This is a genomic window from Micromonospora matsumotoense (genome assembly GCF_900091525.1).
GTDB lineage: Bacteria > Actinomycetota > Actinomycetes > Mycobacteriales > Micromonosporaceae > Micromonospora > Micromonospora matsumotoensis.
On the sequence record NZ_FMCU01000002.1, the window covers coordinates 57,672 to 114,057 of the forward strand.

The window sequence follows — 56,386 nt, forward strand, 5'->3', positions numbered from 1 at the left end:
ACCACCGGCAAGCTGGACCGGCCGGCGCTGCGCGTGCTGGCCGGCGCCGCGCTGGCCGCCGCCCCTGCCGACGAGCCGACCGACGACCCGGTCGACCCGGTCGCGCGGGCGGTCCGGCGGGCCTGGGCCCGGCTGCTCGGCGCGGTCCCCGCCCCGGACACCGACTTCCTCGCCGCGGGTGGCAACTCCATCGCCGCGATGCGCCTGGTCGCCGCGCTCCGCGCCGAACTGGGCCGGCAGGTGGACACCCGGGACGTGTTGACCGGGCGCACCCCGGCCGCGCTGGTCGCCCGGCTGCGGGCCGCCGCGCCCGCCGACGCCGACGGGCTGACCGTCGGCAACCCGCCCACGCTGTCCCCGCCGCAGCGGCGGCTGTGGTTCGTCGACCAGCTCGCCCCCTCCAGCGCGCCCTACAACATCGCGGTCGCCCACCGGTTGCGTGGCCCGCTGGACACCGGGGCGCTCGGCGCGGCGCTGCGGGCCGTGGCCACCCGGCACGACGTGCTGCGCTGGCGCATCCCGCAGACCGCCGGGGTGCCGTACGCGGTCTGCGAGGAGCCGACCGACGTGGCGGTGCCGGTGATCGACCTGACCGGTCGCGCCGACGCCGGGGCCGAGCTGGCCGGGATGCTCGCCGCCGGCGCCGCGCACGCCTTCGACCTGGCCACCGGCCCGCCCTGGCAGGTGACCGTCTACCGGCTCGGCCCCGACGAGCACGTGCTGGCGATGACCATGCACCACGCGGTCTTCGACGGCTGGTCCGAGGCGGTCCTCTACACCGACCTGGCCACCGGATACGCCCAGGCCCTCGCCGGTGGGTCGCCGGTGCTGCCGGCGCTGACCGCCTCGTACGCCGACTACGCGGTGTGGCGTGCCGCCCGGGACCACCGTCAGGGTCCCACCGACCTGACCTGGTGGGCGGAGCATCTGCGGGGCGTGCCGACCGTGCTGGACCTGCCCCGGGACCGCCCCCGTCCGACGGTGCAGACGTACGCCGGTGCGGAGGCGGCGGTGACCCTGTCCGCCAGCGCCGACCGGGCGGTACGCGAACTGGCCGCGCTGCGGGGCAGCACCGTCGCGGCGGTGCTGCTGGCCGGCTTCGGTGAGTTGCTGCGCCGGCTCACCGGCGGTGCCGACCACGTGGTCGGGGCGATCGTCGCCGACCGCCGGCTGGCCGCCTTCGACGACGTGGTCGGCTTCTTCATCGACACCGTCCCGGTGCGGCTGCGCACCGGCCCGACCGACGGGTCCGCCGGCACCGACCGGCCCGGCACGACCGGCGGGGTGGGTTTCGGCGAGCTGGTCGACCGGTGCGCCGCCGAGTTGCACGAGGCGACCGCCCACCCGGGCGCGCCGCTGGAGAAGCTCGTCGAGACCCTCGGGGTGGGCCGGGACACCTCCCGGGCCCCGCTGGTGCAGGTGCTGTTCAACGTGCTCAACTTCGCCCCGCCCCGGCTGGCGCTGACCGGCCTGACCGGCGAGGTGGTCCCGGTGCCCAAGCCCGGTTCCCCGTTCGACGTCACCGTCTACGTGGTGCAGCGCGACGGCCGGTGCGGGGTGGACGTGGTCTACAACCCGGACCTGTTCGACGCCGACCGGATCGACGCGCTCCTGGCCGACCTGGCCGACCTGGTCGGCGCGCTCGCCGCCGACCCGCACACCCCGGCCGACACGGTCGCCGTGGCGCTGCCCCGGCCGACCGTGCGGGTGGCGGCGCTCGGCGCGATGACGGTGGCCGCCACCGCACCCGCCCCGGTCGCGCCGGTGCCGACCGGCCCGGACGAGCTGACCGAGACCGAGGAGCTGATCGCCGGCATCTGGCGCGAGGTGCTGGAACGCGACCGGGTCGGGGTCGCCGACAACTTCTTCGACATCGGCGGGCACTCGCTGGCCCTGGCCGCGGTGCACGCCCGGCTCACCGCCGCGACCGGCCGGTCGATCACCATGCTCGACCTGTTCCGGCACCCCACCGTCCGGGCGCTCGCCGCCAGCCTCGACGGGGCCGCCGACCGACCCGAGTTGGCCCGCGCCGCGCTGCGCGCCGCCGCCCGGCGCGGCCGGACCCGCCGTACCCCACCGCCTCGTCGACCGCACCAACCGTGACGCCGCTTCCCTCCTCACCGCCTCCGGGCGGCACCGCGCGACAAAGGACAACCCCGATGCAGAACGAGATCGACACCGCGCCGCCCATCGACGACGGCATCGAACCCATCGCCATCGTCGGGCTCGCCGCCCGGCTGCCCGGCGCCGCCGACGTCGGCGAGTTCTGGCGCAACCTGGTCGACGGCGTGGAGTCGGTCACCGAGCTGAGCCGGGACGAGCAGCTCGCCCGGGGCGCCACTGTCGACGAGGTCGACGACCCGGGCTGGGTGAGCCGGGCCCCGCTGATCGACGGGTACGACACCTTCGACGCCGGGCTGTTCGGGATGACCAGCCGCGAGGCGGAGATGACCGACCCGCAGCACCGGCTGTTCCTGGAGAGCTGCTACACCGCGTTGCAGGACGCCGGGTACGACCCGGCCCGCTACCCCGGTGCGGTCGGTGTGTACGCCGGCACCGGCGGCAACACCTACCTGCACCGGTTCGTCCTGCGTAACAAGCGGGTCGGCGGCAACCCGCACGGGGCGGTCTCGCTGGCCACCGGCAACTCGCCGAACTACGTGGCCACCAACGTGTCGTACCGGCTGGATCTGCGCGGGCCGAGCCTGACCGTGCACACCGCCTGTTCCACCTCGCTGGTCGCCTTCCACCTGGCCTGCGAGGCGCTGCGCAACCACGAGTGCGACATGGCGCTGGCCGGTGGCGTCAACGTGGAGCTGCCGCACGTCGGCTACCTGGGCATGGACGGCTTCACCTCGCCCGACGGCAGGTGCCGTCCGTTCGACGCCGGCGCCAACGGCACGGTCTGGGGCAGTGGCGTCGGGGTGACCCTGCTCAAGCGGCTCTCCGACGCGATCGCCGACGGCGACGCGATCCGCGCGGTGGTGCTCGGCAACGCCATCAACAACGACGGCGCCGGAAAGGTCGGCTTCACCGCCCCCAGCGTCGACGGACAGGTGGAGGCGATCGCCCAGGCGGTCGGGATGGCCGGGATCGACCCGCGCAGCATCAGCTACGTCGAGGCGCACGGCACCGGCACCGCGCTGGGCGACCCGATCGAGGTGGCCGCGCTGTCGACCGTGTTCACCCGGGACACCGACGAGCGGGGCTGGTGCGGCATCGGCTCGGTGAAGTCCAACATCGGGCACCTCAGCCAGCCGTCCGGCATCGTCAGCGTGATCAAGGCGGTGCTGGCGATGGAGCACGGGCTGATCCCGCCGACGATCAACTACGAGACGCCCAACCCGGGCATCGACTTCGCCGACACCCCGTTCTACGTGGCGAACACCCTGACCAAGTGGGACACCGAGGGCGGGCCGCGGCGGGCCGGGGTCAGCTCGTTCGGCATCGGCGGCACCAACGCGCACGTGGTGCTCGAGGAGGCGCCGGCGGCGTACCGGGTGGATCGCCGGGTCCGGCCGGCGCAGCTGCTGCACGTGTCGGCGAAGACCGCGACGGCCCTGGACACCGCCGTGGCGCGGCTCGCCGACCACCTGGCGGACGCCGCCGACGGCGGGCCGGAGCTGCTGGCCGACGTGGCGCACACGCTGCGGGTGGGCCGGCAGGAGTATCCGCACCGGGTGGCCGTGGTCGCCGCCGAACTGCCCGAGGCGGTGACCGCGCTGCGCACCCCGCGCCGCCGCCAGTCCGGGGTGGTCGACGGCGCCGCGCCCCGTACCGCGTTCCTCTTCTCCGGCCAGGGCGCCCAGTACGCCGGGATGGGCGCACAGCTCTACGCCGAGGAGCCGGCCTTCGCGGCCACTATCGACGAGTGCGCGACGCTGCTCCACCCGGAGCTGGGCCTGGACCTGCGGGAGCTGATCCTGGGCCGCGATCCGCAGGCGGCGGAGAAGCTCACCGAGACCCGCTACACCCAGCCGGCCCTGTTCGTCGTCGAGTACGCCCTGGCGCTGCTCTGGCAACGGGCCGGGGTCCGCCCGGCGGCGATGATCGGCCACTCGATCGGTGAGTACGTCGCCGCCACCGTCGCGGGGGTGCTGAGCCTGCCGGACGCGCTGCGGGTGGTCGCCGCCCGGGGCCGGCTGATGCAGTCGATGCCGGCCGGGGCGATGCTGGCCGTCTCGCTCGACGAGGCGCAGGTCGCCGCCCGGCTGCCCGAGGGGCTCGCCATCGCGACCGTCAACGGCCCCGGCACCTGCGTGGTGGCCGGCGAGAGCGCCGCCGTCGCCGCGTTCGCCGACAGCCTCGGCGGCAAGAACAAGAGCAAGCCGCTGCGCACCTCGCACGCGTTCCACTCGCCGATGATGGACCCGATCCTGGCGGAGTTCACCGCGCTGATGGCGACGGTGCCGCTGCGCGCGCCGGGCATCCCGTTCCTGTCCAACGTGACCGGCACCTGGATCACCGCCGAGCAGGCCACCGACCCGGCGTACTGGGCGGCGCACCTGCGCCAGCCGGTCCGTTTCGGCGACTGCGTGGCGACCCTGCTCGGCGCGGGCACCTGGGCACTGCTGGAGTGCGGGCCGGGCCGGCAACTGGCCAACCTGGCCCGGATGCAGGTCGCCAAGGGCACCCCGGAGCAGCGGGCGATGACCCCGCTGGGCAGCCTGCCCGGTCCCGGTGAGCCGGCCGGTGACCTGGCCTCCCTGCTCACCAGCGCCGGGGCGCTGTGGTGCGCCGGGATCGCGGTGCGGCTGGACGCCGACCCGGCCGCCCGGCGGGTGCCGCTGCCGACGTACCCGTTCGAGCGTCGCCGCTACTGGGCGGACCCGGACCCGGTGGCGGCGGTGGCCGAGGCACCGGTGGAGGCCGGTCCGCGTCCGCTGCCGCAGTGGTTCGCGGTGCCGGTGTGGCGGCAGGCCGCCGCCGACCCGGCGACCGTGCCGGCGGGCCGTTGCCTGGTGTTCGCCGCCGGTCCGCGCGCCGACGCGCTGGTCGCCGCGCTGCGGACCGCCGGCGACGACCCGGTCGTGGTACGCCCCGGCGCGGCGTTCGCGGCGGCCGACGACGGTTACCGGCTGCGCCCCGGCCACCGGGAGGACCACGACGCGCTGGTCGCGGCGTTGACCGTCGACGGGTTGCCGGACCGGCTGGTGCACGCCTTCGCCCTGGACGGCACGCCGGCCGGCATCGACGCGACGGCCGCCTGGGACGCCCAGCAGCGCGGCTTCTTCGACGCCCTGCACCTGGTGCAGGCGCTCGCCGGGGCGGGGTCCACCGCCGAGGACCGGGCGCTCACCCTGGACCTGGTCACCGCAGGCGTCGGCGACGTCACCGGTGCCGACCTGGTCCGGCCCGAGCACGCGACCCTCGCCGGCCTGGCCCGGGTGCTGCCGGCCGAACTGCCCGGCCTGGCCGTCCGGCTGGTCGACGCCGACCCGGCCGGCGACGGCGTCGATGCGCTCGCCGCCGAGCTACGCCGCCCGGTCGACCCGGAGCGGGCCGAGCTGACGCTGCGCGGCACCCGCCGTTGGGTGACCGGATACGAGCAGGTCACCGTCGCCGCCGAGACCGCGCCGGGGGCGCTGCGCGACGGTGGTCGGTACCTGGTCACCGGTGGGCTCGGCGGCATCGGCGTCACCCTCGCCGAGGACTTCGCCCGGCGGGCCGGGGCGAAACTGGTGCTGCTGGCCCGTTCCGGGTTGCCGCCGCGCGAGCGGTGGGACGACCACCTGGCGGTGCACGGTGGCGCGGACCGGGCGGGTCGGGCCATCGCGGCGATCCGCCGGATGGAGGCGGCCGGGGCGACGGTGTTGGTGCTCGCCGCCGACGTCACCGACCCGGCCGACCTGCGGCGGGTCCGGGCCACCGTCGAGGCCGAGTTCGGTGGGCTGGACGGCATCGTGCACGCCGCCGGCCTGCCCGGTGGCGGGATGGCCGAGGTCAAGGAGCGGGCCGACGCGGAGCGGGTGCTCGCCCCGAAGCTCACCGGCACCCTGGCACTGGCCGAGGTCTTCGGTGACCTGCCGCTGGACTTCGTGGTGCTCTGCTCGTCGATCACCTCGGTGATCGGTGGGTTCGGTCAGGTCGACTACTGCGCGGCGAACGCCTTCCTCGACGCGTTCGCCCGGTCCGGCGCGGGTTTCCGGGCCCCGGTGCTGTCGCAGAACTGGGGTGGCTGGGCGGAGGTCGGCATGGCGGTGGAGACCGCCGCCCCGGCCGCGTTCCGGGCCGCCGGCCGGGACACCGTCACCACGCCGGTGGACCACCCGGTGCTCACCACGAAGGTGGTCGGCCCGGAGTCGACCGTGCTGCACGGGCTGGTCTCCGCCGGCACCCACTGGCTGCTCGACGAGCACCGCATCGGCGGGGTGCCGGTGGTGCCCGGCACCGCCCACCTGGAGTCGGTGCGGGCCGCGGTGGTGGCCGGGCTGACCAGCCCTGCGCCGCAGGCCGCGGTGGAGCTGCGCGACGTGGTGTTCCTGGAGCCGTTCGCGGTGCCCGAGGGCACCGTCGCCCAGTACCGGGTGGAGCTGACCACGGCCGAGGAGGGCGTCGACTTCGCGGTCCGCAGCCTCGCCGCCGGCCAGCTCCGCACCCACGTGCGGGGGTCGGCGGGCTGGACCGTCGAGGCCGCCCCGGCGGCCCGGGTGCCGGTGGTCGACGGCCGGCGGGTCGACGACGACGCCTCGTTCGGCCGGGGCCGGACCAGCATGTTGACCTTCGGCCCGCGCTGGGCCTCGCTGGCCGAGCACCGGCTCGGCGACGGCGAGGAGCTGGCCCGGATCGTGGCGCCGGAGCCGGTCGGGACCGACCTGCCGGCGTGGGGGCTGCACCCGGCGCTGCTGGACGTGGCCACCGCCTTCGGCCGGGGCCAGGGCGACGGCACCTACCTGCCGCTGTCCTACGGGCGGATCGTCGTGCGCGGGCCACTGCCGGCGGTGTTCCACAGCCACCTGCGGCACCGGGCCAGCACCACCGACGAGGTGGTCGCCGCCGACCTGTCGCTCACCGACACCGAGGGGCGGGAACTGGTCGCGATCGGCGACTTCGTGCTGCGTCGGGTCGACCAGGGCGCGGTCACCGGCGGGTTGACCGGCACCGCCGACGCGGGCCCGGCCGAGCCGGCGGCCGGGGCGCTCACCGAGGACATCCGCCCGGTCGACGGCGCGGAGGCGTTCCGACGCAGCCTGACCGCCGGTCTCGGCGCGCAGGTGGTGATCGCCACCCGCCCGGTCGAGGAGATCCGGCGGCGGGCCGCCCGGGTGACCACGGACAGCCTGGAGCAGGACCCGGAGCCGACGACCACCGCCCCGGCGACGACCGGGGGCGGCTCGGCGGCCCCCCGTACCGAGTTGGAGATCACCATCGCCGGGGTGTGGCGGGACGGGCTGGGGGTGGCCGAGGTCGGCGTGGACGACGACTTCTTCGCCCTCGGCGGCAACTCGCTGGTCGCGGTGCAGTTGATCGCCGCGATGCGCAAGGCGACCGGGGTCCGGCTGCCGATGCGCAGCCTCTTCGAGACCCCCACCGTCGCCGGCCTGGCCGAGCGGATCGCCCACCTGCGGGCCACCGCCGCCGACGAACCGGCCGCGCCGGCCCCCATCCCCGCCATCCCGCGGCTACCCCGCGCCTGACGTCGAGAAATCAGGAGACCACGCCATGAGCGACACGATCGCCACGCTGCCGGTGGTCGTCGAGAACGACGGCACACCCTTGACCGAGCTGATCGACCGACGTCGGGCCGAGCTGCGCGCCACCCTCGTCACGCACGGCGGGCTGCTGTTCCGCGGCTTCGACGTGGGCGGGGTGGACGGCTTCGACGCGGTCGTCCGGGCGTTCTCCGGCGAGCCGCTGACCTACACCGAGCGGTCCTCGCCCCGGCACGCCATCAAGGGGAAGGTCTACACCTCGACCGACTACCCGCCGGACGAGGAGATCTTCCTGCACAACGAGAACTCCTACCAGGCGCGCTGGCCGCTGACGTTGTTCTTCTACTGCCTGACCGCGCCGCAGACCCTCGGCGCGACGCCGCTGGCCGACGTGCGCCGGGTGTACGCCGAGATCGACCCGGCGGTGCGGGAGGAGTTCGCCCGCCGGCGCTGGCTGCTGGTGCGCAACTTCCACGCCGACTTCGGCACCCGCTGGCAGGACGTCTTCGGCACCGACGACCGGGCCCAGGTGCAGGCGTACGCGACGGCGAACCGGATCGACCTGGAGTGGGTCGGCAAGGACGGCCTGCGGACCCGGGCGGTGCGCGACGTGGTGCACCACCGGCCCGGCTCGGACGCCCCGCGCTGGTTCAACCACGCCACCTTCTTCCACCTGAGCACCCTGCCGAAGGACTACCAGGAGGGGTTGCTGGCGATGTTCGGCGCCGAGGGGCTGCCGGCGAACACCTACTACGGCGACGGCGGCGAGATCCCCGCCGACGTGATGGACCACCTGCGGGCCGCATACCGGGCGGCCAGCGTCCGCTTCGACTACCGGCGCGACGACGTGCTGGTGGTCGACAACATGACCGCCGCGCACGGGCGGGAGCCGTTCACCGGTCCCCGCAAGATCGCCGTCGCGATGGCCGAACCGCACACCCCCGACACCGCTGGAGCGAACTGATGGCCGACACCCGATTCCTGGTCGTCCGCAACGACGAGGAGCAGTACTCGATCTGGGCGGCCGACCGCGACCTGCCCGCCGGGTGGTGCGACGCGGGCTTCACCGGCAGCCGCGAGGAGTGCCTGGCCCACGTCGACGAGGTCTGGACCGACATGCGTCCGCGTTCGGTACGGGAGCAGACGGCATGACCCGCGAGTGGACCTTCCCCGCCTCCTTCGCCCAGGAGCGGGTCTGGATCGCCAACCAGCTCGACCCGGCCTCCCCGGTCTACAACGTGTCGGTCCCGTGCCGGCTGTCGGCCGACCTGGACGCCGACGCCGTGACGGGGGTGTTCGACCAGGTCGTCGCCCGGCACGAGGCGCTGCGGACCCACCTGCGGGTCGACGACGGCACGCTGGTGCAGGTGGTCCGGGAGCACGAGCCGGCCCGGCTGCCCACCGACGACCTGCGGGACCTGCCCGCCGGGGAGCAGTTCGCGCGGTACACGGCGCTGCGCGCCGAACTGGCCCGGACCGCCATCGCGTTGGACGCGCCGCCGCTGTGGCGGGCCCGGTTGGTCCGGGTCGACGAGGGCTGGACGCTGCTGCTCGTGGTGCACCATGCCATCTTCGACAGCCACTCGGCGGTGCTGTTCGGCGCCGAGATCACCGCGTTCGCACAGGCCGCGGCGACCGGTGCGCCGGCCGCCGTGCCGGAACTGCCCATCCAGTACGCCGACTTCGCGGTCTGGCAGCGTGACCAGCTCACCGGCGCGGAGCGGGACCGGCAGCTCGCCTTCTGGACCGGTCACCTGGCCGGCGCCCCGAAGGCCACCGGCCTGCCACTGGACCGGCCCCGTCCGGCCCAGCTCGGTTTCGCCGGCGACGAGGTCCGCTTCGACCTGCCCGACGGGCTGCTCGAGCGGATCGCCCGGCTGGCGGCCGGGTCGGCGGTCACCCCGTACATGGTGCTGCTGGCGGGTTTCGCGGCGCTGCTGTCGCGGATCTCCGGCGACACCGACGTGGTGGTCGGGGTCTCCACCGCCGGCCGGGAGACCGCCGAGCTGACCCCGCTGATCGGGATGTTCGTCAACCCGGTGGCGTTGCGCTGCGACGTCGGCGGGGACCCGCGCTTCACGGACCTGCTGGGGCGGGTGCGCGACGGGCTGGTCGACGCCCTGGAACACGGGCAGACCCCGTTCCAGGCGATCGTCGAGGCGGTCGCCCCGGAGCGGGACCCGTCGGTGCAGCCGATCTTCCAGACCGCGCTGAACTTCATCCCCGACTCCGGGCTGGACCCGGTGGAGCTGGGCACCACCAAGGACGACCTGGCCTTCGACATCACCACGGGGGAGAGCCGGCTGGTCTACCGCACCGCGTTGTTCGACCGGGCCACCGCCGAGGCGGTCGTGACCCGCTACGTCCGGCTGCTCGACGCGGCGGTCGCCGACCCGCAGCAGCCGGTCTCCGCGCTGCCGTTGCTCGCCGACGCCGAACGGGACCTGGTGCGGGGCGCCTGGGCCGGGGTGGGCGCGGCCGGTCCGTCGTCCACCGTGGTCGACGAGGTGCAGCGGCAGGTGGCGGCCACCCCGGACGCCACCGCACTGGTCTGCGACGACGTCACGTGGTCGTACGTGCAGCTCAACGCCGCCGCGAACCGGCTGGCCCGGGTGCTGGTGGCCCGGGGCGCCGGCCCGGAGACCCGGGTGGCGCTGGCCCTGCCACGCGGCCCGGAGCTGCTGGTGGCGATCCTCGCCGTGCTCAAGGCGGGGGCCGCGTACGTGCCGGTGGACACCGGTTACCCGGTCGGCCGGATCGGCTACCTGCTCACCGACGCCGCCCCGGCGCTGGTGCTGGCGGTCTCGGAGACCGCCACCCTGGTGCCGGCGGACGCGCTGCTGCTCGACGGCGTGCTCGCCGGCGACCGGCCCTCCACCGGCCGCCCCGACGGCGACCGCACCGCCGCCGGCCTGGCCGACCCCGGTCGGGACGGAGCCGGCTCCACCGCCGCCCGCCGGGACGAGGCGGATCTCACCGACGCCGACCGGGTCGCGCCGTTGCGCCCGGAACACCCCGGTTACGTGCTCTACACCTCCGGTTCGACCGGCCGGCCCAAGGGCGTGGTGGTGGAACACCGGGCGATCACGGCGTACCTGGCCTGGGCCCGGGACACCTACCCGGGGCTGGCCGGCACCGCGCTGCTGCACTCGCCGGTCTCCTTCGACCTGACGGTGACCGGGCTGCTCGGCCCGCTCACCGCCGGTGGCACCGTCCGGCTGGCCGGGATCGACTCCCCGGCGGCCCGGGTGGGTGGGCGGCCGACCTTCCTCAAGGTCACCCCGAGCCACCTGCCGCTGCTGGACGCGGAGTTGTCGCCCACCACCGACCTGGTGATCGGCGGCGAGGCGCTCACCGGTGAGCAGCTCACCGACTGGCGGGCCGCGCACCCGGACGTCGCGGTGGTCAACGAGTACGGCCCGACCGAGGCCACCGTCGGCTGCGTCGCCGCCCGGCTCGCCCCGGGCCAGCCGGTGCCCGCCGGCCCGGTGTCGATCGGCCGGCCCACCGCCACCAGCCGGGTGTACCTGCTCGACGCCGCGTTCCAGCCGGTTCCGCCCGGGGTGGTCGGCGAGCTGTACGTCGCCGGTGACCAGCTCGCCCGGGGCTACCTGGGCCGGCCCGGCCTGACCGCCGAGCGCTTCCTGCCCTGCCCGTACGGCCCGCCGGGGCAGCGGATGTACCGCACCGGCGACCTGGCCCGGTGGCGGGCCGACGGCACCCTGGACTACCTGGGCCGCCGCGACGACCAGGTGAAGGTGCGCGGGATGCGCATCGAGCTGGGCGAGATCGAGGCGGCGATGCGGGAGCACCCGGAGGTCCGGGAGGCGGCGGTGGCCGTCCGCACCGACTCGGGGGAGCCGACCCTGGTCGGTTACCACGTCGGCACCGCCGAGGAGGCGCACCTCGCCGCCGAGCTGGGCCGGGAGCTGCCGGCGCACCTGGTGCCGACCGCGTTCGTCCGGCTCGACGCGTTGCCGCTGACCCCGAACGGCAAGCTGGACCGGGCGGCGCTGCCCGCTCCCCCGGAGTCCGTCGCGGGGGACGGCTACGTCCCGCCGCGCACCGACGCCGAGACCCTGGTCGCCGAGGTGTATGCCGACATCCTCCAGGTGGAGAAGGTCGGCGCGCTGGACGACTTCTTCACCCTCGGCGGCAACTCGCTGCGCGGGATGCGGGCGATGGCCCGGATCCGCGCCGAGGTGGACGTCGACCTGCCGATGCGGGCGCTGTTCGGCAGCCCCGTGGTGGCCGACCTGGCCGCCCAGATCGAGGCGCACATCGCCGCCGAGCTGGACGGCCTTTCCGAGACCGAAGTCGCCGCGCTGTTGGCGGCGGAGAAGGACACCCCCGCATGACGGACCTGAAGGATTCCCGGGATGCCGCCCGGGCGGCGCTGATCGCCCAACGGCTGCGCCGACGGCAGGCCACCCCCGCCGCCCGTGTCACGCCGAGGCCCGAGGACGCCGAGGTGCCGCTGTCGTACGCCCAGGAGCGGGTCTGGTTCATGGACCAGCTCGCCCCGGGCGAGGCGGCGTACCACATCGCGGTGCCGTTGCGGGTGCGTGGCCCGCTCGACGTCACGGCGCTGCGCGCCGCCCTCGCCGCGCTGACCGCCCGGCACGAGTCGCTGCGCAGCCGGTTCCCCGCCGACGCCGACGGCAAGCCGACCGTGGTGGTCGCCGACGCGGTCGAGGTGCCGCTGACCGTGGTCGACGCCCCCGACGAGCGGGCCGCACAGGAACTGGTGGAGGCGGCCTCGCTCGCGCCGTTCGACCTGGCGGCCGGGCCGCTGCTGCGGGCGCTGCTGATCCGGCTGGCCGCCGACGACCACGTGCTGTTCCTCAGCAAGCACCACATCGTGGGCGACGGCTGGTCGGTCGACGTGCTGCTGCGCGACCTGATCACCGCCTACCGGGGTGGCGACCTGCCCACCCTACCCGTGCAGTACGGCGACTTCGCCGTCTGGGAGGCGCAGGAACTGGCCGGCCCGGCGGCCCGGTCGCACCTGGACTGGTGGAAGTCCCGGCTGGCCGGGATCACCCCGCTGGAGCTGCCGCTGGACCGGCCCCGTCCGGCCACCCAGACCTACCGGGGGGACTTCGTCGAGTTCCGGCTGACCCCGGTGGAGACCGGGCGGCTGACCACCCTCACCCGGGCGGCCGGCGGCACCCTGTTCATGACGCTGCTCGCCGCCTACCAGGTCTTCCTGGCCCGGCACGCCGGCCAGGAGGACTTCGCGGTCGGCGCGTCGGTGGCCGGCCGGTCCGCCCCGGAGCTGGAGGACCTCGTCGGCATGTTCATCAACATGCTGCCGATGCGGGCCGAGTTGGGCGGCGACCCGACCTTCGTCGAGCTGCTGGAACGCACCCGGCGCAGTGTGCTGGACGGCTTCGAGCACGCCGAGGTGCCGTTCGCGAAGGTGGTCCACGAGCTGGGGCTGCCCCGCGACGTCAGCCGGTCGCCGGTGTTCCAGGCCATGTTCGTGTTGCAGAACTACGAGATGGGCCGGTTCACCGAGGTCTCCGACGCCACCGACGTGACGTTCGACTGGACCCCGATGGAGCTGCGGGCCACCCGGTTCGACTTCGAGCTGCACGCCGTGGAGACCGCCGACGGGCTCTGGGGCAAGCTGGTCTTCAACACCGACCTGTTCGACCGGGCCACCGTGGACCGGATGGCCGCCCGCTGGTGCGCCCTGCTGCGCGCGGTGGGGGCGACCCCGGACGTGGCGGTCTCGGCGCTGGACCTGCGCGCCGCCGACGAGCGGGCGCTGTTGGCATCCTGGAACGACACCGATGCCGACTTCCCCGCCGCCGAGACGCTGCACGGCCCGATCGAGGCCCGGGCGGCGGCCACCCCGGACGCGGTGGCGGTGACCATCGAGGGCGTCCCGACGACGTACGCGCAGCTGAACGCCGCCGCGAACCGGGTGGCGCACCGACTGCGGGCGGCCGGCGTCGGCCCGGAGACCCTGGTCGGGGTCTGCGCGGAACGCTCCGTCGCGCTGGTCGCCGGGTTGCTCGGCGTGCTCAAGGCCGGTGGGGCCTACCTGCCGCTGGACCCGGAGTACCCGGCCGACCGGCTGGCCTTCATGCTGACCGACGCCGCCGCGCCGGTGGTGCTGGTCCAGGAGCAGTTGCGCGACGTGCTGCCGCGCGTCGACGCGACGGTGCTGGCCCTGGACGACCCGGCGGTCTGGGCCGACCAGCCGGACACCGATCCGACCCCGCTGGCCGGGCCGGAGCACCTGGCGTACGTGATCTACACCTCGGGTTCGACGGGTCGCCCGAAGGGGGTGCCGAACACCCACCGGGGCATCGTCAACCGGCTCGACTGGATGCAGAAGACCTACCGGCTCGACGCCGACGACGCGGTGCTGCAGAAGACCCCGGCCAGCTTCGACGTGTCGGTGTGGGAGTTCTTCTGGCCGCTGCGCACCGGGGCCCGGTTGGTGCTGGCCAAGCCGGGCGGGCAGAAGGACGCCGGCTACCTGCGCGACGTGCTGGTGGCCGAGCGGGTCACCACCGCCCACTTCGTCCCGTCGATGCTGACGGTGTTCCTGGCCGAGGAGGGGGTGGAAGCGGCCTCGACGCTGCGGCGGGTGATCTGCTCCGGCGAGGAGTTGCCGCTGGCCTCGGCGGTCGACTTCACCGCCCGGCTGCCGCACTGCGAACTGCACAACCTGTACGGCCCGACCGAGGCGGCGATCGACGTCAGCGCCTGGCACTGCGACCCGGCGCTGCTGGCCGGGTTGAGCGGGGTGCCGATCGGTGGGCCGATCGCCAACCTGCGGCTGCACGTGCTCGACCCGGCGGGCCGTGAGTGCCCGATCGGGGTGGCCGGTGAGCTGCACATCGGCGGGGTGGGGCTGGCCCGCGGCTACCACCGCCGGCCGGCGCTGACCGCTGAGCGGTTCGTGCCGGACCCGTTCTCCGGTGTGCCGGGCGCCCGGCTGTACCGCACCGGTGACCTGGCCCGCTGGGTGCCCGACCCGGCGGGGCCGGCCGGGGTGATCGAGTTCCTGGGCCGGATCGACCACCAGGTCAAGCTGCGCGGCCTGCGGATCGAGCTGGGTGAGATCGAGAGTGCCCTGCGCGAGCAGCCCGAGGTGGCCGAGGCCACGGTGATCGTCCGGGAGGACAGCCCCGGCGACAAGCGGCTCACCGCCTACCTGGTGGGTGGGGCCGAGCACGCCGCGCTCAAGACGGCGCTGAAGGAGACCCTGCCGGAGTACATGGTGCCCGCCGCGTTCGTCACCCTGGACGCGTTGCCGCTGACCCCGAACGGCAAGCTGGACCGCCGGGCGTTGCCCGCGCCGGTGGTCACCCGTGAGGCGTCGGTGGCCCTGGTCGAGCCGCGCGACGACACCGAGCGGCTGCTCGCCGGGATCTGGTCGGAGGTGCTGGGGGTGCCGACGCTCGGCATCGACGACGACTTCTTCGACCTGGGCGGGCACTCGATGCTCGCCACCCAGGTGGTGGCGAAGATCCGTCGGGCGGAACACGGCGGCCGGGCGGTCGGCGTGATGGACCTGTTCCAGCAGCGCACCATCCGCGAGCTGGCCGTGTTCATGACCGGTGACGCCGAGGCGGCCGGCCCACGTCGGCTGCTCTACGAGCTGACCAAGCCGATCCCGGCCGGTCGGCGGGTGCTCAGCTACGTCTGCGTCCCGTACGGCGGCGGCAGCGCCATCGTCTACCAACCGCTGGCCGACGCGTTGCCGGCCGGGCACGCCCTGTGGTCGCTGGCCATCCCCGGCCACGACGTCGGCCTGACCGAGGCCGCCCTGCCGTTCGACGAGCTGACCAGCCGGGTGGCCGCCGAGATCGTGGAGCGGATCGAGGGTCCGCTCGCCCTCTACGGCCACTGCGGGGTGGGCAGCGCGATCATCGCGGAGGTGGCCCGCAAGGTGGAGGCCGCAGGCCGGGAGTTGGAGGTCGTCTACATCGGGGCGATGTTCCCGTTCGCCCGCCCGAAGGGCGCGTTCGCGGCGCTGCGCAACCGGCTGGAGCAGCTCAGCAGCAACCGGCACTATGCGAGCTGGCTCAAGAGCATGGGGGTGGACACCGACGAGCTGGAGCCGGAGCAGGCCGACCGGATCATCAGCAACATGCGGGCCGACTCCCGCGCGTCGGAGGAGTACTTCACCGGGCTGTTGGACCGGGGCGCCGAGAAGCTGCGCGCGCCGATCGTCTCGGTGGTCGGCTCCGAGGACCCGGTGACCGACTACCACGCCGAGCGGTACGCGGAGTGGCAGTTCCTCAGCGACACCCTCGGCCTGGTGGTGCTCGACCAGGCCGGTCACTTCTTCCTCAAGTACCGGGCCGACGAGCTGGCCGAGATCGTCACCCAGGTGCACCCGGCGGTCCGGGCCGGGGACGTCTCCGCGCTCGGCCCGGATGCCCGGGGTGAGGACGCCGGTTGGGTGGTCGCCGACCACCAGCGGATCGGCGACGCCGACGCGCCCGCCCCGGCGGTGGTGAAGCCGAGCATGGCCCGGTTCGTCGCGGTGACCACCGGGCAGCTGGTCTCCAGCACCGGCTCGGCGTTGACCGCGTTCGCCCTGCCGATCTGGCTGTTCACCCGCACCGGTTCGGTGGCCGACCTGGGCCTGCTGTGGGCGTTGGCGCTGATCTGCGGGGTGCTGATGCTGCCGGTGGCCGGCGCGGTCACCGACCGGGTCAGCCGACGGCGGATCATGATGATCGCCAGCTGTGCCGCCGGGTCCATCCAGCTCGTCCTCGCCGCCCTGCTGTGGACCGACAACCTGGCCCTGTGGCACATCTACGGCCTGGTGGCGTTGAGCCAGGTGGCCGCCTCGTTCCAGCGGATCGCCTTCCAGTCGGCGGTGCCGCAACTGGTGCCGAAGCGCTATCTCGGTCACGCGATGGGCATCACCCAGCTCTCCAGCGGTTTCGCCCTGCTGCTGATGCCGGTCTTCGCGGCCGGCCTGCTCGCCGCGATCGGCCTGAAGGGCATCCTGCTGATCGACGTGGCGAGCTACGTGGTGGCGGTGCTGACGCTGGCCGTGGTCCGCTTCCCCGACCTGCTCGGCTGGCGGCCCCGGGAGCGGCTGCTGGTGGCGATCGCCAACGGCCTGCGCTACTCGTGGCGGCACAAGGGTTTCCGGTTGATGCTCGGCTACTTCGCGCTGGGCAACATCTTCCTGGCCCCGGCCCTGGTGCTCACCACCCCGCTGGTGCTGTCGTTCGGCACCGCCACCCAGGTCGCCCAGGTGGCCCTGGCCGAGGCGGTCGGGGCGGTGGTCGGCGGCGTGCTGATGTCGCTGTGGGGTGGCCCCCGGCACCGGCGCATGATCGGGGTGCTGATCGGCAACCTGGGCACCGCCGTCGGGTGCCTGCTGATCGGTCTGGACGCCTCCGTGATCATGATCTCCTTCGGGGCGTTCTGGCTCGCGATGGCGATGACCACCGCCCAGTCGATCTACGCCACGATCGTGCAGGTCAAGGTGCCGCAGCGGTTCCACGGCCGGGTCTTCAGCCTGAACCAGACGATCTCCTGGTCGACCCTGCCGATCGGCTTCGCGTTGCTCGCCCCGGGCGCGACCGCCCTGTTCGAGCCGATGCTCGCCGACGGCGGGGCGCTCGCTGGTTCGGTGGGCGCGGTGATCGGCACCGGTCCCGGCCGGGGCATCGGCTTCGCGTACGTCTGCTTCGGGCTGGCCCTGGTGCTGATCACGCTCGGCGGGTTCGCGATCCGGATGCTGCGCCGGTTCGACATCGAGGTGCCCGACTCGCTCCCCGACGACCTGATCGGGGCGCAGGAGCGGCAGCGGCGGATCGCCGAGCGGGCGAAGTCCCGCCCGGAACCGGCGTCGGTCGCCGGCTGACCGATCCGCGCGGGTACGACGGCGTCGAGGCGTCGTCGTACCCGCGCGGCCGGGACACCCGACCGCGACGGTTTCCCCGGGGACGGTGCCGACTCAGGGGCAGTCGCCGCGGTCGGGGCTGGTCAGGCCGGTTCGGGCGGGTCGGCGAGGTCGCCGTCCGACGGTTCCTGCGGCTCGGCCACCCAGGCGGAGAAGACCGGCACCCCGTGCCACGGCCCGGTCCCGTCCGCGCGGTGGTCGGTGGCCACCGCCAGCACCGCGTACGGGTGCCCGAAGCGCAGCTCGGCGGTCCGGCGGACACCCTCTGGCGGGAGACTGGTCAGGGCGAAGGCCCCGGTCACCGCGGCGGCCTCGAAGCCGTACCGGCCGTAGTGGGCCACCGCCGCCTGCCGGGCCTCGACGCCCACCTGGGTGCCGAGCAGCCCACCCAGCGCCCGCCCCACCGCCGCGAACCCCAACCCGGGGGCGGTCAGATCGTGCTCGTCCTGCGCCGACCAGCAGGGCAGCACCGCGTGCCGGCGCTCCTCCCGACCGTCACGGGCCGAGGTGCGGACCCGCTCCTCCCGCAGCGTCCCGAGCGGACCCGCCCCCAGCGGCAGGTCGAACAGCGACCGCCGGCCCGGTTCCCCGTCCACCGCCGCGCCGGCCAGCGCGTAGCCGGCGGCGAGCACGTCGGCCGGGCGGACCGTCGGGTCGGCGAGCACCGAGAGCACCACCACCCCGGCCCCGTCGCGTTCCACCGCCGCGGCGGCGTGCACGGCGACGTCACCGGCCGATCCGGTCGACGCGATCCAGGCCCGGTGCCCGTGCTCCGGGGTGCGCAGCGCCCGGCCCAGCTTTCCGGCCCAGTCGCCGACCGTCCGGTCCGCGTCGGCGCCGGTGGGCCGGTCGGGGCCGAGCGCCGAGCCGGGTACCAGGTCGAACGGGGCGGCCCAGGAGATCCGGGTGGCCAGGGCGCCGGCCAGCGCCAGCAGCACCCGGGGGGAGACGGTCAGCGGGAACCGGTCGATCAGCCCCAGGGTGTGCTCGCGGGCCCAGGCGTCCAGGCCCGCCTGGTCGGGCAGCGGACCGGTGGCGGCAGCCCGGGGCAGCCCGTCCCGCCAGCCGGCCAGCGGGCCGGTGTCCGCGCCGGGGCGGTGCCAGACGGCGGTGGCCGACGGCACCAGCGGGTGTGGCCGGTCCAGCAGGGCGGCGGCCGTCGCCGCGGCGGTCTCCCCGTCGACGCCGAGCACCTCGGCCAGTTCCGCCCGGACCGCGCCGGTGGCGGCCGGCGCGGCGAGCGCCAGCAGCAGCCAGGCGCCGAGCGGGGAGGCGACGTGGTGCCGGTCGCCGATGGCGGCGTGCAGCCGGGCGGCGTACCGGGCCAGCGGGGCGTACGGGATCGTCGTCATGCCCCCACTGTGCCCACCGTTCGTGCTTCCGGCACCCCGGGTCAGGACCAGAGTTCGAACGGTTCGTCGATCCGGTCACCGGCCAGGAAGCCGGTGAGCAGCTCGGGCAGCCGGCCCGGGTAGAACCGGGCGGTGCTGGTGACGATCTCCTCGACCGGCCACCAGCGGAAGCCGAAGTAGTCCTCCACCTCGTAGTCGAGCCGGTCGGCGCCGTCGATGTCCGGCGCGGTGGCGTCGAGGCGTACCGTCAGGACCACCTCGTCCTGGACGTGCCGCAACCGACGGTGGATGAAGCTGGCCCGCCGCCGCCAGGTGGGCGGGCCGAGCTGCGCGGCCGTGACCACGAAGCCGGTCTCCTCGCGCAGCTCCCGCAACGCGGTCTGGGGGTACGTCTCACCGGGGTCGACGCCCCCGCCGGGCAGTTCCCACCAGGTGCCCAGCCGGGGGTGCTCCGGGTCGCGGGTGTGGAACAGCAGGATCAGGTCGTCCCGGTCGCGGACCACCAGCCGGACGGCGGTGCGTTCGATCACCGGCAGGTCCCGGGGCAGTTCGGTCACGGGTCTCCCTCGACGGGGCACCGGCCGGGCGGCGGCGGTGCGACGATGGCGATCATGGCGGAGCTCTTCGGTGAGGTGGCGGCCGACTACGACGAGATCCGGCCGGGGTATCCGGCCGCCCTCGCCGCCACCATCCTCGCCTATCACGGCGGACCGCCCTCCCGGCTGGTCGAGGTCGGCGCGGGCACCGGCCTGGCCACCGCCCTGCTGCGCGACCTCGCCGCCGCCGCTGCCGCTGCCGCCGAGCCTGCCCGCCCTGTGCCGGGCGTCGTCGGGTCGGGCGTCGTCGGGCCGGGATCGACCGCCCCGTCCCGCCCCGGCTCCGACGGTGCCGGCCGTGCCGACCGGGAGCGTGCCGGGCCGGTGCGGACCCGGGTGACCTGTGTCGAGCCGGACGCCCGGATGGCGGCGGTGCTGGCCGTCCGGTTCCCCGACGTCGAGGTGGTGGTGACCCGGTTCGCGCAGTGGTCGCCGCCACCGGGCGGCGTGCCCCTGCTGGCCTGCGCGTTGGCCTGGCACTGGCTCGATCCGGCCACCCGCAACCGGCAGGCCCACGACGCGTTGACCCCCGGCGGCACCCTGGCCGTCTTCGCCCACCGTTACGACTACGTCGACCCGGCGCATTCGGCGGCGGTCCGGGCGGCGTTCGAGTCGGTCGACCCGGTCCCGCACCACGACCAGCCGGAGGACTGGTTCCACGCGGACATCACTGCGAGCGGACTCTTCACCGACGTCCGGTCGGTGGCCTTCCATCGGCCGGTGCCACTGACCACGGCGGGATACCAGCGGCTCGTCGACACCTTCTCCCCGCAGCTGCGCCGCCCGCCGGAGCTGCGGGACCGGGTCCGCGCGGCGATCGGCGTCGCCGTCGACGGCTTCGGCGGCACCGTCACCCTCGACCTGCGGACCACGCTGGTGCTGGCCCGCCGGCCAGCCTGAAAAACCGGTGGGCGGGTCGTGTCGATCCCGCCGGGTTCCCGTTCGACCTGGGGATGAGAGGGTCGACCGGCGACCCGACAGCGAGGAGCGACGATGGCCAAGTACATGCTGATCATGCGGGGCACGGACGAGTCCATGGCGACGATGATGGACACGCCCTTCGAGGAGATGCTGGAGACGGTGGGGCGGTTCAACGAGGAGTTGATCCGGGCGGGCGTGCTGGTGGCCGCCGAGGGCCTGGAGGACCCGGCCCAGACCGTGGTGGTCGACTACAGCGGGGAGAGCCCGGTCGTCACCGACGGCCCGTACGGCGAGACGAAGGAGCTGTTCGGCGGCTTCTACCTGCTCGACGTGGCGTCGAAGGAGGAGGCCGTCGAGTGGGCCCGGCGGATGCCGGCGATCAGCGGCAGCAAGTGCGAGGTCCGCCGGGTGCCGGGCATCGACGAGTTCCCGCAGGACAACGAGTGGATCGTCAGGGAGCGGGCGTGGCGCGAGCGGACCGGCCAGCTCTGAGTACCGTGACCTCCGACGGCCCGCCGAGCGCCGGGTCGGCGCGGCGGGCCGTCGAGGCGCTCTGGCGCATCGAGTCCGCCCGGATCGTCGGGGCGCTGGCCCGGTTCACCGGCGACTTCGCGCTCGCCGAGGACGTCGCGCAGGAGGCGGTGGCGCAGGCGCTGGTCGGCTGGGCGCGCGACGGGGTGCCGGCCAACCCGGTGGGCTGGCTGCTCACCACCGCCCGGCGGCGCGCGGTCGACGCGTTCCGCCGCCGGGCGGCGCTCGACGCGCGGTACGCCGTGCTCGCCGGTCAACTCGCCGAGGGTACGGGCGGGTCACCCGCAGACGACCTGCCGTGGGACCCCGACCGGGTCGACGACGACGTCCTCGCGCTGATGTTCGTGGCGTGCCACCCGGTGCTCTCACCCGAGGCACGGTTGGCGCTGACGCTGCGGGTGGTCGGCGGCCTGTCGAGCGAGGAGATCGCCCGGGCGTTGCTGGTCCCGGTGCCCACCGTCCAGGCGCGGATCACCCGGGCGAAGAAGACGATCGCCGCCGCGGGGGTGCCGTTCGCGCTCCCCGAAGCACCGCAGCGGCGGGAGCGGCTCGGCGCGGTCCTGAACGTGCTCTATGTGATCTTCACCGAGGGGGCGACGGCGACCGCCGGTGACCAGTTGCTCCGCCCCGACCTGGCGTACGAGGCGATCCGGTTGGCCCGGACGCTGGCCGCGCTGCTGCCCGCCGAGCCGGAGGTGCACGGCCTGCTCGCCCTGTGCGAGTTGACGGCCGCGCGGTTCCCGGCCCGGGTCGACGCCGACGGCGAGGCGGTGCTGCTGGCGGATCAGGACCGGCGTCGGTGGGACCGCTCGGCGATCCGGCGGGGGGTGGCGGTGCTCGGCCGGGCCGTGGCGTTGGGGCGGGGCCTCGGGCCGTACGGGTTGCAGGCGTCGATCGCCGCCTGCCACGCCGGCGCCGTCTCGGTGGCGCAGACCGACTGGGCCCGGGTGGTGCTCCTCTACGAGGCGCTCGGCCGGGTGGCGCCGTCGCCGGTCGTCGCGCTGAACCGGGCCGTCGCGGTGGCGATGGCCGACGGGCCACAGCAGGCGTTGTCCCTGGTGGACGAGGTGGCCGCCGGCGGTCGACTGGCCGGGTCGTACCTGCTGCCGAGCGTGCGGGGCGAGTTGCTCGCCCGGCTCGGCCGGACAGTCGAGGCGCAGGCCGAGCTGGAGCTCGCCGCCCGGTTGTGCCGCAACGTCCGCGAGCGGGCGGTGCTGCTGCGCAAGGCCGACGCCCTCGGTGGGTGACCCGGTCGGTACGGCGGTAGGCTGCCCGCCGTGGCAGGTCTGTTGAGGAACGTGGCGACCCGGCTCGGCCGGGTGACCGGCGTGGTCGGCGCGCGGCAGGGCACCCCCGGGGCGATCCCGGCGCAGGTGGCCCGGCGTCGGCAGCTCAGTGCCCTGCAACGCCGGGAGCTGTCGTACGCCCCCGAGCCGGACGGGCAGGCCGACCCGGGGGAGATCGTCTGGACCTGGGTGCCCTACGAGGACGACCCGAAGCAGGGCAAGGACCGCCCGGTGCTGGTGGTCGGCCGGTCCAGTCGCACCCTGTTCGGGCTGATGCTGTCCAGCCAGAGTGAGCGGGACGGTCAGCGGCACTGGCTGGCGCTGGGCCCGGGGGAGTGGGACCGCGACTCCCGACCCAGTTGGGTACGCCTGGACCGGGTGCTCACCATGCGGGAGGACGGCATCCGCCGGGAGGGCGCGGTGCTGGACCGGGGTCGCTTCGACCGGGTCGGCCAGGCGCTGCGGGCCGGTTACGGCTGGCGCTGACCTCGGTCGGCCGCCCGACCGGCCGGCGGCGGTGGTGCGTCCCGCCGACCGGCGGTGGGTCTCAGCACTCGGCGAGGCGGGCCGCGTCGAGCAGTTGCCGGGGTGACTGACGGCTGGTGACGCCCTTCGCCCGGTACATCGCGGCGTCGGCCCGGCACAGCGCGTCGGCCAGTTGGGTGGGGCCGGTGACCGGGGCGAGCCCGACCGAGGCGGTGACCCGGACGCTGCACGGGCCCAGCGGGATGGGGGCGGCCATGGCCTCGCAGAGCCGCCGGGTGGCGTGGTCGATCCAGCGCCGGTCGACCGAGGGGCTGGCCAGCAGGCCGGCGAACTCGTCGCCGCCGAGCCGGGCGACCAGGTTGTCGCCGGCGAAGGCGGCCAGCCGTTGGGCGACGCTGACCAGCACCTGGTCGCCGGCGGCGTGCCCGAAGCGGTCGTTGACCTGTTTGAAGTCGTTGAGGTCGAGGACGACCGCGATGAGGGGTTGCCCGCCCGCGTCGGTGAGCAGCGTGGCGGCCAGCCGGTAGAAGGCCCGGCGGTTGGGTAGTCCGGTGAGCGGGTCGTGGCTGGCGGCGTGCCGTTCGGCGGCGAGTTCGGCCTGGAGGTGCTCCAGTTCCGCCTCGGCCTGCAGGGCCCGGCGGCGTAGCTGCCACACCGAGACCAGGGCCCCGGCTGCGGAGATGCCGGACGCGACGGTCAACGGATCCGGCACGGGTCCTCCCTCGCAGTGTCGGCGTACGACCCGTGCGGCGACGGCCGTCGTGCCGCGCCGGGCCCTCGTTTCCCCAGGTGAACGCCCTGGGAGTAGTAACCCAAAGTGAACGGATAAGTACCGCGCACGTTGGGCTATCATGCTCGCTGTCTGGTGCATATGCAATAGCAGATGCACGTGCAGCACGGCCGGATCTGATGTCGCACAGCCCCACGAACCCCGCACCATCCCCTTGTGACAGTGGGTCCGCACCCCGACAGAAAGACATCCATGCAGCAGCCTGAGAACGGCGTTCCCACCACCCAGCTGCCCCCCCTGAGGTGGGAGAAGAGCCGGCGAAGCAACCCGAGCGGCAACTGCGTCGAGTTGGCCGAACTGCCCGGCGGGGCCGGTATCGCCATGCGTAACTCGCGACACCCCGAGGGGCCGGCGCTGATCTACACGGTGGACGAGATAGCGGCATTCGTCCTCGGCGCACGCGACGGCGACTTCGACCATCTGATCGGCTGACGGTCGGCAGTCCCGCCCACGGGACCGTATCCGTCCGGAGGATGTTCTCCTCACCGACGGTCCATGGCATGCTTACTCGTCGGTCGGGCGGGGGCCCAGGGACCGTGACGGGGTGTGGGCACACGCGGAGGGGCGGGCACGTGACGATGGTTGCCGCCGAGGGGGGACCGGCCACCGGCCCCACGGTGTTGCGGATGCTGCTCGGCGCACAGCTGCGCCGGCTGCGGGAGGCCAGAGGTGTCACGCGGGAGGGTGCCGGTTGGGAGATCCGCTCCTCGGAGTCGAAGATCAGCCGGATGGAGCTGGGCCGGGTCGGCTTCAAGGAACGGGACGTCGCCGACCTGCTCACCCTCTACGGGGTCACCGCCGCCGCCGATCGCGACGCGCTGCTCAAGCTGGCCCGGGACGCCAACAGCCCCGGCTGGTGGCACCGCTACGGTGACGTGCTGCCCGGCTGGTTCCAGTCCTACCTGGGCCTGGAGGCCGCCGCCGCGTTGATCCGCAGCTACGAGGTGCAACTCGTCCCCGGCCTGCTGCAGACCCCGGAGTACGCCCGCGCGGTGGTCCTGCTCGGACACCGGGGCGCGGCGGTCGAGGAGGTCGACCGTCGGGTGGAACTGCGCGTCCAGCGTCAGCAGGTGCTGCACCGCGCCGATCCGCCGCAGCTCTGGGCGGTGATCGACGAGGCCGCCCTGCGCCGGCCGATCGGCGGCCCCCAGGTGATGCGGGGGCAGTTGACCGCGCTGATCGAGGCGACCCGGTCGCCGCATATCCGGCTGCAGGTCATCCCGTTCGACGCCGGTGGCCACGCGGCGGCCGGTGGCGCCTTCACCATCCTGCGGTTCGGCGACGACGACCTGCCCGACATCGTCTACATCGAGCAGTTGACCAGCGCGCTCTACCTCGACAAGCGGGAGGACCTGGACTACTACGCGGCGGCGATGGAACGCCTCTGCGTCGAGGCCACCCCGCCGGAGCGTACGCCGGAGGTCCTCACCCGACTGCGTGACGAGCTATACCCGCAGTGACCGTCCCACCGGCCCGCCGGCCACATCCGAGCGGGCTCTACGATGATCGGACCGCAGACAGTGGACGGACGCCATCGACGACGAGATGGCGCGGAGTCATGGAGGACCCGGTGACCACCGATGCCCCGACGGGCGCCGCCCAGCACCCCAGCGACCGGATCGACACCTCGGTCGCGCACCCGGCCCGCCGCTATAACTACTGGCTGGGTGGCAAGGACAACTTCCAGGCCGACCGGGATTCCGGCGACGCCATGGCGGCGGCCTTCCCGACCATCCGTACCGCGGCCCTGGAGAACCGTCGGTTCCTGCAACGCGCGGTGGCCCACCTGGCCCGCGAGGCGGGTATCCGGCAGTTCCTGGACATCGGCACCGGCATCCCGACGGCGAACAACACCCACGAGGTGGCCCAGGCCATCGCCCCGCAGTCCCGGGTGGTCTACGTCGACAACGACCCGATCGTGCTGGCTCACGCCCGGGCGTTGCTGACCAGCGCGACCGAGGGCGCCACCGCCTACATCGACGCCGACCTGCGTGAACCCGAGAAGATCCTGCACCACCCCGAGCTGCGGCGCACCCTCGACCTGGGCCAGCCGGTCGCCCTGATGCTGGTGGCCATCCTGCACTTCGTGGGGGAGGCCGAGGACCCGTACGGCGTGGTCCGCCGGCTGCTCGCGGAACTGCCGCCGGGCAGCTACCTGGCCGCGTCGCATGCCACCTACGACCAGCTTCCCCCGGACGTGGCCGAGGCGGCCCGGGTGGCGACCAGGGACGGCAACCCGCCCGGCGGGATCAACCTGCGCAGCCGGGACGACTTCGCCCGGTTCTTCGACGGCCTGGGGTTGGTCGAGCCCGGCGTCGTCTCGGTCGCCCGGTGGCGGGCCGAGACCGAACCGCAGCCCCGCCCCACGGTGGACGAGGTGAGCATGTACGGCGCGGTCGGCCGCAAGCCCTGACCGGTTCCCACCCTACGGAGTGGATGCGGTGTGGCTCCCGGCGCGTTGGCGGGTCACCAGGGATCCGCGGGCTGGCGTGTGACCTGGAGCCACCGCCGATCGGCGGATCTTCTCAGGTCACTGGGCCAGGCGGCGGGCAACCGGTGGTGCCCGCCAGCGAGCGGCACGGCATCAAGTCGGTACCCACCTGGCTATCGGGGGTTTCGTCGTTCAGCACGTGTCGCACTTCCCCGCGTGATCCCCGACGGCATCGGCCAGCGTGGCCAGCGCGGTCAACCGTTCGACAGGCAGCGCCTCGCCGCACTCGCCGCACTCCGCTCGGTCGACCCATTTAGGCCACCGCCACGCGTCGATGTTGACGGGCACGCGTATCGGCTTCTCCTCCGGCGGCATCGCTCCACCTCCGCAAAGAAACGGCGAGGCGTCCTGATCCTTGCCGGGGATCAGGACGCCTCCGAGGGCCGACGGTCCGCACCGACTCGATGTCCACTACGGGCCGTGCCTTCCCTGGAATCTAGTGCCAATGATGTCAGCAGGGCAAGTAGTGCCAGGTGTGTCAGTGGTGCCGATTCGGGTAGGCGGCACGATGACGCCCGTGCCTATCCCGCACTCTGCGCAAGAGATCGCAGACGACCTGACCCGCCGCATTGGTGCGGGGGAGTTCCCGCGTGGGGCGCGACTGCCGACCTACGACGCGCTGGCCGTCGAGTACGGGTCGGCTCGCCGGACGGTCGCACGCGCCGTGGATGCGCTCAAGGCGCGCGGCATCGTCGTGGGCGTGCCGGGGTCGGGAACGTACGTCGCGGAGGCGTAGGGCTAACGACGACCAGGTTGGACCGGTAGCGCGACACTGCCGCGCGGGGCAGGTCCAGCGCGTCCAGTCTGGCCGTGGTGACCAGGTGCAGCAGCGCGAAGTCGACCGGGCTACCCACGGGGCGACGCTGCCCAACGGGGTCCCGGTCACCGGTTGGTCGGCGTCGCCCCCCTCGGTCCCGCAGGGTGTCCGGGCCGGCCAGGTCCAGCACGGCGAACCGGCGGAGCACCGGCTACGCCCGAACCGTCAGGCTGTCGGGAGCGGTCGATCCGCGTGGTCGATTCGTCGACCGGCTCGTAACTTTGTCGGATGATTCCACGCTCCCTGGCGCTCAGCCCCCGTACGGTCGTGTCCGCCGCCGAGCCCTCGTCCGAAGGCCCGGTGGGTTTCGTCACCGGCCTGGTGGAGCGGCTCGGCGGCCCCGGCGCGGGGCTGGCGGTGGCGTTGGAGAACCTGTTCCCGCCGATCCCCAGCGAGGTGATCCTGCCGCTGGCCGGCTTCGCCGCCGCCCAGGGGCGGATCAGTCTGGTCGGTGCGATCCTCTGGACCACCCTCGGGTCCGTGGTGGGGGCCTGGGTGCTCTACGGCATCGGCGCGGCGCTGGGTCGCGACCGGATGCGGGCCATCGCGGCCCGACTGCCGCTGGTCAAGCTGAGCGATGTGGACCGCACCGAGGCGTGGTTTCTCAAGCACGGGGTGAAGGCGGTGTTCTTCGGGCGGATGATCCCGATCTTCCGCAGCCTCATCTCCATCCCGGCGGGGGTGGAGCGGATGCCGATCCTGACGTTCCTGCTCTACACCACGCTGGGCAGCCTGATCTGGAACACCACCTTCGTGCTGGCCGGGTTCCTGCTCGGCGACAACTGGCACGTCGTCGAGGAGTACGTCGGGTCGTTCCAGAAGGTCGTCATCGTGGTCTGTGTGGCCGCCGCCGGCTGGTTCGTGGTCAACCGGGTCCGCCGGGCCCGTGCCGCCCGCGCCGACACCCCGGCCGCCGACACCCCGCCCGGCGACGCCGCCGGGTGGTCGGAGCCCGGCGAGGGTACGACCTACCGGGGGACCATCTACCGGGGGACCATCTACCGGGGTGGCGTCTGGGGACGCGACACCGACTGACCCGGGGCCGGCCCTCGGCGGTGTTCGTAACCGTACGTCGACCGGATGATCCGTTGCGGTGGCCCGTACGTACTGCTGTGCGGGGACCGACAGGGGAGGCACGATGCCGGAGCCGGATCAGGAGCACCGTCCGACGACGGGGGAGCAGCGACCGGTCTTCGAGCCGGTGATCGAAGTGACCGGCGAACCGGTCGATCCGACCGGAGACCCGGCGTACGACCCGGCGTACCGGTCGCCGTGGCCCCGGGGTGTGCGCCTGCTGGCCGCCGCGGCGGTGCTGGTGGTGGCGCTCGGCGCGCTCGCGGTGGTGGTGACCTTGGCCAACCCGGACCGGCTGGGGGTGGTCTTCTCCGGTGGACAGAACGCGACGCCACCGGTGGCGGTGACCGCCCGACCGGGTGGCGCGGGCGCTGCCGAGGCCGCCGCCGAGCGGACCGCGACCGCCCCGGTGGGCGGGTTGCGCCGGGCCACCTTCGAGCTGATGGACGGGGTGACCTCGTTCCGGCTGCGCACCGACGACCTCGGTGCCGACCTGTATCGGATCAGCAGCCCGGCCGACGCCGGCCTGACCCCCCGGCCCGAGGTGTCCGGCGACCGGGTGCAGCTGCGGGTGACCCGCCGGGACAAGGCCGGCCGGGGCGTCGTCGACGTGGTGCTCAACTCGCGGCTGACCTGGCGGTTGCGGCTGATCGGCGGGGTCAGCGACCACGTTCTCGACCTCACCGGCGCGCGGCTGTCCGGATTGGAGCTGATCGGTGGCGCGGCCCGGGTCGACCTGCGGCTGCCCCCGACGACCGGCACCCGCACGGTGCGGATGACCGGGGGCGTCAACCAGTTCGTGATCCGGGCACCCGACGGCCCCCCGGTCCGGGTCCGGGCCAGCGCCGGTGCCGGCAGCGTCGTCTGGTACGGCGATCGGCGTGACGGGCTGGCCCGGGGGGCGACCGTCGGCTCGCCGGACTGGGACCGGTCACCCGACCGGCTCTACCTCGACCTCGTCGCCGGGGCCAACACAGTCACCGTCGTGGAGGACTGAACCGCCCGGGGCACGCACCGCGGCGGGCGGGCCGGCATAGAGTCGGGCGGTGGACCGTACCGAATCGTTGCCGGCGCAGACCCGACCACCCGGCGTCGCCGACGAGGACCCGGGCAGTGTGCTGCTGCCCGGCCACGACGTGCCACTGGGCCGCTACACCACGGTGCGCCGGCTGCTGCCGCAGCGGGCGCGTCGGATGGTCGGGGCGTGGTGTTTCGTGGACCACTTCGGCCCGGATGACGTTGCGCAGCGGCCCGGCATGGAGGTGCCGCCCCACCCGCACACCGGCCTGCAGACGGTGACCTGGCTGCTCGACGGCGAGATCGTGCACCGGGACAGCCTCGGCAACGTCCAGCCGATCCGACCCGGTCAGCTCAACGTGATGACCTCCGGGCACGGCATCGCCCACTCCGAGCGGTCACCGGCCACCCATCCGCCGGTGATGCACGGGGTGCAGTTGTGGGTGGCGCTGCCGGACCCGGTCCGGGCCGGTGCGGCCGGCTTCGCCCACCACGCCGACCTGCCCCGCTGGCGCACCGGCGACTGGGACCACACCCTGCTCGTCGGTGAGCTGAGCGGCGAGCGGTCCCCGGCGGTGGTGCACACGCCGCTGCTCGGTGCGCAGCTCCAGGCCCACGGGCCGGCCCCGGCGACGCTGCACCTGCGACCCCGCTTCGAGTACGCCCTGCTGGCGATGGACGGCCGGGCCCGGGTCGACGGCCAGTCGCTGGAGCCCGGCGTGCTGCTCTACCTCGGCGCGGGGCGGGACCGGCTGGAGCTGACCGCCGAGCCGGGCAGTCGACTGATGCTGCTCGGCGGCGAGCCGTTCGACGAGCCCCTGGTCATGTGGTGGAACTTCGTCGGCCGCTCGCACGAGGAGGTGGTCACCGCCCGGGAGGACTGGATGGCCGGTCGTGACCGGTTCGGGCCGGTCGCCGACGACGCGGCCCCGCCGCTGCCCGCCCCGGAACTGCCGAGTGTCCGGTTGAAGGCCCGGGACCGGCGGGGCGACCTGCACGGTTGACCCGCCCACCCGCGTGTGCTCGCCCACAGTATTTCCATAATCAGCCGTACGGGTGATGGCGTGTCATATGATGATCGTGGCAGCGATGCCCGCCCGGTTCGGGTGGCCACCCGGCGGTTCGCCGGTGAACAGGCACGCGTGCGCCCCAGGTCGCGGTTCGTGACCCGGGGCGCCCGCCTTTCCGGACCCGGTGACCCGGCACCGGCCCTGACTTCGGCGGGCCGGCGGCGTCCGCCTTCCGGTTCAGATGCCCCGCAGGTGCTGCGCGACGCGCTGGCGTCGCTTGTCCCGCGCCTGTTGCGCCCGCGGGGCCGGGCCGACCTCCGGGGCCGGATCGACAGCGGCGGAGCGGGCCACCTCGGCGTCGTTGGCGTAGTCGACCGGCGGCAGCGCCCGCAACGCCCGCAACACGTCCGGTGGTGCGCCCTCCCGTTCGGCCTGGCGTACCACGGCGTCCTTCGCCGCCGGGTAGTCCAGCCGGGACAGATACCGCAGGACTTCGGTCCGACTGGTCATCGGTGAGCCTCCTCGCCGCCGTACTCCGGTCACGATCGGCGGCGGGTACCCGCCCGGCGGCCGGTCATTCGCCGTCGAAGCGGAAAATCACGCCGTTGCCGACGGTCCGACGCCGGGGCGGGATTCGGCGTCGTTACCGGACCCCGGGCCCGGCCGCAGGATGCGGCGTCGTTTCCGGGTCGCCGTGGCGGGTAACCGACCGGCCTCATGTCGAAGGGAGCCCCGCATGAACTACGACACCTTCGTCGACCAGGTGGCCCGACGGGTCCGCACCGATCCGGAGCGGGCCGTGGCGCTGGTCCACGCCACCATGGCGACCCTCGCCGAGCGGTTGACCGGTGGGGAGGTGCTCGACCTCGCCACCCAGTTGCCGGCGCCGCTGCGGCTGGCGTTGCGGCCCAGCCCGAGCACCGAGGCGGCCGACCGGTTCGGCGCGGCCGAGTTCGTCGCGCGGGTGGCGCAGCGGGCCGACCTGGACGAACCGGCCGCCCGGGACGTCGTGCGGGCGGTCTTCGTCACGGTCCGCGAGGCGGTCAGCGGCGGCGAGTTCGACGATCTGGTGACCCGGTTTCCCCGTGACTACCGGGATCTGGTGGAGTTGGCGCTCACCCCCGGGGTGTCCGCGCTGCGCCGGGCCTGACCGCCGGGCACCGGATCGGACCACCCACCGGGGACACCCAGCCGTTGACCAGGGCAACAACGCCGCCGCAGTGGTGCGCCCTGACTTGGCGAGTCGTTCGACCTGGCCTAACCTGGACCGCACGAGGGGAGTACTTCCCACGAACCATTCCGGTCAGTACGGCGTGCCCCGGGCACGCCTCGGGTGGTTGCCCACGGCGAACGTGGGTGAAGGAGACCTCGAACATGGCACGGTGTTCGAGGAGGTCCCATGACCGGTCTGTCATATCTTTCTGCCGGTGAGTTGTCGTCGGTCGGCACGCCCACCCTCTGGGCGGTCACCATCGTCGGCGTGCTCGCCCTGCTGGTGCTCGACTTCCTGGTCACCCGTCGCCCGCACGAGGTGTCGATGCGGGAGGCGTTGGGCTGGTCGGCCTTCTACATCGCGTTGCCGCTGGCCTTCGGCGGCTGGGTCTGGTCCCGGTACGGCTCCCAGCAGGGGGTCGAGTACCTGACCGGCTACCTGGTCGAGAAGTCGCTCTCCGTCGACAACCTCTTCGTGTTCATGCTGCTGCTGGCCGCCTTCGCGGTGCCCGCCGTGCTCGCCCAGCGGGTGCTGCTCTACGGCATCGCCGGCGCGCTGGTGCTGCGCGCGATCTTCATCGCCCTCGGCGCGGCGGCGTTGCAGACCCTCGACTTCGCCTTCCTGCTCTTCGCCGTCATCCTGATCGCCACCGCGGTCAAGCTGCTGCGCGACGCCCTCTCCGGGCACGAGCAGGAGGTCGACATCAACAAGATGCGGTCGGTGCGGCTGCTGCGCCGGTTCATGCCGGTGGTCAACGAGTACCACGGCACCCGGATGACGATCCGGCAGCACGGTCGGCGGGCGCTCACCCCGTTCGCCCTCGTGGTGGTCGCGGTGCTCGCCACCGACATCGTCTTCGCGGTCGACTCGGTGCCCGCCGTCTACGGCATCACCGAGGACCCGTACCTGGTCTTCGCCACCAACGCGTTCGCACTGCTCGGGCTGCGGGCGCTCTACTTCGTGCTGCACGCCGCGCTGAGCCGGCTGGTGCACCTCAGCTACGGCCTGGCGATCATCCTGGCCTTCATCGGCGTCAAGCTCGGCCTGCACTGGGCGCACGGGATCTGGTCGGGTGTGCCGGAGATCCCGACGCTGGCCTCGCTCGGCGTCATCATCGGTGTGCTGGTCGTGGTCACCCTCACCAGCCTGCGGGCCACCCGAGACCGGGAGCCCGGCGAGGCCGAGGTGGTCACCGAGAAGCACTGACGGCACGCGACCGGCGGCGGCCCGTCACAAGGCCGCCGCCGAAGGCGTGCCGGTGGGCGAGAACCCTCCCGCCCAGGCCCACCGGGTGGTACGACTGACGGGTGGGAATCGTGTCACCGGGCTTCCAGGGCCGCCGTCGTACGACCGACCCGGCCCTGCCGCCGGGGCAGTACCTGACCGAGGACTTCCCGGTGCTGTCCGCCGGGCCGACCCCCCGGGTCCCCCTGGACCGCTGGGAGTTCGTCCTCGCCACCGAGACCGGCGACGAGTTGCGCTGGTCCTGGGCGGAGCTGATGGCCCTGCCGCAGGAGACCCCCACGGTGGACATCCACTGCGTCACCCGGTGGTCCAAGTTCGGCACCAGCTGGCAGGGCGTCTCGCTGGACGTGCTGCTCGACGGGGTGGACACCGCCGCCGACTACGCCCAGGCCCACTCGTACGGCGGCTACACCACCAACCTGCCCCTGGACGACCTGCGCGACGGTCAGGCCTGGGTGGTGCACGGCTACGACGGCGAGCCGCTGCCCGCCGAGCACGGTGGACCGGCCCGGCTGCTGGTGCCGCACCTCTACTTCTGGAAGTCGGCCAAGTGGGTGCGCGGCCTGCGGCTGACCGTCGAGGACGAGCCCGGTTTCTGGGAGACCGCCGGCTACCACGACTACGGCGACCCGTGGCGCGAGCAGCGCTACCAGGGCGACTGAGGTGACCGCAGCCGCCACGGGTGGCCGGGTGGCCGCGCCGCTGGGCTGGCGGGTGGCCCGGCTGGTGCAGCGCCGGGTCGAGACGCCCACCGCGCAGACCTTGGTCCTGTCGGTGCCCGACTGGCCGGGGCACCTGCCGGGGCAGCACGTCGACGTCCGGCTCACCGCCCCCGACGGCTACCAGGCGGCCCGTTCGTACTCGTTGGCCGGGCCGGTCGACGGCGACCGGATCGAGTTGACCGTGCAGCGGGTGCCCGACGGCGAGGTGTCGCCGTACCTGACGGACGTCTGGGCCGAGGGGGACCCGGTGGAGGTACGCGGTCCGGTCGGCGGCTGGTTCGTCTGGCGGCCCGCGCAGACCGCGCCGGTGCTGCTGGTCGCGGGCGGCTCCGGGGTGGTGCCGCTGATGGCGATGGTGCGCGCCCGGCGGGCCGCCGGCAGCCGGACGCCGTTCCGGCTGATCTACTCGGTACGCACCCCGGCGGACGTCATCTACGCCGACGAGCTGCGCGTCCGCGCCCGCGACGACCTCGGCCTGGACGTGACCTACCTCTACACCCGCGAGGCCCCCGACGGGTGGCGGGGCGAACCGCACCGGGTCGGGCTGGCCGACGTGAACACCCACGGCTGGCCGGCGGAGCTGGAGCCGCTCTGCTATGTCTGCGGCCCGACGGGTTTCGTGGAGACCGTCGCGGACCTGTTGGTGGGGCTGGGCCACCAGACCCGGCGGGTACGGACCGAACGGTTCGGGCCCACCGGCTGACCGGCGAGGAGAACCGATGACCGAGATGTCCTACCTGGACGGCAACATGCTCGACGGGCCGCTGCGCGAGCTGCTGGCGGTGGACCTGAGCGCGGCGACCGGGCGGTGCGCGTCGTGCGGCATGGTCGGCCCGATGGCCGGCCTGCGCGTCTACGCCCACGCCCCCGGGCTGGTGGGCCGCTGCCCCGCCTGCGCCGAGGTGATGCTGCGGCTGGTCCGCGCCCCCGACCGGGCCTGGCTGGACCTGCGCGGTGCGACCTACCTCCAGGTGCCGATGCCGACCGCGCCATCGTTCCCCCGTCCACTCTGACCCGCCGCCCGGGTGACCTCCCGGGGAGCCGGGCTCGCCGCCGGCCGGCGCGGTGCGGTGTGTGCGGGCCCTGCGGTCGGTGCGGTGCGGGGGCCGCGGTCAGTGCGGTGCGGCGGCGACCGACGCCCGACGGACCAGCGGGCACGGCATGAGGACGTGCCGGGCCACCCGTCGGCGGGACCCCTTCGGCCGGTCGAGCAGCTCCACCATGGTCTCGACCGCCCAGGCGCCCATCCCGTGGTGCGGCAACGCCACGGTGGTCAGCGCGGGGAACAACCCGTCCGCGATGCCTTCCTGGTTGTCGAAACCGACCACCGACAGGTCGTCCGGGACCCGCAGACCGAGCTCGGCCGCCGCCCGGTAGACGCCCATCGCCATCCGGTCGGTGAAACAGAACAGCGCCGTGGGCCGGTCGGGGGGAGCGAGCAGGGCCCGGGCCGCCCGGTGCCCGCCGGCGGAGTCGCCGACATCGGTACGGACCAGTTCGGGCCGGTACGGCACCCCTGCGGCCCACAGCGCCTCCCGGTAGCCGAGCAACCGGCCCCGCGCGGCGGGGAGGTCGGCCGTGCTGGTGACGAACCCGATCCGCCGGTGACCGTGGGTGAGTAGCTCCCGCACTGCCGCCTCGGCGCCGCCGCGTTCGTCCGGCACCACCGAGGGGAGGGTGGCGTCGTCGCTGCGGGCGTTGAGCAGCACCACCGGCATCGGGCGCAGCTCGTCGGGGACCCGCACCACCCGGTGGTCCGTGGTCGCGTAGAGCACGCCGTCGACCCGGTGCCGGGCCAGGGCCCGGATCTCCCGTCGTTCGCCCTCCGGGTCGCGCCCGGTGGTGAGCAGCAGCACCCAACCGCGTGCCGACGCGGTCTCCTGCGCGCCGAGGATGAGCTGCCCGGCCTGACCGGTGGCGGCGATGACGTCGCCGAGCAGACCCAGGGCGTACGACCGTTGCAGCCGCAGCCCCCGGGCCAGCCCGTTCGCCGCGTAGCCGAGCTGCCGGGCCACCGCCTCGACCCGTTCCCGGGTCTGTGCGCTGACCCGGGTGCCGGACTTGTTGTTCAACACGTGGGACACGGTGGTCACCGAGACGCCCGCCGCGGCGGCGACGTCCCGGATGCTCGCCTTCGGTCCCATCGGCTCACCTTCGTGCTGCTCGTGGCTCGGCCGCCGGGGCGACGGTCCGACAACGCTAGCCGAACCGGCTGGGAAGCGGAGATCACGTGCGGCACCCGGTCCACGGGTTGGGCGGGGCGGCGACACCCCGGGCGCGTGTCGGGCCGGCGGGCGGTGCCGTCCGGCGTCGTCCCACGGGTCGATGCCCGCCCGTGCGGTGCACCGGCGGGCATCGACGTCCCGCTCAGATCCGGGAGGTGAAGGCCACCAGCACCTGGTACGGCGCGGGCGTGCCGGTGTTGTCGAAGCAGATCACGTCCACCGGGGCGTCCACCGCGTACGACCACGGCTGGGTCAGGTTGCAGTAGTTGGGTCCGGTGCCCTGCGCGGTGACCTGGGCGTGCGTCTCCTTCTGCCCGAGCTGCTTGAAGGTGACCAGGTAGCGGCCGGCCGGCGCGAGCGGCGCGATGGTGTTGACGCCCACCCCGAGCTGGGAGTTGTCGTTGGTGGGGCCGCCCGCCGCGCTGGCCAGGTGACCGAAGAACTTCGGCGGGGCCAGCGACCCGATCACCGACCGTCCCCGGTGGTAGGAGAGGGCGAAGTCGGTGTTCACCGGGGCTCCGGCCTGGTCGAAGCAGAACACGTAGACCAGCACGTCGGTGCCGGACGCGCCCCACCGGGCGACGGTGCACCGGCGCGGCGCGGCGTTCGGTTGGATCGCGGTGGCCTGCACGTTGCCGGCCAGCACCCCGGCCAGCCCGACCCCGGGCAGCCGCACCGACCACTGTCCGACCCCCAACGGGGCCAGCGTGGCGGGCGCCCCGGTCGACACGTACGACTGGACCAGGCCGCTGACCCCGCCCTGGACGTAAGCGTGTGCGGTGCCGGCCGGCAGCACGCCGGAGCTGGTGGTCCACAGCACGGTGAACCGGCTGTCGTCGCGGGTGCCGCCGGGGGCGAAGCACTGCACGTCGACGATCTCGTCGGTGCCCGACTGGAACCAGCGCACCACGGTGCAGTAGTGCCCGGCCCGGTCCACCGGGGTCACGTGCGGCACCCCGCGCGCACCGGCGCCGATCTGCGGGAAGCGCACCTGGAACCGGCCCGGGGCGAGCTTGATGCCGGTGGCCCAGGCGGCCGGGAAGGCGGTCCTCCAGGTTCCCCACTGCCGGGTGGTGTCCAGGACGGTCCAGCTGGTGACCGTGGGATTGTCGACGTAGGCGAAACCCCAGCGGTCCGCGGTGGCCGCCGCGGCGGGTGCGGTCGGCGCGAGCCCCACGGCCGCCAGCAGGGCGGCCAGTGCGACGGCGACGACACGGCGAACTCTCATCTGTTCCTCCGATCGGTGGTGGTCGAACAGGAACTCAGCGTGAGCGGAAGGCGCGCCCAAAGCAACGGTCTCGTCTACGCGGTGTAACGACAGTCGGGAGCCCGTCACTGATGTATCAAACGGCCCACGACGCCCTCGCCCATCGCAGGAGTCCTTGCGGGCGGCGGGAAGGGTGACTCCGGGTCGCCGGCCGCCCCGCTCCGGCGCGATCCGACACGTTTGTCGTGCTGGCCGCCGGGAACGGAGCGGACATGACGAAACCTCGTGTGGTGATCGTGGGCGCCGGTTTCGCCGGTTACCACGCGGCGAAGACGTTGCGTCGGCTGGCCGGCGGGCGGGCCGAGATCGTGCTGCTGAACTCGACCGACTACTTCCTCTATCTGCCGCTGCTGCCCGAGGTGGCCGCCGGGGTGGTCGAGCCGACCCGGATCTCGGTCCCGTTGACCGGCACCCTGCCCGGGGTGCGGGTCGTCGTCGGCGAGGCCGACCGGGTCGACCTGGCCAACCGCTGGGTCGGGTTCACCGACCCGGAGGGGAAACGGGGCCAGTTGGCCTACGACCGGCTGGTGCTCTCTGTCGGCAGCGTCAACAAGCTGCTGCCCATCCCCGGCGTGACCGAGTACGCCCACGGCTTCCGGGGCCTGCCCGAGGCGGTCTACCTGCACGACCACGTGGTCCGTCAGATCGAGCTGGCGGAGCAGGCGCAGGACCCGGCCGAGCAGCAGGCCCGCGCCACCTTCGTGGTGGTGGGCGCGGGCTACACCGGCACCGAGGTGGCCGCGCACGGGCAACTCTTCACCGACGCGTTGCGGGCGCAGCGGCCCCGGTTGACGGTCCGCCCCCGGTGGATGCTGCTCGACGTGGCCCCCCGGGTGCTGCCGGAACTGGACGAGCGGATGTCGCGGACCGCCGACCGGGTGCTGCGTCGTCGCGGTGTCGACGTACGGATGGGCACCTCGGTCGCCGAGGCCACCGCCGACGGAGTCCGCCTCACCGACGGCGGGTACGTCCCGACCTGCACCCTGGCCTGGTGCGTCGGGGTACGCCCCGACCCGTTCGTGGCCGAGTTGGGCCTGCGCACCGAGAAGGGCCGGTTGGTGGTCGACGAGTACCTCACCGTGCCCGGCTTCCCCGAGGTGTACGCCTGCGGTGACGCCGCCGCCGCGCCGGACCTGGCCCGCCCCGGGCAGATCTGCGCGATGACCGCCCAGCACGCGCAGCGACAGGGCAAGCTCGCGGCGCAGAACATCGCCGCCTCCTACGGTCACGGTCGGCGACGGCCGTACAAGCACCACGATCTGGGCTGGGTGGTCGACCTCGGCGGAAAGGACGCGGCGGCGAACCCGCTGAAGCTGTCGCTGTCCGGGTTGCCCGCCAAGGCCGTCACCCGTGGCTACCACCTGTTGGCGATGCCCGGCAACCGGGCGCGGGTGAGCGCGGACTGGGTGCTCGACGCCGCGCTGACCAGGCCGGCGACCCAGCTCGGCCTGGTGCCGGCCAACGCCGTGCCGTTGGAGAGTTCCTCCCCCGAGGTGCCGGCACGCACCCGCTGACCGAAGCTGATCGGTCCGGCCACCGGCTCACCCCGGCGGCCGGACCAGCGGTGCGTCGGTCCTGCCCCGGTCACCCTCGCCGACCGTCGGGCGCGGCACCAGCGGGCGCGAACTCCCGTAGCAGCACCTGGACGATCCCGGCGGCCGGGATGGCCAGCAGCGCCCCGACCAGCCCGGCCAGTTCGGCCGCGACGAGCACGCTGGCCAGCACGGTGAGCGGGTTCAGTCGGACCGCCCGAGACATGATCAACGGTTGCAGCAGATGGTTCTCCACCTGCTGGTAGACGACGAAGAAGACCAGCACCACGATCCCGGCGGTGGGGGAGCGCAGGAAGCCGGCCCCGGACGCGACGATCGCCCCGAGCGTCGCGCCGACCAGCGGGATCAGGTCCGCGATCGCCACCAGCAGCGCGATGACCGCCGCGAACGGCACCCCCACCAACGCCAGCACGACGTACGTCCCGAGGCCGCAGATCACGCTGATCAGCAGGTTCCCGCTCAGGTAGCCGGTGATGACCCGCGAGGTGCCCCGCCCGATCCGCCGCAACCGCGCCCCCGCACCGGCACCGACCGCCCCGAGGGTGGTCCGGATTATCCGGGGCGCCTCCAGCACCATCAGGTAGGCCAGCACGACGACGGTGACCAGGCCGGCAAGGGTCTGCAGGACGCCGCGGAGCAGATTGGCGGCCGGTTTGCGCAGCTCGCCGCCGTACCGCTGAACCTGGTTGGAGTGGTGGCGGGTGTAGTCCAGCAGGCCGACCCGGTCGAGCAGACCACCCAGCGGGCCCTGCCCGGCGCGGGTCTGCCGCAGCAGTTCGGGGGCCCGGTCGGCGAACCGCCCGAACTCGTCCAGCAACGGCACCAGGATCACCGCGCCCACGGCCGCCAACAGCCCGAACACGGCCAGGAAGACGAGCAGGGTGGCCGTGGCCCGGTGGCGCACCAGCCGGCGCTCCACCCGGTCCACCAGGGGCGTGAGGGCCATCGCGAGAAACGCGGCGATCAGGATCCAGATCAGCACCCGACGGGTGAACCAGAGCAGACCGAGCCCGACGACGACCGTCAGCACCAGACCGATCACGATCAGCGCCCGACGGGCGATGTGGCGATCGTCGGCGGTACCCATCCGGCGCGGCTACCCCGGGTCGGGGCCCGGAAACCCGCCCTGCCGGCCCCGGTGGGCACCGGCTTCACTCGCCGGGGGTGAGGGGCGCTCACCCGTTCGGGGCAGATCATCGAGGCGACCGGAGGTCTTCCGAGGCACGCGGAAGGGAAGGTCGTCATGAAGAGGATCGTCGAGATCGTCCCGGCTCGTCCCGGCTGGTACTCGCGGTGGCAGGTCGGCCCCGAGGTGACGCGGTGCTACCCGGTGAGCCTCTGGGCCCTGCTGGAGGAGGCCGACGGCTCGGGCCGTGAGGTGGTGGGTGTGGACTGCGCCGGGCAGTGGCCCGGAGCGGAGGAGAACGAGTCGGGCGGGGGATTCGTCCGGTACCTGTTCCAGCTGCCCGATGCCGGTCCTCCGGAGGACGTCGAACCGCCCTCTTCCGCCCAACTGCGGTCGACCGGGCCACGACGGCAATCCGCCGTCACGGCGCAGGAACCCGTCGTCACCGGGTGACCGTCGGTCGTGGCGCGCAGGCACTCCTCCCGGCCCCCGGCCCCCGGCCCCCGGTCCCAGGGCCGGGGGCCACCCCGGCAGCGGGGTGGCTCAGCCCACCTCGCGGACGTCGTCGATGACGTGTGCCGTCGGTTGCTCCACGGCCAGCAGCTCGGTCAGACCGGTGCGGTCGAGCAGTTGTCGGAGCCGGACGCCGACCCCGGTCAACCGGACCGGCCCGGCACCGCCCTGGCTGAGCACCAGGAAGGCGCTCAGCCCCGACGAGTCGCACAGGCCGAGCCCGACGAGGTCGATCGTCAGCTCGGCGCAGCCGTCCGCGCGGGCCCGGGTCGCCGCGTCGAGCAGCTCCGGCGCGGTGTCGAAGTCGAGGTCACCGGTCAGCCGCAGCCGGGCGTGACCGACGGCGAGCCGGGTCACCTCGATGGACCACAGCTGCGGGCGCATGCCCCCATGTTCCCAATAACCGGTGACCGGGAAACGTCGGGGGTTCGCGGGATCAGCGCCCCGGGGCCGGACGGGCCCGTCGCGGTCGCTCGCCCCGGTGCTCAGGCGGACGCGGCGGGTCGCCTCGGCGCGGTGACGGCGGACTGCTCCGGCACCGGACGCGCCAACAGGCCGGTGACCCCCGTCATGTCCAGGATGGTCGCCAGGAACCGGGGCGTGGCCCGCAGCCGGATCAGCGTCCCGGCCCGCTGGCCCTCGCGCCAGGCGTGGACGATGACCGACAACCCGGTGCTGTCGATGAAGGTCAGACTGGAGAAGTCGAGGACGATCACCGGTGGCCGGCCCGCCAGCAGCCGGTCGACCTCCGCACGCAACGGTCCGGAGGTGGTGTAGGCCAGCTCGCCGCCGACCGAGATGACCGGCGACCGGGGATCGGACCGGTCCACCGACATGGTCAACGGGTCAGCTTCGGGATTCCTTGCAGGGGATACCACCGCACGCCTTTCCGCAGGGTCGACGGTCCGGCCGGACTACGCCGGATCGTAACAACCTCCCGGCGGGCCCGCAGGAGCGCGCAGGAGCGCGCATTCGGGCTGCCCCAGGTGCTGTGCGGTGGCGGTACCCGCGTTCCGGCGTAGGCTGAGCGGCACAGATTGGCACATACGGACTACCTCCGCAGCTCGGCGGATGGCGACAAGGGGAGTGGGGCTCAGCTGGTGACTGCTGCCGACGTCAGGGGTTTCGACCCGGGCGACGGGCGGATCTCCACGCCGAGTGCCGAACGGGCTCCGGCCCGATCCGCGGGCGCCGCCGCCGGGCTGCCGCCGTTGGCCCCGGACCACCGCAGTCCCGAACCTGTCCGGTCCGAGCCCGCCCGGTCCGAGCCCGCCCGGTCCGAGCCTGTCCGGTCCGAGCCCGCCCGGTCTGAGCCCGCCCGGTCTGAGCCCGCCCGGTCCGAGCCTGTCCGGTCTGAGCCCGCCCGGTCTGAGCCCGCCCGGTCCGGGCCTGCCTGGTCCGAGGTCGTCGAGCACTTCCGCGAGGGCCTGATCATCTGCGACGCCGACGGCGTGGTGGGACACGTCAGCCCGGTCGCTGAGCGGTTGCTGCCCGAGGTGACGCCCGGTCGCCGCCTGGCGGCCGCCGGGATCCCCGTGCTGACCGAGGTCGCCATCGACCCCGACGGGTTCGGTCATCACGGCCGGCGGTTGCGGATCCGACGGGTGCCGCTGTCCGGGTCCCGCAGCTGTCTCTATGTCGAGGACGTCACCGACAGCATCTCCCGGGCGGACGCGCTGCTCGCCGAGCGGGCCCGCTCCGCCTTCCTCGCCGTCGTGGGCGAGAAGCTGGGCAACCCGTTGCACCCGGACCGGGCCGCCGCCGCCGTCGTCCGGCTGACCGTACCCACCCTGGCCGAGGTGGCGGTGCTGGTGCTGGCACCCCGGTCCGGGCGGGCCCGGTGGTGGCGGGCGACCCGGGCCGACCACGAGTCCCCCACGGTGGACAGCGGCGTGCTGCCCGCCGCCGCGCTGCCCCCGGCGATCGCCGAGGGTCTGTCCGGTGTCGAACCGCACGCCGTGGACTGGCTCGTCGAGCAGGCGGTCGAGGCCGGGTGGCTGCCGGGGCTGACCGCCCGGGAGGTGACCGCCCGGGTGGTCCTGCTGCCCGGCCGGGACGCCCCGGTGGGCGTGCTGCTGGTGGCCCGCCGCACCCGCTGGTACGACGACGCCGACCTGGAACTCGTCCGGGCCTTCGCCGCCCGGGCCGGTGCCGCGCTCACCACCGCGATCCTCTACCGCAACCAGGCCGAGGTGGCCGACACCCTCCAGGCCAGTCTGGTGCCGGTGGAGCCGGCCGAGACGACCGGCGTGCAGTGGGGGACGGCGTACCGGCCGGCGCAGGCGAGCCTGCGCATCGGTGGCGACTTCTACGGCGCGCACCGGCTGGCCGACGGCGGCGCGGTGTTCTTCCTCGGCGACGTGTCCGGTAAGGGGGTGGAGGCCGCGGTCTTCACCGGGCAGCTGCGCCAGTGTCTCCAGGCGCTCCATCGTGTCGAGTCGCATCCCGGCCGGTTGGTGAAGCTGCTCAACGACGCCCTGCTGGAGACCACCCAGGCGCACGGTCAGGGTCGCTTCGCCACCCTGGTGCTCGGGACGGTACGCCCGCACCGCGACGGCGGCCTGTCGCTGACCATGGCCGGTGGTGGGCACCTGCCGCCGCTGGTGCTGCGCAACTCGGGCGAGGTCGAGGCGGTGCCACTGCGCGGCATGCTGATCGGCGTGGTCCCCGACCCCCGCGTCGGTGAGGTCACCGTACGGCTGGCCGTGGGGGAGACCTGCCTGCTCTACAGCGACGGGGTGACCGAGGCCCGGGGCGGGCGGCGCGGTGACGAGCAGTTCGGCCAGGACCGGTTGGTCCACGCGGTGACCGCCTGTCACCGGATGCCCGCCCCGGCGCTCGCCGAGCGGATCGCGCAGGTCACCTGCGACTGGCTGGCGCACGGCGACCACGACGACATCGCGGTGCTGGCGTTGCGGGCGACCGGTCCGGGTGGCCGCCCCCGGCGTCATCTGCACTCCGTCCCGGCCATCCCGGGCACGGCCGAGGAGAGGACCCCCCGCCCGTGACCGCCGCGACCGCCCCGGTCGACCCGTCGCACGCCTTCGCCGACTTCCTCGCCTGTCTGGAGGAGGCGGACGAGTACGGCGCGATCGAGGTCGCCACCGGGTTGCTCGACGCCGGTGTTCCGGCGGAACGGGTGCTGCTCGATCTGGTCGTCCCGGCCCAGATCGAGGTGGGCGAGCGGTGGGCCCGCAACGAGTGGAGTGTGGCGCAGGAACACGCCGCGACCCACATCAGCGAGCGGGTGGTGGCGGCGATCGCCGGGTATGCGGACCCGCGTCCCACCCGGGGGCGGATCGTGGTGGCCTGCATGGACGGTGAGTGGCATGCCCTGCCGCCCCGGCTGGTCGCCGAGGTGCTGCGACTGCGCGGCTGGCAGGTGACCTTCCTGGGCGCCAGTGTGCCCGCCGCGCACCTGGTGTCGTACCTGCACCGGCACGACGCGTACGCGGTCGCGTTGGCCTGTGCCCTGCCGATGCGACTGCCGTACGCGCATCGGATGATCGAGGCGTGCCGACGCTCGGACGTGCCGGTGGTGGTCGGTGGCCGCGGTTTCGGTGTCGACGGCCGGTGGGCCCGGCGGCTCGGGGTCGCCTGGGCGGCGGACGCCCCGGGCGCGGCCGACCTGGTCGCCGACGAGCGGGCGTTGCGCCGGGTCCCGCCGGCGGACCTGTCCCACCTCGCCGATCACGAGTACGCCGGCCTGGTGAAACGACGTAGCGAGCTGATCGACTCGGCGGTGGCGGAGTTGCGGGCCCGGGTGCCGTCGGTCGAGGACTACACCTCGGCCCAGTGGGACGCCACGGTGGGCGATCTCGGCTACATCGTGGACTCGCTGGCCGCCGCCGTCTACGTCGACGACCCGGTGCTGTTCACCGACTTCGTGGCCTGGTTGGTGACGATCCTGGCGAGCCGGGGGGTCCCGGACACGGCGGTCGCGTCGACCCTGGGCCACTACGGGCACGCCCTGCGTGACTTCCCCCGGGCGGGCCGGTTCGTGGCGTTGGGCGCGGCGGCGACCGTCGCGACCGGGGGCGTCCGGCACTGACGCGGCGTTGCGGGGCTCCCGGGGAGCGCTGCGTATACTTGCTGCACTGCAAGGGTGTACCTGCGGTGGGAGCGAGAGGGACGACGTTGACCTTCACCGTCACGCACGACGAGCGGGATGGTGGCGGTGTGTGCCTGCGGCTCGCGGGTGAGCTGGATCTCGGTGCGGCCGGGGCGCTCAACGCCGAGATCGACCGGCTCGTGGCCGGCGGCGAGCGACATCTGCTGCTCGACCTCGGCGGCCTGACCTTCTGTGACTCCACCGGCATCGCGGCCTTCGTGCGCGGTGACAACATGGCGGCTGCCCACGGCGGCTGGTTGCGGCTGTCCGGAGCGACCGGCCGGGTGGATCGGGTTCTCCAGATCACCGGCCTTGCCGACGTGCTGCGTTACCAGCCGGAGACCGCCGACCCGCGGTCGTCGTCCGCCCGGTGATGGGCTAAATTTCCCCGCCAGCGGATAACCGAGCGGTTTCCCACCCTGCGGGTGACCGCGTTCGATTACCCCGCCGGCGGGGTACCGAGACCGTCGTCCCCCGATCGCCGAGACAGACAGGTTGGACCCATGGACCGAGGCGTTACGAACCCCGTCCGCATCCTGGTGGTCGACGACGACCCGGGTGACGTGCTGATGATCGAGGAAGCCCTGGCGGACTCCGAGATCGCCAAGGTCATCGACGTGGTCGGTGACGGTCAGGAGGCGATGGAGTTCCTGCGTCGGGAGGGCCGGCACGTCGACGCCCGTCGCCCCGACGTGATCCTGCTCGACCTGAACATGCCCCGGATGGACGGGCGTCAGGTGCTCGGCGAGGTCAAGCGGGACGACGACCTGCGGACGATCCCGATCGTCGTGCTGACCACCTCGAACGCGGACACCGACATCGTGGGCAGCTACAGCCTGCAGGCCAACGCCTACGTCACCAAGCCGATCGACCTGGACGACTTCAACGACGTGGTGCGCCGGATCGACGAGTTCTTCGGTCGGGTCGTGGTGCTGCCGAAACGTTCCTGATCGCGTGGTTCGCCCCGGCGCGTCCCCCGCGCCGGGGCCGCACCGGCCGCCCGGCCCGCAGTTGCTGAACATTTTTCCCGAACCGCCCCCGTGGTCGTCCGCTGCCACGAGGATCGAACGGGGACAGACGTACCAGCTTCCTGGGGGGCGACACGTGATGAGGTTCTCCGTCGTGGGGTCCGGCTACGACCGGCAACAGGTCGATTCCTACCTGGACGAGCTCGCGGTCCGGTTGACCCGACTCGCCGCGCGGGTGGAGGTGATCGTCGGCGCGGGGCGGGACCCGGACCAGATCCGCCAGGAGACCACCCTGCTCCTGGCGCTGGTCGATCGCCGGCAGGCCGACGGTGACCGGGCGGCCCGACCGGCGGCCGAGATCCTGGCCCGGGCGCGCGGCGAGCTCGACGCCGCCCGGGAGGAGGCCCGACACCTGCGTGAGCGGGTGTACGCCGAGGCGGTGCAGGCCCGCCGGGAGTTCGAGGCGTCGTTGCGCGAACGGCGGCACCGGGCGGCCCGGGTGGATCAGCTCCTGACCGGGCTGACCGTCGGGACCGTGCCGGTCGACACCCCGACCGCCGCCGCCGGGGGTGTTCCGGCGACCCGGGTGGCCGCCGGCGTCGACGAGGTGCCGGCCGACCGACCGGCGCCGGGGACCTGGGTGGCCTGACCGGCCCGCCGTTACCCTGAGACCGGCCCGCCGTTTGCCCTGGCTGCCCCCGCCAGGACCGTGGCTCAGGTCAGGGCCTCCACCACGGCGGTGGCCCGCTGCTCGTGCCGCGCGTAGGCGTCGGGGTAGGCGGAGATCTGCACGGCCTGCGCGGCGGCGGTGACGCTGAGGTCCCGCCAGCCGGGGATCTCGGCCAGCGCCGAATAGAAGGCCCGGGCCGCATAGTCGGGACGCATCAACTGGGCCACGCTGCCCCAGCCGCTGCTCGGGCGCTGCTGGAACAGGCCGAGCGAGTCGTGGTCGGACCCGCTGCCCTGGTGCGGGTGGTCGTACGACTCGGGCAGCACGTCGCTGGCGAGGTTGTGCAGGTCGCTCTCCTGCATGGCGGTGGCGACGGCGACCACCATGCCGCGCCGGGGCACGCCGAGGTCGACACCGACGTCGACGATCTTCTTGGCGTTGTCCATCTGGAGCGGGGTGAGGCCGGCGACCGGGCGGGGCCGGGCCGGTGTCGTCGTGGCGCTGCGGGCGGCCGGTGGGCGGGGACTCGCCGGGACCGGGGTGACCGGGACGGCCAACGGCGCGGCGGCCCGTTCCCGGGCCCGGGAGGCCCGCTGCTCGTCGGCGGCCCGGTCGGCCAGCACCTCCTGCACCGGCCGGGGCTGCCGGTCGACGTGGTGCGTGCCGGCGAACGCGAGCAGTCCCAGGCAGCAGGTGACGCCGCCGGCGAGAGCGATCCGGGCGGGGGCCGAGGTGAGCGCGGCGCGGGCACCCTGCCGGGGCGGCTCCGGTGCGCGGTGTCGGCCGATCCTCCGTTCGTCCGAGGCCACCCCGGTCGAAGGGCCAGCCGGGCACGGTCGGGCCGGTTGCTGCTCAGCGGTGTCGTCGGGGTGCACCCGCCGAGGCTAGAGAGGTTTCGGCCGTAGGCCACCACCGCTGCGGGTGGCCTGCACCACAACGGGCCACGAGCCGCCCGGACATCCATCATCAAAAGCGACTAGATTCGCTAAAGCGCTAAGTCAACCTTGTCTCTTATGGAGCCTTTTCCGTGCGGTAACGGACGGAAGTCGATCGTTCTCGACCGATGGCCGGGCCTGGGTCGTCCGGCGGAAGTGCCGGTGGCCGTACCGTCGATGGGCTGTCCACCGGACGGATGGGCGGCGCAACTCAGTGGCGGCCGTTCTCGGCCGCGCTCACCGTCAACCGGTGCCGGCTGTTGTCATCGCTGGAGAAGGGCCACAGCCGATCGGCGTACGCGACCAGCTCGGCCAGCTGGTCCCGGCTCAACCCCACCGACGAGATGCTGGCGTGCACGTCGGCCCGGTACCGGCCGTCGTCGTCGCGCCCCAGCTTGGCCTCGGCGGTCACCTGCACCGTGTGCGCCTCGTCGGTGATCGCCCCGGCCGCCTCGACCGCCGCATGGTGCAGGCAGGAGGCGAAGGCGGCGGCGAGCAACTGCTCCGGGGTCAACCCGGTGCAGTGCGGCGCGAGCGGCGACGCCAACGCGGAGGAGAGCCCGCCGTCGTCGGTGCGTACATGTCCGCCCGTGGCGGTCGCGCTGGCCTCGTGCAGCCAGGAACTCGGATCCGGCATCGCGTTCCTCCCTCACTCGTCGGCCGGATTCCCGGCCACGAACGGGTGAAACGCCGTGGCCCGCAGCGCCCGGCGGGCGGCACCGGGTCAGAGCGATCCGGTACGGGACCGGTCGTGCAGCGCCACCGCCTCGGTCGCCTCCGTCGTCGCCCGCTCGGTCCACGGCGCCACCGCCTCGGTCGCCTCCGTCGCCGCCTGCTCGGTCCACGGCGACATCGCGGCCACCCGGGGCCGGGGCACCGAGCTCAGCATCGGCACGTAGACCCGGGCGTCGACCACCTCCGCCAGCTCCAGCGCCGCCACCAGGCTGCTGGGCCGCTGGTGCGGGTCGTCGTCGAGGCAGCGTCGGCACAGGTCCACCACCTCGGGCGGCAACCCCACGATGGGTGGCAGCGGCTCCGCCGTGATCTTTCGACGGGCCCCGACCAACTGGGTGGCGGTGGTCCCCGCCGCGTACGGCAACCGCCTGGTGAGGCAGTAGTAGAGCAGCACCCCCACCGCGTACATGTCGGCGGCGGGGGTGGCCGGCTGCCGGTCGAACTGCTCCGGGGCCAGGTACGCCGGAGTCCCCACCACCATGCCGTCCGGGCTGTGGTCGCGGGCCCCGGCCGGGGTGGCGATGCCGAAGTCGAGCACCTTCGCCCCCGACGGGGTGAGCATGACGTTGGCCGGTTTGACGTCGCGGTGCACGATGCCGTGCGCGTGGGCCGCGGCCAGCGCGGCGGCCACCTCGGCGCAGACCCGCACGGCGATGCGCCAGTCCAACGGCCCGGCCCGCAGGTGCGCGGCGAGGGTCTCCCCCTCCACCAGCTCCATCACGATGTACGGCATCTCCCGGCCCGGCAGCGTCGTGGAGGTGCCGAAGTCGTGCACGCCGGCGACGTTGGGGTGCACCAGCCGGGCTGCGGAGCGGGCCTCGGTCCTGATCCGCTCGACCGAGGTCTCCTCGCCCCGGTGGGCGGGGGACATCAGCTTCACCGCGACCGGTCGGTCCAGCACGATGTCGTGGGCCCGCCAGACCTCCGACATCCCACCCATGCCGATGCGCTGTTCGAGCTGGTACCGCCCGGCGAGCGTCCTCATCGACCCGCTCCTGTCCATGCCGACCGCGTCGCCGGGATGGCGATGGCGCTCCCCAGCCGGTACCCGGCCGCTGGTCAGGGCAAACCGCTCCGCGTGCCCGGCGGGCCGCTGCGTAGGGCAAACCGTCGGCGTGCCCGCCGGGCCGCCACGGCAGCCGCCGGGCCTGCGCCGGCGGCGGTCGTCCGGTGGTGGGCTCGGCCGAGCGACCCCGCCACGGCCGGGGTGTGCGGTAGCTTGCCCGCCACGGCCGGGGTGTGCGGTAGCTTGCCGGGGTGGCCGGCGTGTCGTCGGCCCCAGAGGGAGGGCCGATGAGCGAGGTGACCGTACGCTTCGTCGGCGGGCCGGCCCACGACCTGGTCCGGGCGCTGCCGGCCGACCCGGCGGGCACGCCGCCGCTCCGCTGGGTGCTGCGCCACCCGGACGCCCCGCCGGCCCCCGGTGGGGGCGGCCCCGACCACCTCTACCAGCGGGACCGGCCAGCCGCCGACGGGGTCTGGACGATGTCCTTCGTGCACACCTATCCGATCGGGGTGGGCCAGTAGCGGCCCGCAGAACCGGGATCGGCTCACCCCGGCCCCATCCGGCCCGGTACGGTCGAGCGGGGCCGCCGCCGCGCACAGCCGGCGCACAGGATGCGCATAGGTCAGCGCCAGTAACCGGTCCCACGATGGGGGCATGGTGACCGACGGGCAGACCCTACCGAACCGGATCGAGCTTCGCCGTCCCGATGGGGAGCCTGTCCGGGTGCTGGTGGTCGACGACGAACCCACCCTGACCGACCTGCTCTCGATGGCGCTGCGCTACGAGGGGTGGCAGGTGCGCAGCGCGGGCAACGGCATGGCGGCGTTGAGTGCGGCCCGGCAGTTCCAGCCCGACGCGGTGGTGCTCGACGTGATGCTGCCCGACCTGGACGGCTTCCAGGTGCTGCGTCGGCTGCGCGAGCAGACCCCGACCGTCCCGGTGCTCTTCCTGACCGCCCGGGACGCGGTCGAGGAGCGGATCGCCGGGTTGACCGTCGGTGGCGACGACTACGTCACCAAGCCGTTCAGCTTGGAGGAGGTCATCGCCCGACTGCGTGCCCTGCTGCGGCGCACCGGCTTCGCGGTGACCGCCCGCGAGGAGGCCGTGCTCACCGTCGGCGACCTCAGCCTCGACGAGGACAGCCACGAGGTGCGTCGGGGCGACGACCTGATCACCCTGACCGCCACCGAGTTCGAGCTGCTGCGCTATCTGATGCGCAACCCGCGCCGGGTGCTGAGCAAGGCGCAGATCCTCGACCGGGTCTGGAACTACGACTTCGGCGGGCAGGCCAACGTGGTCGAGCTGTACATCTCGTACCTGCGGAAGAAGATCGACGTGGGACGCCGGCCGATGATCCACACCCTGCGCGGCGCCGGTTATGTCCTCAAGCCCGCGCCGTGACCGGGCCGGCTGGTCGCTGCGTCGCTGGCTGGCCGGCTGGTCGCTGCGTCGTCGGCTGGTGCTCGCGGTGGTCGCCCTCCTCGCCCTGGTCAGTGTGGGCATCGGCGGGCTGACCACCATCGCGCTGCGGCACTTCCTGGTCTATCAGGTCGACAGCCAGCTCGCCATGGACAACCGTCGTTTCGACAGCCGACTGCCCGGGGACCGCCCCCCGGACCAGCTGCGCCCCTCCGACCAGGCCTCCGGCCGGCAGACCCAGCCCGACCCGCCGCCGACGTTTCCGATCGGCTCGATCTCGGTGCGGGTCGCCCCCTCGGGGGAGACGTCGGCGCGGATCCGGACCAGCTCCGGCGCGACCGACGCGCTCGCCGCCGCCGAGGTGACCCCACTGACCCGCCTGCCCACCGGCCGCGCGCCGCACACCGTCGAGCTGGGCGACCGGGGGGACTACCGGGCGGTGGCCCGCCGGTTCTCCGACGGCGGCATCGTGGTCTTCGCCATTCCGCTGCGGCTGGTGCAGGAGACGGTGTGGTGGATGGTCGTCGCCCAGGCGGGGGTCGCGGCCGCTGGTCTGCTCGTCGCCGGCAGCCTGGGCGCGTTGATCGTCCGGGCCACGTTGCGTCCGTTGCACCGGGTGGCGGCCACCGCCGGGCGGGTCGCCGAGCTGCCGCTGGACCGGGGTGAGGTGGCCCTGTCGGTACGGGTGTCCGCCGCCGACACCGATCCGCGTACCGAGGTGGGGCAGGTGGGCGCGGCGCTGAACCGGATGCTGGGTCACATCGCCGCCGCGCTCGCCGCCCGGCAGGCCAGCGAGACCCGGGTACGCCAGTTCGTCGCCGACGCCTCGCACGAGCTGCGCACCCCGCTGGCTGCGATCCGGGGCTACGCGGAGGTGGCCCGCCGGGGCCGGGACCGGGTGCCGCCGGACGTGGCCCACGCGCTGCGCCGGGTCGAGTCCGCCAGCACCCGGATGACCAGCCTCGTCGACGACCTGCTGCTGCTGGCCCGGCTCGACTCCGGCCGTCCGCTGGCCACCGGGCCGGTCGACCTGACCGCGATGGTGGTGGACGCGGTCAGCGACGCCCACGTGGCCGGCCCCGAACACCGGTGGCAGCTCGACCTGCCCGACGAGGCGCTGGAGGTGCCGGGCGATGCCGTCCGGCTGCACCAGGTGGTGGCGAACCTGCTGGCCAACGCGCGGGTGCACACCCCACCCGGCAGCACCGTCACCACCCGGCTCGCCCCGGTGCCCGGCGCGGTGGAGATCAGCGTCGCCGACGACGGCCCGGGGGTGCCGGCGGAGCTGCGCGACGAGGTCTTCGAACGGTTCGCCCGGGGGGACAGCTCGCGGTCCCGGGAACACGGCAGCACCGGCCTGGGCCTGGCCATCGTGGCCGCCGTGGTGGAGGCCCACCACGGCACCGTCGCCCTGGAGAGCCGACCGGGCCGCACCGTCTTCACCGTGCGGTTGCCGGACTCCACCGTGCCCGCACGGCAGGCCGCCGATCTGCCCGCACGGCAGGCCGCCGATCTGCCCGCACGGCAGGCCGCCGATCTGCCCGCACGGCAGGCCGCCGATCTGCCCGCACGGCAGGCCGCCGACCTGTCCGCACGGCAGGCCGCCGACCTGTCCGCACCGCCGGATTCCGATACGCCCGCGTCGCGGCATTCCGCCGCCCCCGCGCTGCCGGATGCCGGCGCAGCCGGGCCGCCGGATTCCACAGCCCACGCATAGCCGGGTCATGGGGTCGACCCAACCAGCTCCCCCAGGCTGGCCGCATGGACAGAACCGAGAGCCTGGTGACGACGCCGGCCAGCCCGCCGGACGCCGCGACCGCACCGCCGTCGGCCGGGCCTGACGCCGCGACCGCACCGCGCTCGGGCCCGCCCGACGGCGCGACCGTAGGGCCGGCCCGGTCGGCGTCGGTCCACCCGGGCGCGGTCGACGCCCCACCACGACGTGATCCGCGCTGGGTAAGGCCCGCCCTGGCGGTGCTGCTGCTCGGCACCGGCCTGCTCTACCTGTGGGGCCTGGGGGCGTCCGGCTGGGCGAACTCGTTCTACTCGGCGGCCGTGCAGGCCGGCGCGGAGAGCTGGAAGGCGTTCTTCTACGGCTCCTCCGACGCGGCCAACTCGATCACCGTCGACAAGACGCCGGCCTCGCTGTGGCTGATGGCCCTGTCGGTGCGCATCTTCGGGCTCAACAGCTGGGCCATCCTGGTGCCGCAGGCGCTGCTCGGGGTCGCCTCGGTCGGTGTCCTGTTCGCCACCGTCCGCCGCTGGTACGGCCCGGCCGCCGGCCTGATCGCCGGGACGGTCCTGGCGCTCACCCCGGTCGCCACGCTGATGTTCCGGTTCAACAACCCGGACGCGCTGCTGGTCCTGCTGCTGGTGCTCGGCGCGTACGCCACGGTGCGGGCGGTGGAGACGGCCAGCACCCGGTGGATCGTGCTGGTCGGGGTGCTGGTCGGCTTCGGCTTCCTCACCAAGATGCTCCAGGCGTTCCTGGTGATCCCGGTCTTCGCCGGGGTCTACCTGCTGGCCGCGCCGACCGGCTTCTGGCGGCGGGTCCGGCAGTTGCTGCTGGCCGGTCTGGGGCTGATCGTGGCCGCCGGCTGGTGGGTGGCGACGGTGGAACTGGTCCCGGCCAGCGCCCGGCCGTACATCGGCGGTTCGCAGCAGAACAGCATCCTGGAGCTGACCCTCGGCTACAACGGCCTCGGCCGGATCACCGGTGACGAGGAGGGCAGCGTCGGTGGAGGCGCCCGGATGGGCGGCGGCGGTGGGCCGTTCTCCGGGCAGACCGGCTGGCTGCGGATGTTCGACACCGAGGTCGGCGGCCAGATCTCCTGGCTGCTGCCGGCCGCGCTGATCCTGCTCGTCGCCGGCCTGGTGCTGGCGGGCCGGGCGGCCCGTACCGACCGCCGTCGCGCCGGGCTGCTGCTGTGGGGCGGTTGGCTGCTGGTCACCGGGCTGATCTTCAGCTTCATGTCCGGCATCTTCCACGCGTACTACACAGTAGCTCTGGCACCGGCGGTCGGCGCGCTGGTCGGCATCGGCACCGTCCTGCTCTGGCGGGAACGCCGGGCCCTCGCTGCCGAACCCGCCACCCCGGTCACCGGCACCGCGGTGCCCGCCGGGCCGGTCGCCGCACCGGGTGGCGACGCCGCGACGGCCCCCGGTGTCGACGCCGCGACCGGGTCGGCTGTCGACCGCGCGACCGGGTCGGCTGTCGACCGCGCGACCGGGTCGGCTGTCGACCGCGCGACCGGGTCGGCTGTCGACTCCGCGCCCACGTCGGGTGTGGACTCCGCGACCGGGTCGGTGGCCGGTGGTCGCCGGTCCGTCCGGTGGCGGGGGTGGTTCGCCACCGTCACCCTGGCCGGCGCCCTCGCGGTGACCGCCTGGTGGTCCTGGCAACTACTCGGCCGCAGCCCTGACTTCCACCCCTGGCTGCGCCCGGTCGTGCTGGTCGCCGGCCTCGCCGTGGCGGTGCTGATCGTGCTCGCCCGGCGGCTGCCCCGGCGGCTGGTACCGGTGGTGCTGGCGCTCGGCGCGTCGGCCGTGCTGGCCGGCCCGGCGGCGTACGCGGCGCAGACCGCCGGCACCCCGCACACCGGGTCCATCCCGAGCGCCGGCCCGAACGTGCCGGGCGGCTTCGGCCCGGGTCGGGGCGGACCCGGCGGCCGGATGGGCAACGGCATGGAGTTCCCCGGTGGCGGTTTCCCCGGTCGCGGCGGTTTCCCGGGCGGCAACCGGGACGGCGGCACCGGCCAGAACGGTCCGCCTCCCGGCTTCCCCGGCGGCACCGCCAACGGCGGCACGGGCCAGTTCCCCGGCTTCCCCGGCGGCACCCGTCAGGACGGCGGCACCGGTCAGGACGGTGGCACGGGCCAGAACGGTGGCACCGGTCAGGATGGTGGGCGTACCGGGGGCGGCCAGGGGCGCACCGGCGGCGGGATGGGCGGCCTGCTCGACTCCCGGGAGCCGAGCGCCGCGCTGAAGGCGCTGCTGGCGGCCGACGCCGACGACTACACCTGGGTCGCGGCGACCGTCGGCTCCAACAACGCCTCCGGCTACCAACTCGCCACCGGCCGACCGGTGATGGCGATCGGCGGATTCAACGGCAGTGACCCGTCGCCCACCCTGGCCCAGTTCCAGGCGTACGTGGCCGAGGGGAAGATCCATTACTTCGTCGGCGGGGGCGGCTTCCGGGCCAACGGGGGCAGTTCCGCCTCCCAGGAGATCGCCGCCTGGGTCACCGAGACCTTCACGGCGCAGACCGTGGACGGGGTCACCGTCCACGACCTGAGCAGCGCAGGGGAGGGCTGAGCCATGACCCACACCGGTAGCCCCCGGCCGGCCGTCGAGACCCGGACCAGCACCCCGACCGCCGTGCTGGACGTGGTGGTCCCGGTCTACAACGAGGAGGTCGATCTCGGCCCCTGCGTACGCCGGCTGCACGACCATCTCAGCACGCACTTCCCCTACCCGTTCCGGATCACCGTGGCGGACAACGCCAGCGTCGACGGCACCCTCGCGGTGGCCGAGGCGCTCGCCGTCGACCTGCCACACGTCGAGGTACGCCACCTGACCGCGAAGGGCCGGGGGCGCGCGCTGCGGGTCGCCTGGTCGGCCTCGGAGGCCCCGGTGCTGGCGTACATGGACGTGGACCTGTCGACCGACCTGGCGGCGTTGTTGCCGCTGGTCGCACCGCTCATCTCCGGCCACTCGGACCTGGCCATCGGCACCCGGCTGGCCCGTACCTCCCGGGTGGTGCGGGGCACCAAGCGGGAGGTGATCTCCCGGGCCTACAACCTGTTGCTGCGGGGCACCCTCGCGGCCCGGTTCTCCGACGCGCAGTGCGGCTTCAAGGCGATCCGGGCCGACGTGGCCCGGGAGTTGCTGCCGTTGGTGCAGGACACCGGCTGGTTCTTCGACACCGAGTTGCTGGTGCTCGCTCAGCGGGCCGGACTGCGCATCCACGAGGTGCCGGTGGACTGGGTCGACGACCCGGACAGCCGGGTGGACATCGTGGCCACCGCCCTGGCCGACCTGCGCGGGATCGGCCGGCTGGGCCGGGCGTTGGTCACCGGGGCGCTGCCGTTGGCCGCGCTGCGCGCCCAGTGGGGTCGGGCGCCGCTGGCCGCCCCACCGGCGCGGGTGCCGGTCGGGCTGCCCGGCCAGTTGGCCCGGTTCGCCCTGGTGGGGGTGGTCAGCACCGTGGCGTACCTGATGCTGTTCGTGGCGACCCGGGGGGTGCTCGGCGCGCAGCCGGCCAACCTGCTGGCGCTGCTGGTGACCGCGGTGGGCAACACCGCGGCGAACCGGCGGCTCACCTTCGGCATCACCGGTCGCCGGGCGGCCGGGCGGCACCACCTCCAGGGGCTGCTCGCCTTCGCCCTCGGGCTGGCGTTGACCAGTGGTTCGCTCGCCGCCCTGCACGCCGTCGGCACCCCGTCGCGGCCGGTCGAACTGGTGGTGCTGGTGGCGGCGAACCTGGCCGCGACGGCGCTGCGCTTCCTGCTGCTCCGGCTCGCGATGCACCACCGCCGGAGCTGACCCGGCGGGCGGCGTCCGGCGGGCGGTGGCGCGGCCCGCCGGAACAGACGGCCCGGCCGGCGGTACGCCGCCGGTCGGGCCCTACCGGCCGGTCGCGGCGTCCGGGGAGAAGTCGGCGGTGGTCGCCCGCACGACCAGTTCCGGGGCCAGCCGCACCGACGTGGTGCTGCCCGAGCCGAGCAGGGTGAGCAGCGCGTGCAGGGCCTGCGAGCCCATGTCCCGCAGCGGGGTGCGGATCGAGGTGAGCGGCACCAGGAGTTGGGCGTCCACGTCGATGTCGTTGTAGCCGACCACCGCCACCTGCCGACCGACCCGCAGGCCGTGGTCGCGCAGGGTGCCCATCGCCCCGATCGCGGCGAAGTCGTTGACCGCGAAGACGCCGTCCGGTTGACCGGTGGCCAGCAGTCGGGCCATCGCCGAGGCCCCACCGGCGACGTCGAAGGTGGACGGCACCACCCACCGGGGGTCGACCGGGACGCCCCGGGCCTTCGCCGCGGCGAGGAAACCCGCGACCCGGTCGGCGGAGGTGCTGGCGTGGTCGGGGCCGGCGATCACCGCCGGCCGGCGGCACCCCACGTCGATCAGGTGCTCGGCGGCGAGCCGACCACCGAGGCGGTCCCGGCCGGTCACCGACGGAAAACCCCGCGAGGCCCGGCTGACCAGCACGAACGGCACCCGGTCGGCGGCCAGCCGGGCCAGCATCGGGTCGTTGCGCCGGGCGTCGCCGATGATCAGCCCGTCCACCCGTTCCCCGATCAACCGCTGGATGCGCAGCGCCCGCGCCTCGTCGTCGTCCCAGCTGCTGCTCACCACCGCCTGGTAACCCGCGGCGGCAGCGGCGGCGTCGATGCCCTCGAAGACGGTGGCCAGCACGATGTCGGTGATCCGGGGGACCAGCACGCCGATCACCCCGGTCTTGCCGCTGCGCAGGCTGGCCGCCCACCGGTCCCGGTGGAACCCCAACTGCTTGGCGGCGTCCACGATCCGGGTCGCGGTCGCCGGGCTGACCCGTACGTCGTCGCCGCGCAGCACCCGGGAGACCGTGGAGACGTGCACACCGGTGAGGCTGGCGACATCGCGCAACGTCACCCGTTTGTTCACTGTGCCTCCCGTGCCGCACCCGCATCCGTACCCGGCAACCTAGCTGAGATGACTGCCCCCGTTCACATCGAAGGTCATGCCGGTGACCGTGGCGCAGGAGTCGGAGAGCAGGAACAGC

49 protein-coding genes (2 of these 49 only partly in view) are annotated in these 56,386 nt (G+C 74.0%); 34 read left to right on the forward strand and 15 right to left on the reverse strand.

Going from position 1 to position 56,386, the window contains the following annotated elements; genetic code table 11:
- The 6 genes in view from GA0070216_RS03960 to GA0070216_RS03985 are tightly spaced (at most 56 nt apart) and all read left to right on the forward strand, a layout consistent with a single transcriptional unit that may run on beyond the window.
- On the forward strand, positions 1 to 2,103 hold the 3' portion of the coding sequence (locus GA0070216_RS03960; RefSeq protein WP_091239131.1) for a non-ribosomal peptide synthetase. The gene continues 1,461 nt to the left of window position 1, outside the view; only the last 2,103 of its 3,564 coding nucleotides appear in the window; its start codon lies off the left edge, out of view; it ends in the stop codon at positions 2,101 to 2,103.
- Positions 2,104 to 2,159: 56 nt separating this feature from the next.
- Positions 2,160 to 7,637, forward strand: coding sequence for a type I polyketide synthase (locus GA0070216_RS03965; protein ID WP_091239135.1), 5,478 nt, complete (start codon positions 2,160 to 2,162; stop codon positions 7,635 to 7,637).
- A 25-nt stretch (positions 7,638 to 7,662) separates the two neighbouring features.
- A complete protein-coding gene (locus tag GA0070216_RS03970; RefSeq protein ID WP_091239138.1) occupies positions 7,663 to 8,616 on the forward strand; it encodes a TauD/TfdA family dioxygenase in 954 nt (317 codons plus the stop codon).
- Entirely contained in the window at positions 8,616 to 8,804 is a 189-nt protein-coding gene (locus tag GA0070216_RS03975; protein ID WP_091239141.1) for an MbtH family protein, read from the forward strand. Before GA0070216_RS03970 ends, GA0070216_RS03975 begins: the two co-directional genes overlap by 1 nt.
- A complete protein-coding gene (locus tag GA0070216_RS03980; RefSeq protein WP_091239144.1) occupies positions 8,801 to 12,010 on the forward strand; it encodes a non-ribosomal peptide synthetase in 3,210 nt (1,069 codons plus the stop codon). Before GA0070216_RS03975 ends, GA0070216_RS03980 begins: the two co-directional genes overlap by 4 nt.
- On the forward strand, positions 12,007 to 17,505 hold the full coding sequence (locus tag GA0070216_RS03985) for a non-ribosomal peptide synthetase/MFS transporter (protein ID WP_091239148.1): 5,499 nt from the start codon (positions 12,007 to 12,009) through the stop codon (positions 17,503 to 17,505). The genes GA0070216_RS03980 and GA0070216_RS03985 overlap by 4 nt, the downstream gene beginning before the upstream one ends.
- A 122-nt stretch (positions 17,506 to 17,627) precedes the next feature.
- Here GA0070216_RS03985 and GA0070216_RS03990 read toward each other — a convergent pair whose 3' ends face one another.
- Together GA0070216_RS03990 and GA0070216_RS35245 are read right to left on the reverse strand one after the other, a co-directional pair.
- A complete protein-coding gene (locus tag GA0070216_RS03990; RefSeq protein WP_091239151.1) occupies positions 17,628 to 18,896 on the reverse strand; it encodes a hypothetical protein in 1,269 nt (422 codons plus the stop codon).
- Positions 18,897 to 18,937: 41 nt separating this feature from the next.
- Positions 18,938 to 19,453 (reverse strand): NUDIX hydrolase, encoded by a 516-nt coding sequence (locus tag GA0070216_RS35245; protein WP_245722291.1) that lies wholly within the window; start codon positions 19,451 to 19,453, stop codon positions 18,938 to 18,940.
- A 54-nt stretch (positions 19,454 to 19,507) separates the two neighbouring features.
- Here GA0070216_RS35245 and GA0070216_RS35250 point away from each other — a divergent pair, with 54 nt between their 5' ends.
- The 4 genes from GA0070216_RS35250 (at position 19,508) to GA0070216_RS04015 (ending at position 22,716) form a co-directional block, all read left to right on the forward strand.
- Positions 19,508 to 20,392, forward strand: coding sequence for a class I SAM-dependent methyltransferase (locus GA0070216_RS35250; protein ID WP_245722292.1), 885 nt, complete (start codon positions 19,508 to 19,510; stop codon positions 20,390 to 20,392).
- Positions 20,393 to 20,485: 93 nt separating this feature from the next.
- Positions 20,486 to 20,905 carry a YciI family protein gene (locus GA0070216_RS04005; protein ID WP_091239157.1) on the forward strand — a complete coding sequence of 140 codons (420 nt, stop codon included), beginning with the start codon at positions 20,486 to 20,488 and terminating at the stop codon, positions 20,903 to 20,905.
- Positions 20,878 to 22,191 carry an RNA polymerase sigma factor gene (locus tag GA0070216_RS04010; protein ID WP_091239161.1) on the forward strand — a complete coding sequence of 438 codons (1,314 nt, stop codon included), beginning with the start codon at positions 20,878 to 20,880 and terminating at the stop codon, positions 22,189 to 22,191. The genes GA0070216_RS04005 and GA0070216_RS04010 overlap by 28 nt, the downstream gene beginning before the upstream one ends.
- A 30-nt stretch (positions 22,192 to 22,221) precedes the next feature.
- Positions 22,222 to 22,716: a type II toxin-antitoxin system PemK/MazF family toxin gene (locus tag GA0070216_RS04015; RefSeq protein ID WP_091239164.1), complete on the forward strand. Its 495-nt coding sequence runs from the start codon at positions 22,222 to 22,224 to the stop codon at positions 22,714 to 22,716.
- Positions 22,717 to 22,777: 61 nt separating this feature from the next.
- On the opposite strand, the gene GA0070216_RS04020 is transcribed toward GA0070216_RS04015, so the two are convergent.
- A complete protein-coding gene (locus GA0070216_RS04020; RefSeq protein ID WP_091239167.1) occupies positions 22,778 to 23,428 on the reverse strand; it encodes a GGDEF domain-containing protein in 651 nt (216 codons plus the stop codon).
- 270 nt (positions 23,429 to 23,698) lie between these two features.
- Here GA0070216_RS04020 and GA0070216_RS04025 point away from each other — a divergent pair, with 270 nt between their 5' ends.
- The 3 genes from GA0070216_RS04025 (at position 23,699) to GA0070216_RS04035 (ending at position 25,919) form a co-directional block, all read left to right on the forward strand.
- Positions 23,699 to 23,938 carry a DUF397 domain-containing protein gene (locus GA0070216_RS04025; protein WP_091239172.1) on the forward strand — a complete coding sequence of 80 codons (240 nt, stop codon included), beginning with the start codon at positions 23,699 to 23,701 and terminating at the stop codon, positions 23,936 to 23,938.
- A gap of 146 nt (positions 23,939 to 24,084) precedes the next feature.
- A complete protein-coding gene (locus tag GA0070216_RS04030) occupies positions 24,085 to 24,966 on the forward strand; it encodes a helix-turn-helix domain-containing protein (RefSeq protein ID WP_425413134.1) in 882 nt (293 codons plus the stop codon).
- Between the two features lie 98 nt (positions 24,967 to 25,064).
- Entirely contained in the window at positions 25,065 to 25,919 is an 855-nt protein-coding gene (locus GA0070216_RS04035) for an SAM-dependent methyltransferase (protein ID WP_176738825.1), read from the forward strand.
- Between the two features lie 210 nt (positions 25,920 to 26,129).
- Here the strand turns inward: GA0070216_RS04035 and GA0070216_RS04040 are convergent, their stop codons facing one another.
- Complete coding sequence (locus GA0070216_RS04040; protein WP_091239180.1) at positions 26,130 to 26,312, reverse strand: hypothetical protein; 183 nt, start codon at positions 26,310 to 26,312, stop codon at positions 26,130 to 26,132.
- A gap of 193 nt (positions 26,313 to 26,505) precedes the next feature.
- Here GA0070216_RS04040 and GA0070216_RS04045 point away from each other — a divergent pair, with 193 nt between their 5' ends.
- The 4 genes from GA0070216_RS04045 (at position 26,506) to GA0070216_RS04060 (ending at position 29,909) form a co-directional block, all read left to right on the forward strand.
- Complete coding sequence (locus GA0070216_RS04045; RefSeq protein WP_091240754.1) at positions 26,506 to 26,733, forward strand: winged helix-turn-helix domain-containing protein; 228 nt, start codon at positions 26,506 to 26,508, stop codon at positions 26,731 to 26,733.
- Positions 26,734 to 27,042: 309 nt separating this feature from the next.
- Complete coding sequence (locus GA0070216_RS04050; RefSeq protein WP_091239184.1) at positions 27,043 to 27,849, forward strand: DedA family protein; 807 nt, start codon at positions 27,043 to 27,045, stop codon at positions 27,847 to 27,849.
- Positions 27,850 to 27,952: 103 nt separating this feature from the next.
- Complete coding sequence (locus GA0070216_RS04055) at positions 27,953 to 28,885, forward strand: cell wall-active antibiotics response protein (protein ID WP_245722293.1); 933 nt, start codon at positions 27,953 to 27,955, stop codon at positions 28,883 to 28,885.
- Positions 28,886 to 28,934: 49 nt separating this feature from the next.
- Positions 28,935 to 29,909 (forward strand): pirin family protein, encoded by a 975-nt coding sequence (locus GA0070216_RS04060; protein WP_091239187.1) that lies wholly within the window; start codon positions 28,935 to 28,937, stop codon positions 29,907 to 29,909.
- Positions 29,910 to 30,152: 243 nt separating this feature from the next.
- On the opposite strand, the gene GA0070216_RS04065 is transcribed toward GA0070216_RS04060, so the two are convergent.
- On the reverse strand, positions 30,153 to 30,425 hold the full coding sequence (locus GA0070216_RS04065; RefSeq protein ID WP_091239191.1) for a DUF2795 domain-containing protein: 273 nt from the start codon (positions 30,423 to 30,425) through the stop codon (positions 30,153 to 30,155).
- Between the two features lie 226 nt (positions 30,426 to 30,651).
- Here GA0070216_RS04065 and GA0070216_RS04070 point away from each other — a divergent pair, with 226 nt between their 5' ends.
- The 5 genes from GA0070216_RS04070 to GA0070216_RS04090 all read left to right on the forward strand — a co-directional run bounded on the left by GA0070216_RS04070 (position 30,652) and on the right by GA0070216_RS04090 (position 34,108).
- Positions 30,652 to 31,065: a DUF2267 domain-containing protein gene (locus tag GA0070216_RS04070; protein WP_091239194.1), complete on the forward strand. Its 414-nt coding sequence runs from the start codon at positions 30,652 to 30,654 to the stop codon at positions 31,063 to 31,065.
- Between the two features lie 249 nt (positions 31,066 to 31,314).
- On the forward strand, positions 31,315 to 32,334 hold the full coding sequence (locus GA0070216_RS04075) for a TerC/Alx family metal homeostasis membrane protein (RefSeq protein WP_091239198.1): 1,020 nt from the start codon (positions 31,315 to 31,317) through the stop codon (positions 32,332 to 32,334).
- Between the two features lie 110 nt (positions 32,335 to 32,444).
- Positions 32,445 to 33,035 (forward strand): sulfite oxidase-like oxidoreductase, encoded by a 591-nt coding sequence (locus tag GA0070216_RS04080; RefSeq protein WP_218108146.1) that lies wholly within the window; start codon positions 32,445 to 32,447, stop codon positions 33,033 to 33,035.
- Between the two features lies 1 nt (position 33,036).
- Complete coding sequence (locus tag GA0070216_RS04085; RefSeq protein ID WP_091239204.1) at positions 33,037 to 33,798, forward strand: ferredoxin reductase; 762 nt, start codon at positions 33,037 to 33,039, stop codon at positions 33,796 to 33,798.
- A gap of 16 nt (positions 33,799 to 33,814) precedes the next feature.
- A complete protein-coding gene (locus GA0070216_RS04090) occupies positions 33,815 to 34,108 on the forward strand; it encodes a DUF6510 family protein (RefSeq protein ID WP_091239207.1) in 294 nt (97 codons plus the stop codon).
- Positions 34,109 to 34,207: 99 nt separating this feature from the next.
- Here GA0070216_RS04090 and GA0070216_RS04095 read toward each other — a convergent pair whose 3' ends face one another.
- A complete protein-coding gene (locus GA0070216_RS04095; protein ID WP_091239210.1) occupies positions 34,208 to 35,239 on the reverse strand; it encodes a LacI family DNA-binding transcriptional regulator in 1,032 nt (343 codons plus the stop codon).
- 223 nt (positions 35,240 to 35,462) lie between these two features.
- Positions 35,463 to 36,548: a hypothetical protein gene (locus tag GA0070216_RS04100; RefSeq protein ID WP_091239213.1), complete on the reverse strand. Its 1,086-nt coding sequence runs from the start codon at positions 36,546 to 36,548 to the stop codon at positions 35,463 to 35,465.
- 251 nt (positions 36,549 to 36,799) lie between these two features.
- Here GA0070216_RS04100 and GA0070216_RS04105 point away from each other — a divergent pair, with 251 nt between their 5' ends.
- Positions 36,800 to 38,101: an NAD(P)/FAD-dependent oxidoreductase gene (locus GA0070216_RS04105; protein WP_091240761.1), complete on the forward strand. Its 1,302-nt coding sequence runs from the start codon at positions 36,800 to 36,802 to the stop codon at positions 38,099 to 38,101.
- Between the two features lie 70 nt (positions 38,102 to 38,171).
- Here GA0070216_RS04105 and GA0070216_RS04110 read toward each other — a convergent pair whose 3' ends face one another.
- On the reverse strand, positions 38,172 to 39,227 hold the full coding sequence (locus tag GA0070216_RS04110) for an AI-2E family transporter (protein WP_091239215.1): 1,056 nt from the start codon (positions 39,225 to 39,227) through the stop codon (positions 38,172 to 38,174).
- Between the two features lie 156 nt (positions 39,228 to 39,383).
- Between GA0070216_RS04110 and GA0070216_RS04115 the strand changes: the two genes are divergently transcribed.
- Positions 39,384 to 39,719 carry a hypothetical protein gene (locus GA0070216_RS04115; RefSeq protein WP_091239220.1) on the forward strand — a complete coding sequence of 112 codons (336 nt, stop codon included), beginning with the start codon at positions 39,384 to 39,386 and terminating at the stop codon, positions 39,717 to 39,719.
- A gap of 90 nt (positions 39,720 to 39,809) precedes the next feature.
- On the opposite strand, the gene GA0070216_RS04120 is transcribed toward GA0070216_RS04115, so the two are convergent.
- Positions 39,810 to 40,163, reverse strand: a complete 354-nt coding sequence (locus GA0070216_RS04120) for an STAS domain-containing protein (RefSeq protein WP_091239223.1) — start codon at positions 40,161 to 40,163, stop codon at positions 39,810 to 39,812.
- A 101-nt stretch (positions 40,164 to 40,264) separates the two neighbouring features.
- Positions 40,265 to 40,615 (reverse strand): STAS domain-containing protein, encoded by a 351-nt coding sequence (locus tag GA0070216_RS04125; RefSeq protein ID WP_176738862.1) that lies wholly within the window; start codon positions 40,613 to 40,615, stop codon positions 40,265 to 40,267.
- Positions 40,616 to 41,230: 615 nt separating this feature from the next.
- Between GA0070216_RS04125 and GA0070216_RS04130 the strand changes: the two genes are divergently transcribed.
- From GA0070216_RS04130 to GA0070216_RS04150, 5 genes are all read left to right on the forward strand, one after another.
- On the forward strand, positions 41,231 to 42,787 hold the full coding sequence (locus GA0070216_RS04130; protein ID WP_245722294.1) for a PP2C family protein-serine/threonine phosphatase: 1,557 nt from the start codon (positions 41,231 to 41,233) through the stop codon (positions 42,785 to 42,787).
- Entirely contained in the window at positions 42,784 to 43,830 is a 1,047-nt protein-coding gene (locus GA0070216_RS04135; protein WP_091239227.1) for a cobalamin B12-binding domain-containing protein, read from the forward strand. The genes GA0070216_RS04130 and GA0070216_RS04135 overlap by 4 nt, the downstream gene beginning before the upstream one ends.
- A 65-nt stretch (positions 43,831 to 43,895) precedes the next feature.
- On the forward strand, positions 43,896 to 44,264 hold the full coding sequence (locus tag GA0070216_RS04140; RefSeq protein ID WP_245722295.1) for an STAS domain-containing protein: 369 nt from the start codon (positions 43,896 to 43,898) through the stop codon (positions 44,262 to 44,264).
- A gap of 129 nt (positions 44,265 to 44,393) precedes the next feature.
- Positions 44,394 to 44,840, forward strand: a complete 447-nt coding sequence (locus tag GA0070216_RS04145; RefSeq protein WP_091239235.1) for a response regulator — start codon at positions 44,394 to 44,396, stop codon at positions 44,838 to 44,840.
- A 157-nt stretch (positions 44,841 to 44,997) separates the two neighbouring features.
- The gene (locus tag GA0070216_RS04150) at positions 44,998 to 45,507 is read left to right on the forward strand and encodes an ATPase (RefSeq protein ID WP_091239238.1); all 510 of its coding nucleotides are present in this window, start codon (positions 44,998 to 45,000) and stop codon (positions 45,505 to 45,507) included.
- A 65-nt stretch (positions 45,508 to 45,572) separates the two neighbouring features.
- Here the strand turns inward: GA0070216_RS04150 and GA0070216_RS04155 are convergent, their stop codons facing one another.
- From GA0070216_RS04155 to GA0070216_RS04165, 3 genes are all read right to left on the reverse strand, one after another.
- The gene (locus GA0070216_RS04155; RefSeq protein ID WP_141723006.1) at positions 45,573 to 46,403 is read right to left on the reverse strand and encodes a hypothetical protein; all 831 of its coding nucleotides are present in this window, start codon (positions 46,401 to 46,403) and stop codon (positions 45,573 to 45,575) included.
- A gap of 271 nt (positions 46,404 to 46,674) precedes the next feature.
- Positions 46,675 to 47,100, reverse strand: a complete 426-nt coding sequence (locus GA0070216_RS04160) for an OsmC family protein (protein WP_091239242.1) — start codon at positions 47,098 to 47,100, stop codon at positions 46,675 to 46,677.
- Between the two features lie 87 nt (positions 47,101 to 47,187).
- Entirely contained in the window at positions 47,188 to 48,183 is a 996-nt protein-coding gene (locus tag GA0070216_RS04165) for a serine/threonine-protein kinase (RefSeq protein ID WP_091239245.1), read from the reverse strand.
- A 308-nt stretch (positions 48,184 to 48,491) separates the two neighbouring features.
- Here GA0070216_RS04165 and GA0070216_RS04170 point away from each other — a divergent pair, with 308 nt between their 5' ends.
- The 5 genes from GA0070216_RS04170 to GA0070216_RS04190 all read left to right on the forward strand — a co-directional run bounded on the left by GA0070216_RS04170 (position 48,492) and on the right by GA0070216_RS04190 (position 55,167).
- Entirely contained in the window at positions 48,492 to 48,725 is a 234-nt protein-coding gene (locus GA0070216_RS04170; protein ID WP_091239248.1) for a hypothetical protein, read from the forward strand.
- Positions 48,726 to 48,858: 133 nt separating this feature from the next.
- A complete protein-coding gene (locus GA0070216_RS04175) occupies positions 48,859 to 49,605 on the forward strand; it encodes a response regulator transcription factor (protein WP_091239250.1) in 747 nt (248 codons plus the stop codon).
- On the forward strand, positions 49,583 to 51,340 hold the full coding sequence (locus GA0070216_RS04180) for a sensor histidine kinase (protein ID WP_091239253.1): 1,758 nt from the start codon (positions 49,583 to 49,585) through the stop codon (positions 51,338 to 51,340). The genes GA0070216_RS04175 and GA0070216_RS04180 overlap by 23 nt, the downstream gene beginning before the upstream one ends.
- 44 nt (positions 51,341 to 51,384) lie before the next feature.
- Positions 51,385 to 53,937 (forward strand): mannosyltransferase YkcB-related protein, encoded by a 2,553-nt coding sequence (locus GA0070216_RS04185; protein WP_091239255.1) that lies wholly within the window; start codon positions 51,385 to 51,387, stop codon positions 53,935 to 53,937.
- A gap of 3 nt (positions 53,938 to 53,940) precedes the next feature.
- A complete protein-coding gene (locus GA0070216_RS04190) occupies positions 53,941 to 55,167 on the forward strand; it encodes a bifunctional glycosyltransferase family 2/GtrA family protein (protein ID WP_091239258.1) in 1,227 nt (408 codons plus the stop codon).
- Between the two features lie 81 nt (positions 55,168 to 55,248).
- Here the strand turns inward: GA0070216_RS04190 and GA0070216_RS04195 are convergent, their stop codons facing one another.
- Together GA0070216_RS04195 and GA0070216_RS04200 are read right to left on the reverse strand one after the other, a co-directional pair.
- A complete protein-coding gene (locus GA0070216_RS04195) occupies positions 55,249 to 56,268 on the reverse strand; it encodes a LacI family DNA-binding transcriptional regulator (protein WP_091239261.1) in 1,020 nt (339 codons plus the stop codon).
- Positions 56,269 to 56,307: 39 nt separating this feature from the next.
- A protein-coding gene (locus GA0070216_RS04200) for an SDR family NAD(P)-dependent oxidoreductase (RefSeq protein ID WP_176738826.1) crosses the window boundary here: on the reverse strand, positions 56,308 to 56,386 show its 3' end. 584 nt of this gene lie beyond the right edge of the window; 79 of the gene's 663 nt are visible here — the last part of the coding sequence; its start codon lies beyond the right edge, outside the window; its stop codon occupies positions 56,308 to 56,310.

Excerpts from the sequence above, each read along its gene's own strand:
- GA0070216_RS03970 (WP_091239138.1), top strand. The coding sequence starts at position 7,663 with ATGAGCGACACGATCGCCACGCTGCCGGTGGTCGTCGAGAACGACGGC.
- GA0070216_RS04145 (WP_091239235.1), top strand. The coding sequence starts at position 44,394 with ATGGACCGAGGCGTTACGAACCCCGTCCGCATCCTGGTGGTCGACGAC.
- GA0070216_RS04095 (WP_091239210.1), bottom strand. The coding sequence starts at position 35,239 with ATGGGACCGAAGGCGAGCATCCGGGACGTCGCCGCCGCGGCGGGCGTC.
- GA0070216_RS04165 (WP_091239245.1), bottom strand. The coding sequence starts at position 48,183 with ATGAGGACGCTCGCCGGGCGGTACCAGCTCGAACAGCGCATCGGCATG.
- GA0070216_RS04170 (WP_091239248.1), top strand. The coding sequence starts at position 48,492 with ATGAGCGAGGTGACCGTACGCTTCGTCGGCGGGCCGGCCCACGACCTG.
- GA0070216_RS04150 (WP_091239238.1), top strand. The coding sequence starts at position 44,998 with ATGAGGTTCTCCGTCGTGGGGTCCGGCTACGACCGGCAACAGGTCGAT.
- GA0070216_RS03985 (WP_091239148.1), top strand. The coding sequence starts at position 12,007 with ATGACGGACCTGAAGGATTCCCGGGATGCCGCCCGGGCGGCGCTGATC.
- GA0070216_RS35250 (WP_245722292.1), top strand. The coding sequence starts at position 19,508 with ATGGCGGAGCTCTTCGGTGAGGTGGCGGCCGACTACGACGAGATCCGG.
- GA0070216_RS04065 (WP_091239191.1), bottom strand. The coding sequence starts at position 30,425 with ATGACCAGTCGGACCGAAGTCCTGCGGTATCTGTCCCGGCTGGACTAC.
- GA0070216_RS04040 (WP_091239180.1), bottom strand. The coding sequence starts at position 26,312 with ATGCCGCCGGAGGAGAAGCCGATACGCGTGCCCGTCAACATCGACGCG.
- GA0070216_RS04025 (WP_091239172.1), top strand. The coding sequence starts at position 23,699 with ATGCAGCAGCCTGAGAACGGCGTTCCCACCACCCAGCTGCCCCCCCTG.
- GA0070216_RS04035 (WP_176738825.1), top strand. The coding sequence starts at position 25,065 with ATGGAGGACCCGGTGACCACCGATGCCCCGACGGGCGCCGCCCAGCAC.
- GA0070216_RS04160 (WP_091239242.1), bottom strand. The coding sequence starts at position 47,100 with ATGCCGGATCCGAGTTCCTGGCTGCACGAGGCCAGCGCGACCGCCACG.
- GA0070216_RS03965 (WP_091239135.1), top strand. The coding sequence starts at position 2,160 with ATGCAGAACGAGATCGACACCGCGCCGCCCATCGACGACGGCATCGAA.
- GA0070216_RS04070 (WP_091239194.1), top strand. The coding sequence starts at position 30,652 with ATGAACTACGACACCTTCGTCGACCAGGTGGCCCGACGGGTCCGCACC.
- GA0070216_RS04090 (WP_091239207.1), top strand. The coding sequence starts at position 33,815 with ATGACCGAGATGTCCTACCTGGACGGCAACATGCTCGACGGGCCGCTG.
- GA0070216_RS04105 (WP_091240761.1), top strand. The coding sequence starts at position 36,800 with ATGACGAAACCTCGTGTGGTGATCGTGGGCGCCGGTTTCGCCGGTTAC.
- GA0070216_RS04175 (WP_091239250.1), top strand. The coding sequence starts at position 48,859 with ATGGTGACCGACGGGCAGACCCTACCGAACCGGATCGAGCTTCGCCGT.
- GA0070216_RS04120 (WP_091239223.1), bottom strand. The coding sequence starts at position 40,163 with ATGCGCCCGCAGCTGTGGTCCATCGAGGTGACCCGGCTCGCCGTCGGT.
- GA0070216_RS03980 (WP_091239144.1), top strand. The coding sequence starts at position 8,801 with ATGACCCGCGAGTGGACCTTCCCCGCCTCCTTCGCCCAGGAGCGGGTC.
- GA0070216_RS04030 (WP_425413134.1), top strand. The coding sequence starts at position 24,085 with ATGGTTGCCGCCGAGGGGGGACCGGCCACCGGCCCCACGGTGTTGCGG.
- GA0070216_RS04075 (WP_091239198.1), top strand. The coding sequence starts at position 31,315 with ATGACCGGTCTGTCATATCTTTCTGCCGGTGAGTTGTCGTCGGTCGGC.
- GA0070216_RS03990 (WP_091239151.1), bottom strand. The coding sequence starts at position 18,896 with ATGACGACGATCCCGTACGCCCCGCTGGCCCGGTACGCCGCCCGGCTG.
- GA0070216_RS04180 (WP_091239253.1), top strand. The coding sequence starts at position 49,583 with ATGTCCTCAAGCCCGCGCCGTGACCGGGCCGGCTGGTCGCTGCGTCGC.
- GA0070216_RS04110 (WP_091239215.1), bottom strand. The coding sequence starts at position 39,227 with ATGGGTACCGCCGACGATCGCCACATCGCCCGTCGGGCGCTGATCGTG.
- GA0070216_RS04055 (WP_245722293.1), top strand. The coding sequence starts at position 27,953 with ATGCCGGAGCCGGATCAGGAGCACCGTCCGACGACGGGGGAGCAGCGA.
- GA0070216_RS04100 (WP_091239213.1), bottom strand. The coding sequence starts at position 36,548 with ATGAGAGTTCGCCGTGTCGTCGCCGTCGCACTGGCCGCCCTGCTGGCG.
- GA0070216_RS04050 (WP_091239184.1), top strand. The coding sequence starts at position 27,043 with ATGATTCCACGCTCCCTGGCGCTCAGCCCCCGTACGGTCGTGTCCGCC.
- GA0070216_RS04125 (WP_176738862.1), bottom strand. The coding sequence starts at position 40,615 with ATGTCGGTGGACCGGTCCGATCCCCGGTCGCCGGTCATCTCGGTCGGC.
- GA0070216_RS04185 (WP_091239255.1), top strand. The coding sequence starts at position 51,385 with ATGGACAGAACCGAGAGCCTGGTGACGACGCCGGCCAGCCCGCCGGAC.
- GA0070216_RS04005 (WP_091239157.1), top strand. The coding sequence starts at position 20,486 with ATGGCCAAGTACATGCTGATCATGCGGGGCACGGACGAGTCCATGGCG.
- GA0070216_RS04115 (WP_091239220.1), top strand. The coding sequence starts at position 39,384 with ATGAAGAGGATCGTCGAGATCGTCCCGGCTCGTCCCGGCTGGTACTCG.
- GA0070216_RS04045 (WP_091240754.1), top strand. The coding sequence starts at position 26,506 with ATGACGCCCGTGCCTATCCCGCACTCTGCGCAAGAGATCGCAGACGAC.
- GA0070216_RS04190 (WP_091239258.1), top strand. The coding sequence starts at position 53,941 with ATGACCCACACCGGTAGCCCCCGGCCGGCCGTCGAGACCCGGACCAGC.
- GA0070216_RS03975 (WP_091239141.1), top strand. The coding sequence starts at position 8,616 with ATGGCCGACACCCGATTCCTGGTCGTCCGCAACGACGAGGAGCAGTAC.